Here is a 48,550-nt window from a genome sequence, read left to right on the forward strand (position 1 = left end):
GTGTCGGGCGCGGCGACCGGGTCGCGACGCTGATGGGCAAGTCCGCCGAGCTGGTCGTGGCGATCCTGGCGATCTGGCGGCTCGGCGCGGTCCAGGTGCCGCTGTTCACCGCGTTCGCGCCGGCCTCGGTCGCCGCGCGCGTCTCGGCCAACGGCACGAAGGTCGTGGTCTGCGATCCGGCGCAGCGGGCGAAGCTCGACGCGGTCCCCGTCGTCGCGGAAGGCGCCGTCCGGGTCGTGACCACGGGCGTCGCCTCCGGGGACGACCTGGAATTCAGGGACCTGCTGCGGAGCCGGCCGTGGCGGGAGCCGGCCGCGGTCGGCGGCCGGGGCGCCCTCATCGAGCTGTTCACCTCCGGGACGACCGGAGCCCCTAAAGCCGTGCCCGTTCCGCTGCGAGCGGTGGCGTCCATGCGGATCTATCAGGAGTACGGGCTGGATCACCGGGCGTCCGACGTCTTCTGGAACGCGGCCGACCCGGGGTGGGCCTACGGCCTCTACTACGCGATCATCGGTCCGCTGGCGCTCGGACACCGTGCGCTGCTGCTGCGCGGCTCCTTCTCACCGGAGCTGACCTGGTCGGTGCTGGCGGAATTCGGCGTGACGAACTTCGCCGCCGCGCCGACCGTCTACCGCGCGCTGCGGGGGGCGCCGGTGCCGGACGGCCTGCGGTTGCGCTGCCTGTCCTCGGCGGGTGAGCCCCTCACCCGTGACGTCCTGGAGTGGGCCGCAGAGGTCCTCGGCGTGCCCGTCCTGGATCACTACGGGCAGACCGAGCTCGGGATGGTGGCGGCCAACGCGTGGCACCCCGGCCTGTACGCCGACCCGCGTCCCGGTTCCATGGGCCGTCCGCTGCCGGGATGGCGGCTCGACGTGCTGCGCTCCGACGCCGACGAGCCCGCCCGCGACGGGGAGCCCGGGCGGCTCGCCGTCGATGTGGAGGGCAGCCCGCTGATGTGGTTCACCGGCTACGGGAACGCGGCGGCGGGAGCGCCGGGGAACCGGTTCGCCTCCGGCGGCCGCTGGTACCTCACCGGCGACACCGCCTCCCGGGACGCCGACGGGCGGCTGTCGTTCGGCTCCCGTGATGACGACGTGATCCTCATGGCCGGGTACCGCATCGATCCGTCCGAGGTCGAGAGCGTCCTGATGGAGCACGGCGCCGTCGACGAGGCCGCCGTCGTCGGGGTCCCCGACGAGCTGCGCGGCGAGGTCCTGATCGCCTGCGTCGTGCTGCGCCCGGGAACCCCGGAGTCGGACGAGCTGGTCGCCGACCTTCAGCGGCTCGTGAAGACGCGGTACGCCGCGCACGCCTACCCGCGCAGGGTCCACTTCATTCCGCGGCTCCCGAGGACGCCGAGCGGGAAGGTCCAGCGCTTCCTGCTCCGCCGCGAGCACGGGACGGCAGGGCCTTCCTCCACTACGGCAGAGTCTTCCTCCACCACGGCGAAGAGGAGCACGTCGTGAGATCGCATCCGCGCCGATACGCGTACCTCGCCCTGGGGGCCTTCCTCGTCCTCGCGGCCTTCGGGTCCGAGACGTCGCATCCTTCGCGTGCCGCAGCCGCCCACGCCCCGGCGACCGACGCGCGGCCGGTCACCGCACCGTCGTCCACGTTCGTCCCGCCGACGGCGGCAAAGCCGGGGCACAGGACCTGGTATGTGAGCGCGGCGGCGGCGTCCGGCGGCGACGGCACGCGGCGGGCGCCCTTCAACGCGCTGCTCCAGGCGCAAGGCTGGTCGGCGCCGGGCGACACCATCGCGATCCTGCCGGCGGGCAGGCCGCTGGACGGCGGCATCACGCTCAAACCGGGGCAGACGCTCGTCGGGGAAGGGCCGGCGGTGACCTCGCCCGCCGCGCCCGCCGACGCCCCGACGATCACCAACACGTCGGGCTTCTCCAACGGTGGCAACGCGGTCGTGCTCGCCGACGGGACGACCGTCCGGAACCTCGTGGTCGCGGACGCCTACCGTTCCGGGGTGTACGGGGCGAACGTGACCGGCGTGCGGGTGACCGGCAACGACGTCCACGGCCAGAACACCTCCTGCGGGGTCGGCATCCACATCTTCCCCTTCCGGACCTACGCGAGCGCCGGGCTGCCCAACGGCTGGGCCGGCATCATGATCGACAACACCTCCCGCAGCGCGCGCGGGCGCATCGACGGCAACCACGTGCACGACGCCGCCTGCGGTGACGGCATCGACCTCCGCCTGGCCGGAACTGCCCGCTTCGACGCCGCCCTCTCCGGCAACAAGGTCGCCGGCCTGCGGGAGGGCACCGCGCACGGGCTGCGCTCGGTGCTCGCCGTCGGCATCCAGACCGCCGACTCGTCCAGACTGTCCGCACGCATCGACGACACCACGGTCACCGGCATCGGCAGCGCCGGCGCCGACCCGGAAGGCCTGTTCGCCAACATCGGCGGCTCCTCCACCGCCGACATCCGCGTCGACCGGTTCAGCGCCGACGCCATCCGCGGCGGCTTCTCCGCCAACGGCGCGGAGTTCGTGCTCATGCAGGAGTCGGCGCGCGCGAACATCAAGGTCACCCACAGTTCGTTCACGAACGTCACCGGCGACGTGATCGAGGCGCTGACGTTCGGCCGCGGGCAGCGCCTCGTCCTCGACCTCGACGACGTGACGGCGGCGCACGCCGCGCTGCCCTCCGGCGCCGCGTTCGACCGCGGCCTGCAGTGGCCCTTCTACAACACCGCGAGCTGCCTGGTCATCTCGAACACCAGCCCGGAGTTCGAGGACGGCGGCGGCAACACCATCTCCACGTCCGTCACGAACAGCCGCCTGACCGACTGCGTCGCCGGGATCGTCGACGCCACCCGCCGCAGCCAGCGGGAGACGACCCTCACCGTGCGGGGCAGCGCCGTCACGGGCAACCGGCAGGCGAACCTCTACATCAGGAACTCGGCGCCGGTCACCGCCGTCCAGTCCGCGGCCGAACCCGCGCTCGGCTCGCCCACCGCGGGCCGGCTCGGGAGGCTGGCGGTGAAGGTGCGCGACACCGACCTCGGCGGCGCGACGAACGGCCCGGCCGCGTACGCCTACCAGGTTCCCGGAACCGTCCGCTCGACCACGATCGACCTCGGGACCCAGCACGACCCGGGACGCAACGACCTGTCCGGCGGCCACGGCTCCGCCGAACTGACCTCCGTCCCCGTGCGGGCCGACGGGAACTGGTGGGGGCGGCCGGACGGCCCGGAGCCCACCGGCCTCGTCCTCACCGGCGACGCCTCGATCACGCACGAGGACCCCTTGGCCGGGCCGCCCTCGTGAAGCCGCCGCCTCCGTCGCCCAGCGGCCACCCATCGATCGACTCCGGAAAGTTGGAACGCGCATGATCCCCATCGGACTGGCTCTGGCTCCACCGGTCCCCGACGTCCCCGACGCGCTGGCCGACCTGCTCGGCCGGGCGCGCGAGGCGGCGGCCGCGGGCATGGCCTCGCTGTGGCTCGGGCAGGTGTACGACATCGACGCGCTGACCGCCTGGGCCGCGATCGGCGCCCGGGTGCCGTCCGTCCTCCTCGGTACCGCGGTCGTGGCCGTCCATTCCCGCCACCCCATCGCCATGTCCAGCCAGGCCAAGACCACCCAGGTGGCGGTGGGCGGACGGCTGTGCCTCGGGCTCGGCGTCGGGCACCGCGCCACCGCGGAGGACCGCTACGGGATCTCCTTCGACCGGCCGGCGCTGCGGATGCGCGAGTACCTCGAAGCCCTCCAGCCGTTGCTGACGCGGGGCGAGGCCGGCTTCCACGGCCGGACGGTGACCGCCGACACCCGGGGATGGCCCGCGGACGTGCCCGGGGCCGGGCCGCCGCCGGTGCTCGTCGCGGCGATGGGCCCGGCGATGCTGCGGGCCGCGGGGGAGCTGGCCGGCGGCACCGTCACCTGGCTGGCCGGGCCGCGGACCATCGCCGGCCACATCCGTCCCGCCCTGGACAAGGCCGCCGCGGGACGTCCCGCCCCGGCGGTGGTCGCGAGCCTTCCCGTGTGCCTCACCGACGACGCGGAGGCCGCACGCGACCGGGCCGCCGCGGCGCTCGGCTTCTACGCGGCGGTGCCGGCCTACCGCAACGTCCTCGACAGGGAGGGCGCGGCCTCGCCGGCGGACGTCGCGCTGATCGGGGACGAGCGCGTTCTCGACCAGAGCCTCGCCCGGCTGGTCGACGCGGGGGTGACGCACCTGGTGGCGAACATGTCGGGTTTCGTGACCGAGGAGGAACGGCTGCGCACGCTGGAGTATCTGGCCTCCCGATCCGCGCCCGCCGACGGTCGCCTGTGAACCCGCCGGCGGTGAACGCTTCCCTCGCGGTGGCGGGCCGCCACCTCCCGCAGCGCTGATGGAGCGTTCCAGCGCGACCGTGGAACGCTCAGCCGAGCCTGCGGAAGGCACCCGCGTGGAAGACCAGCGGCGGGACGTCCGCGGCCGCGTCGAGGTCGTGGACGCGGAAGACGACGATGTCGTGGTCGCCTGAGCGGACCTGCTGCTCGACGGTGCAGTCGTACCAGGCGGACGCGCCTTCGATCAGCACGGAGCCGTCCGCGGTGGAGCGCCAGGCCACACCGGCGAACCGATCGCCGGTGCGGGCGCCCAGCCGCCGGCCCACATGTTCCTGGTGGGCGCCGAGCACGCTGATGCCGATGCGCGGCGAATCACGCAGCAGCGGCCACGTCGTGGAGGTGTGCGCGACGCACACCGACACGAGCGGCGGGTCCAGGGACACCGGGACGAACGAGCTCGCGGCGATGCCGGCCGGGCGCCCGCCGGCCAGGCCCGCCACCACCGCCACCCCGGTCGGGTAGGCGCCATAGACGCGGCGCAGCTCCAAGCAGAGCGTCGTCATCGTGATGCCCCCTCCGGCGTCGAATTCCCTACTATTCCGACTTGCATAGTTAGGATTGTGAGGGTTCGCCGGGCTTTCGGTCAACGCCACGTCCGCTCGGATCCCGGGGTGCGGGCGCCCTCCGCGCTGGTGGGCGCGGAGGGCGGGCGATCGGGGAGTGGCCTTAATCTCTACTAAACCGGTCTGTTTTAGGGTAATCTCCTCGCCGTGTCCCAGGCAGCTGACCTCTACGGTCGGCGGTACCTCGACTTGTGCCGCCTGTTCGGTTCGCGCTGTCGCTGAACCTCCCGGTCTTACGGCTCCCAGTCCCGTCTACGCCGTCGTCCCACCCAGGTGTGTGCGGCGTGCCAATGGCGCGTGCCCCGCCGACCCCCTTCTCCGGACAGCACCGAGAGGTCTCCTCACCATGACCACAGACGAATCGACCCTGCACGCAGACCGGCCGCCTTCTCCGCGGCCCGCCCCGGCCACCCCGGCCGGTGAACTCCCCACGGACGCCGTGTCCGGCCTCGGCGTCTTCGCCCAGGGCCTGGCCGCCGCCGCGCCCAGCGTCGCGATCGCCGGGGTGCCCGGCTCGCTGTTCCTCGTCGCCGGGATGGGCGCCTTCTGGGCGGCCATCGTCGGCGGTGTCCTCGCGTACCTCATCGCCGCGGTGATCGCGCTGCAGGCCCGCCGGACGGTGTCGTCCGGATCGCTCGGCACCTACGCCGGCAACGGCCTCGGGCCCGCCGCGGCCTTCGTCACCGGCTGGGCGCTCGTCATCGGCTACATCGGGTTCGCCGCCGGCGGCGTGCTCGGCGCCGTCCTGTACTTCAACTCGTTCCTGCAGGAGATCGGCCTGCACACCGACCACCTCGCGGTCAAGGTGCTGCTGCTCGTGCTCGCGTCGGCCGCGGCGTTCCTCATCCCCTACCGCGGGGTGAGCCTGTCGGTGAAGGCGGGCCTCGCCTTCGAGGTCGTCTCGCTGCTGGCGATCTCCGTCATCCTCGTCGCCTCGTACGTCCACTACGGCGCGCACGTCGACTCCGGTCAGTTCGGCCTGGACCACCTCGGCCGCAGCGTCACGCTGATCGCCGCGGTCACCGCCGTCGGCTCGTACGCCGGCTTCGAGAGCGCCGCGTCGCTCGGCCACGAGGCCAGGGACGCCCACCGGAACGTTCCACGCGCGATCCTGCGGCTGGTCATCGGCCTGTCGCTGGTCTACCTGATCGCGACCTATCCGGAGGTGCTCGGCTTCCAGGGGCCGCACAAGCTGGACGCCGACGGCACCCCGCTGCCGGTCGTCGCGCAGAACGCCGGCGTCCACTGGGTGACCTACGTCGTCGACCTGTCGCTCGGCACCGCGATGATCGTGTTCTCCTCGGCGGTCATCAACTCCGGTGCGCGCAGCCTGTTCACCCTCGCGCGCGAGCGGGCCCTGCCGGGCGCGCTCGGACGCGTGCACGCCGGCTTCCGCACCCCGCACGTCGCGATCGCGTTCGTGAGCCTCGTCGGCTTCGCGGTCGGCCTGATCGGCACCGTCAGCGACGTCGGCCGGTTCAAGTGGGACGTCTACGTCAGCATCGTCTCCAGCTACTCCTACCTCTTCGCGTACCTGCTGGTGGCGATCGCCACCCCGCTGTGGCTGCGCAGGATCAGGTCGCTGACGCCCGCCGGCCTGGCGGTGTCCGTCCTCGCTGTCCTCGGCATCGGCTACGTCATCTACAAGAACCTGGTCCCGGTTCCCGAGGGCGCCTACCGGTACCTGCCCTACGTGTTCCTGCTGCTGATCGCCGCAGGTCTCGCCCGCTACCTGTGGCTGCGCGCCCGCCGGCCGGACGTCGCCGCGCGGGTGGGATCGATCCAGACGCTGTCGGAGGCCGAGCGGGAGCGCCTCGCCGCCCTCGGCATCCTCGACGCCGCCCGCGCCGGGAGGAGCACCCGACCCGCGCCGGAGTGACCGGCGCGCCCCACCCGCCCACCGAGAACGAGGGATCAGACCGTGCCCATCCACCTGCACTGGTACCTGCCGACGAACGGCGACAACCGCGACATCGTCGGCTCCGGCGACGGCTCGCAGCGGACGCTGTCCGCCGTCCGGTCCGGCTTCCGCCCGCCGACCGTCGAGTACCTCGGCGGCATCGCCCGCGCCGCCGAGCAGCTCGGCTTCGAGGCGGTCCTCACCCCGACCGGGACGTGGTGCGAGGACGCCTGGATCACGACCGCCGCGCTGTCGGCGGTCACGAGCCGGCTGAAGTTCCTGGTCGCGTTCCGGCCCGGGCTGGTCTCGCCGACGCTCGCCGCACACCAGGCCGCGACGTTCCAGCGGATGTCGGGCGGACGCCTGCTGATCAACATCGTCACGGGCGGCGACTCGGTGGAGCAGCGGCGCTTCGGCGACCACCTCGACCACGACCGGCGCTACGAGCGGACGGAGGAGTTCCTGCGGGTCTTCCGCGGCGTCGCCGACGCCGCGGAGCCCTTCGACTTCCACGGCGAGCACTTCGACGTCGAGGGGGCGGCGATCCCGTTCGCGTCGTACGCGCCGCCGCCCGTCTTCTTCGGCGGCGCGAGCCCGGCGGCGGAGAAGGTCGCGGCGCGGACCGTCGACACCTACCTCGCGTGGGGCGAGACGCCGGCGCAGATCGCCGAACGCCTGAAGCGGATGCGCGGGCTGGCCGAGGAGGCGGGCCGCACGCTGTCGTTCGGGATCCGCTTCCACGTGCTCGGCCGCGACACCTCGGCCGAGGCGTGGGCGGAGGCCGGCCGGCTGCTCGACCGGATCGACGAGTCCCGCGTCCGCGCGACGCAGGAGGCGCTCGCGGCCAGCGAGTCCGTCGGGCAGCGCCGGATGCTCGCGCTGCACGGCGGAGACCGCCGGAACCTGGAGGTGTACCCGAACATCTGGGCCGGCTACGGCCTGGTCCGCGGGGGCGCGGGCACCGCGATCGTCGGCAGCCACCGGGAAGTCGCCGACCGGATCGAGGAGTACCACGACCTCGGCATCGACCACTTCATCCTCTCCGGGCAACCGCACCTGGAAGAGGCCTACCACTTCGCCGAGGGCGCCGCCGCCGAGCTGCGGAGCCGCGGACTCGTCGCGCCCGCCGCCGCGCCCGCGGCGCGCCCTTGACATCGCTTCGCCCACTTCACACCCGAAAAGGACCGACATGACCGCAGAACCCGCCGTCGACATCGCCTACTACGCCGGTGTCACCGACGAGGAGTTCGCCACCTGGACCTCGGTGGCCGAACGCGTCGCCGCGGAGCTCGCCGAGACCGCGCTCGCCCGGGACCGGGCCAACCAGGACCCCGTGGCGGAGCTGCGCCTGCTCCGCGAGGCCGGCCTGCTCGGCTTCGCGGCGCCCCGCGAGCTCGGCGGGGGAGGCGGCAGCCTGACGCAGGCGCTCAAGCTGTCGCGGATCATCTCCGCGGCGGACGGCTCGATCGGTCAGCTGCTGACCTACCACTACTCCAACGGCGTCTGGACGCACATCCTCGGCACTCCCGAGCAGCGGGAGCGCATCGCCCGCGGCGTCGGTACCGAGGGCTGGTTCCAGGGCAGCGTCAGCAACCCGCGCGACCCCGGCGTCACCGTGGAGCGCGACGGCGACGGCTACCGGATCACCGGCCGGCGGACGTTCGCGACCGGCGTCGCCGTCGCCGACCTGATCACCGTGCTGCTCTACGGCGACGAGCCGGTGAACGTCGTCATCCCGCCCGACCGTCCCGGCCTCGCCTTCGGCGACGACTGGGACAACCTCGGCCAGCGGCTGACCGCGAGCGGGAGCGTCACGTTCGACGGCGTCGTCGCGCACGCCGACGAGGTCCTCGCCGGCCTCGGCAACGGCGAGGCCGACCGGCGGCGCGACGGCCTGCGCGGACTGTTCAGCCAGCTGATCTTCGCGCACCTGTACGCCGGCATCGCCGACGGGGCGCTGCAGGCGGCGGCGCGGTACGTGCGCGAGAAGGGCCGGCCCTGGCCGGAGGCGACCAGCCGGGACGTCACCGAGGACCCCTACCACCTGCAGCTGCTCGGCCGGCTGTCGGCGTCGCTCGCCGCCGCGACCGCCCTCGCCGACGCGGCGAGCGAGGAGTTCGAGGCCGCGCTCGCGCTCGGCGCGGACCTGACCGAGGAGCGGTGGGGGCGGCTGGCGATCCTCATCGACCAGGCCAAGGCCGTCACGACCGAGACGGTCCTGGACGTCACGCACAACATCTACCAGGCGACCGGCGCGCGCTCCACGGCGAACGCGGTCGGGCTCGACATCTACTGGCGCAACGCCCGCACGCACACCACGCACGACCCGCTGCCCTACCGGCAGCGCGAGATCGGCCGCCACGTCCTGACCGGCGAGCTGCCGCGGCCCCGGCAGTTCGCCGACCTCGCCAAGGCGGCGGACGCCACGCAGGGCGCTGCGGCGGACACCGCGACCGCCGCGGCCGGCACGGAAGCCGCGGAGCGATGAGCGTCGAGTTCCGCACGCTGACGGCGCCCGACGAGGTCAACGCGGCGTTCCGGGTCTTCCTGCGCGCCATGGTCGGCCTGCCCTTCCGGGACGTCGACGCCACGGAGATCACGGAGGCGGGCCGCTACCTCGGCGCCCTCGACGGCGGCGAGGTGGTGGCCGGCGCCGACTCCTACACCAGCCGGCTCGTCGTCCCGGGCGGCGCCCGCGTCCCGCACGCGGCGGTGACCCATGTCGGCGTGCTGCCGACGCACCGGCGCCGGGGCATCGTCAGCCGGCTCATGGAGCGGCAGCTCCGCGACGCCGCCGGCCGGGGCGAGGCCGTCGCCACGCTGCGCGCGTCCGAGGCGGTCATCTACGAACGCTTCGGGTACGGCGTGGCGTCCTCGGCGCAGCCGGCGCGCGTGACCCTGGACCGGGCACGGCTGCGTCCGGAGGTCCCGGCGGGCGGGAAGGTCCGGCTCGCCGACCGGACGGCCACCGTCGAACTGCTGGCCGGCGTCTACGAGCGGGCCGCGTGGACCGGCGCGATCGACCGGCCGGACGGCTGGTGGAGGCTGCAGCAACGGCTCCGCGAGTCCGACACGGTGGCGCACTACGTCGCCGTCCACAGCACCGGCGGCGTGGACGACGGGTACGCGATCTACCATCCGCTGGACACGTCGGGCTGGTTCACCAGCTCCGAGCGGGTGGTGGCGGTCACCGACTTCGTCGCGCTCAACGACGGCGCGCGCGCCGGGCTGTGGCGCCATCTGTTTTCGCTGGACCTGATCGACGTCGTCGCGTTCGACTCCCTGGCCCTGGACGACCCGCTGCCGCTGGCCGTCACCGACCGCCGCTCGGTCGCACTCGGGCCGCCCCGCGACGAGACCTGGCTGCGGCTGGTCGATGTCGGAGCGGCCCTGGAGGCGCGCGCATACGGAAGCGAGGAAACGGTGGTGCTTCAGGTGAGCGACCCGCTGCTGCCCGGCAACGACGGCGCCTACGAGATCGGGCCGAAGGGCGTTACGCGCACGACCGCGGCCGCGGACCTCGGCACCGACGTCGCGACGCTGGCGGCGGCCTACCTGGGCGGGACGCGCTGGCGGCACCTGGCGGCGACCGGGCGGGTGGCCGTCCACGACCCCGGCGCCGTCGGCCGGATCGACGCGCTCTTCGCGGTCGACGCGCTGCCGTTCTCGGGCACGGTCTTCTGATGCCCGGACGCCCCGGCGTGCGCGCCGCCCTCCCCGTCCCGACGCTCGTGAAAGGCGGTGACCTGCCGTGACCCGGCCCGATCCGTTCATCCTCTCGGCGTTCACCATGTCGACCGTGTCGCACGGCAACACCGGCCTCTGGCGGCACCCGGACGACCGGACGGCCGGCTACACCGAGCTGTCCTACTGGGTCGACCTCGCCCGGCGCCTGGAGGCGGGCGGGTTCGACCTGCTGTTCATCGCCGACGCGGTGGGCCAGCTCGACGTGTACGGAGGGAACGCCCGCGAGGCGCTCGCCCGCGCCGTGCAGACCCCGGTGACCGACCCGCTGCTCGTCGTCTCCGCGATGGCGGCCGCGACCGAGCGCCTCGGGTTCGGCGTCACGGTGTCGACGACCTACGAGTACCCGTACCTGCTCGCCCGCAAGTTCAGTACGCTCGACCACCTGACCGGCGGCCGGATCGGCTGGAACATCGTCACGTCGCTGCTGGACAGCGCGGCGCGCAACATCATCGCCCGCGAACGCCAGATCGGCCACGACGAGCGGTACGCGATCGCCCAGGAGTTCCTGGAGGTCGTGTACAAGCTCTGGGAGGGGTCGTGGGAGGACGGCGCGGTCCTGCGCGACCGCGACGGCGGCGTCTTCACCGACCCCGACCGGGTCCACGGCATCGGTCATGCCGGGCGGTACTTCTCCGTCCCCGGCGCCCATCTCGTCGAACCGTCGCCGCAGCGGACGCCGCTGCTGCTGCAGGCGGGCACGTCGGCCGCGGGTCGCGCGTTCGCGGCGCGCAACGCCGAGCTCGTGTTCGCCGCCGACCCCCGACCCGAGGCGCTGCGCCGCAACATCGACGACATCCGGCGCCGCGCGGTGGAACTCGGCCGCAGGCCCGAGCACATCAAGTTCATCACCTCCGTCACCGTGGTCGTCGACGAGAACGACCGCGCCGCCGAGGCCAAGGCCCGCGACCTGCGCCGGTTCCGCGACACGCGCGGCGGCCTGGTGCTGTTGTCGGCGCTCAGCGGCGTCGACTGGTCCGGGCACGACCTCGACCGGCCGATCGGCGAGTTCGACACCGACGCCAGCCGCTCGGTGCTGGCCTCCGTCGCCGACCCCGCCGTCCGCGCGCGGCTCACGCTGCGCGACTACGTCGACGGGCTGGGCGGGTTCGGCGGGGACGCGCTGGTGGGCGGACCGTCCACCGTCGCCGGCGCGCTGGAGGACTACGCCGCGAGGACGGGCGTCGACGGGTTCAACTTCGTCTACCTGGTGACCCCGGGCAGCTTCGACGACCTCGCCGAGCACCTCGTCCCGGAGCTGGACCGGCGGGGCCGGGTGCGGGAGCGCGGCGCGCCGCGGTCCGTGCGCGACGCGCTGTTCGGCACGGGCCCGCGGCTCCCCGACGACCATCCGGGCACCGCCTTCCGCCACCGCGCCCTTCGTCCGGCCGCTACTCGATAAAAACGGTAGGAAAAATGAAGAATTTGCCCATGCCCTCTCGGCACGCCGCGCTCGCGTGGACCGCCGTGCTCGCCGGATCGGCCCTCCTCCTGTCCGCGTGCGGCGGGTCGGGGAGCGGCGCCGCGGCGGGCTCCCGGCCCCGCGACGGCGGCACCCTCATCGTCGGCCAGTACCAGGAGGTGACGCAGTTCGACCCGAACCGCCAGTACTCCTGGGAGACCTGGCGCATCGACCGCAACATCTACGAGACCCTCGTCGACGAGGACCTGTCCTCGCCCACCGGCGTGCCGAAGATCGTGCCCAGGCTGGCGACGTCGTGGAAGGTGAGCGACGACGCCAGGACCTACACGTTCACCCTGCGGCAGGGCGTGAAGTTCAGCGACGGGACGCCGTTCGACGCCGAAGCCGTCCGGTTCAACGTCCGCCGCTTCACCGACCCGACGTTCACGTACTACGACAAGGTCAGCGCCGCCACCATGTCGCTGGTCTACGGCGACCTCGACTCCTTCAAGGTCGTCGACGACCACACGGTGCGGTACACCTTCAAGCACCCGTTCCTGGACTTCCTCCGGCAGATCCCGAACAGCGGCAACGCCGCCTCCGGCATCTTCAGCCCCGCCGCGCTGAAGAAGTACGGGCAGGACGGCCTCGCCGACCACCCGGTGGGCACCGGTCCGTTCACCTTCCAGGAGCGGGTCCGCGGCGACCACACGACGCTGGTGCGCAACACCCGCTACTGGGGCGCCCGCCCGCACCTCGACAAAGTGGTCTTCAAGCCGGTCGGCGACGACCAGAGCCGGGTCGCCGCGCTGCGCAGCGGCGCCGTCGACCTCATCAGCCGCGTCCCGCCGGACTCGGTGGCGTCGCTGGAGAAGGCCGGCTTCACCGTCCCGGAGAACACGAACGTCCCGCAGATCATCTACTACAGCTACAACTTCCAGAACCCCTACCTGCGGGACAAGCGCGTCCGGCAGGCCATCGCCCAGGCCGTCGACCGCAAGCAGCTCGCCGCCAAGATCTACAAGGGCTACGCCGAGGCGGCGACCTCGATCATCAACCAGGGCAACGAGGCCCACGACCCCTCCGCCGTCGATCACCCGTACGACCCGGCGGCCGCGAAGAAGCTCATCGCCGACGCCGGCTACCGGCCCGGCCAGGTCAAGTTCACGATCCTGAGCGACACGACCGGGCAGCCCACGGCCGAGTTCATCCAGCAGGGACTCAAGGCCGTCGGCATCGACGCGAAGGTCGAGTCCTTCGAGTGGATCACCTACGGGACCCGCACCGCCAACCTCACCCCATCCGACGGCATGTACCTGGGGGAGTGGGGCTACGTCGCGGCGAACTGGGTGCAGATCGCGCACGACCACAGCGTGGTCGCGCATGACGGCGACAAGTACTCCGACACCAGCGGGGCCACGAACAAGGCGATCGAGGCGGCCGCGCACAACGCCGACCCGGCCAAGGCCGCAGGACTGTGGCAGGACGCCGCGCAGGCGTGGGCGAAGGACGCCACGATCCTCCCGCTGCTGTCGTTCAACCGCTACTACGCCGTCTCGTCCCGCGTCGGCGGGTTCGTCTGGCCGCAGCAGGACCACTACGACCTGTCCAGGGCCTGGGTGGCGAGCTGACGATGGCGCGCCGGATCCTGTGGCGGTTGGTGAACGTCGTCCCGCTGCTCTTCGTCATCAGCCTCCTGGTGTTCTTCATCTCGCAGGCGGGCCCGGCCGATCCCGTCCGCGGCGCGCTCAGCCAGAAGATGTCGCCCGCGCAGATCGAGCAGATCCGGCAGGCGTACGGGCTGGACCGGCCGGCGTGGGCGCAGTACCTGAGCTGGCTGAAGGACATGGTCGCGCACGGCGGCGGCGTCTCGCTCAGCCTGCGCAGCCCCGTCTCCGGGATCGTGTTCCCGGCCTTCCGGAACACCCTGCTGCTCGTCGCCGGCGCCACGCTGCTGACGGTCGTGCTCGGCGTCGCGATCGGCTTCGTGGCGGGGATCCGGCACGGCCGGCTCGCCGACCGGGTCACGATGCTGCTCGTGCAGGTCGGCAGCAACCTGCCCATCTACTGGCTCGGTCTGATCATCATCTACCTCACCGCCGTCGAGCGGCGGTGGCTGCCCGCCGGCGGCATGCACGACCTGCGCGGCGACGGCGGCTTCGGCGACCTGCTGCTGCACCTGGTCGCGCCGTCGTTCGCCGCGTCGCTGGTGTCGACGCTGATCATCGCGCGGTTCGTCCGGGCGGCGGTCATCGAGAGCGAGCGGTCGGACTACGTCCGCACCTACCGGTCCCAGGGGTTCGGCCGCGCCGCGATCCTCGGCAAGCACGTCGGCCGCAACGTCCTGCCGCCGATCGTGAACATCACCGGGCTCACCGTCGGCTCGGTGATCACCGGGGTGGTCTTCGTCGAGACGATCTTCTCCTGGCCGGGCATCGGCAGCGTCCTGCTCAACGCCATCGCCGCGTCGGACTACCCGGTGATCCAGTCGGGCGTGCTGCTGGTCGCGGTGACGTTCGTGCTCGTCAACCTCGCCACCGACGTCGTGCTGGACCTGCTGAACCCGCGGCTGAGGCACGGTGCCGCATGAGCGCGCCCACCGTCCCCGCCGCCGGCGCCGAGACGACGGCGCCGCCGCGGCCGCGGCGCTCCGCCCTCGCGCGGTTCGCGCGCAACCGGGAGGCCGTGCTCGGGTTCGCCGTGATCGCCGCCGTCGTCGCGGTCTCGGTGCTGGCCCCGTGGCTGGCGCCGCACGACCCGAACGCCGCCGACGCCGAGAGCGTCCTGGCGCCCACCGGATCGGCCGGGCACCTGCTCGGCACGGACGAGCAGGGCCGGGACGTGCTGAGCCGCCTGCTCTACGGCGGACGGACCGCGCTCGTCGTGTCCGTCGTGTCCGTCACCGCCGCCCTGGTCGCCGGGACGGCGGTGGGGCTGTTCGCCGCGTTCGCGGGCCGCCGCGCGTCCGGTGCGCTGATGCGGCTGGTCGACCTGATGTTCGCGTTCCCGGTGATCCTGGTGGCCCTGTCGCTCGCCGCGGTCGTCCGGCCGGGCGCGTGGGTCCTGGCCGGCACCGTCGTGTTCGGCGCCGTCCCGTACGTCGCCCGGATCGTCTTCGCCGAGGCCCGCGTCGAGCGTGAGAAGGACTACGTCGAGGCGGCGCGCTCGCTCGGCGCCTCCGAGGCGGCCATCGTGTGCACCGAGGTGCTGCCCAACCTCGCCTCGTCCGTCGTCATCTACGGGACGAGCCTGGTCGGGGTGAACATCGTCTTCACCGCCAGCCTCAGCGCGCTCGGCCTCGGCGTCCAGCCGCCCGACGCGGACTGGGGCCGGATGATCTCCGAGGGCGCCAAGGTGCTGGTCACCGGCAGCCCCGGCGTCGCCACGTTCCCCGCCCTCGCCGTCCTGCTGGTCGCGCTGGCCTTCAACTGGCTCGGCGACGGCCTGCGCGACGTCCTGAACCCGTGATCGGGACCATGACCGCGCCACGAGACCCCGGAGGTCGGAAATGAACGCCGTGCTCACCGTGCAGGGCCTCAGCGTCGAGTTCGCGCTGCCCGGCGCCCGGATCGAGGCGGTGCGGGGCGTCGACCTGGAGATCGGCGAGGGAGAGGTGCTCGCGCTCGTCGGCGAGTCCGGCTCGGGCAAGAGCGTGACGGCCGCCGCGATCCTCGGGCTGCTGCCCCGCGACGCCCGCGTCACCGCGGGCGGCGTCCGCTTCCGCGGCACCGAGCTGGTCGGGCTGCCGGAGCGGCGGCTCAACGCCCACCGCGGCTCCGGCATCGGAATGATCTTCCAGAACCCGGTCACCTCGCTCGATCCCTCGTTCGCCGTCGGTAGCCAGCTCGGCGACACCGCCCGCCTGCACCTGGGCGTGTCCCGGAGCGAGGCGGCACGGGTCGCGGGCACGTGGCTGGAGCGGGTCGGCATCCCCGACCCGGACCGCGTCCTGCGCTCCTACCCGCACGAGCTGAGCGGCGGCATGCGCCAGCGCGTCATGATCGCGCTCGCCGCGCTCTCCGGCCCGGACCTGCTCATCGCCGACGAGCCGACGACGGCGCTGGACGCCACCGTGCAGAAGCAGATCCTCGACCTGCTGCTCGGCCTGTCCGCCGAGACCGGAACGGCGGTGCTGCTGATCACGCACGACTTCGGCGTGGTCGCGCACACCGGCTCCCGCGTCGCGGTGATGCGCGAGGGCGAGATCGTCGAGGTGGGGGAGACCCGGCGGGTGCTGGACGCACCGTCGCACCCCTACACGCGCTCGCTCATCGCGTCGGTGCCCGAGATCGGGCGAGGCCGCCCGTCTGCCGCCCGGCACGCCCGCCCGGCGCGGTCCGCCGGCCCGTCATCCGATGAGGCGATCCTGGAACTGCGGGGCGTGTCGAAGGAGTTCGCCCTCGGCGGCTTCGGCACCGGACGCCACCGGACCACGGTCCGCGCCGTCGGCGACGTCTCGCTGAGCGTACGGCGCGGCGAGACGTTCGGGCTCATCGGCGAGTCCGGATCGGGCAAGTCGACGCTCGCCCGGCTCTCCGGCGCCCTGCTCCCGCCCACCGCCGGGTCGGTCTTGTTCGACGGCGCGGACGCCGCCGCGGCGGACGCCCGGGGCCGCCGCGACCTGCGGCGCCGCTTCCAGTACGTCTTCCAGGACGCGGCCACCGCCCTGAACCCGCGGCTCACGGCGGGCGACCAGATCGCCCGGCCGCTCGTCCGGCTGGGGAAGGCCGCGAACCGCCGCGAGGCCGCCGCCCTCACGGCACGGGCGCTGGAACTGGTCGGCCTGCACGCCGCGCACGCCGACCGCTACCCGCGCGAGTTCTCCGGCGGGCAGCGCCAGCGGGTGAGCATCGCCCGGGCCATCGCGCTGGAGCCCGACCTGCTGGTGCTCGACGAGCCCACGTCCGCCCTCGACGTGTCCACGCAGGCGAGCATCCTGGACCTGCTCTTCGATCTGAAGGACGAGCTCGGCCTCACCTACGTGTTCATCGGCCACGACCTCGCGGTGATCGAGTCGGTCTGCGACCGCATCGGCGTGATGCGGCACGGATCGCTCGTCGAGACCTTCCCGGTGGACGACCTGTTCGCCGGGGACCGCCATCCGGCCACCCGCGCACTGCTCGACGCCGTCCTCCCGATCGGCGCCGCGCACGAAGCCAAGGAGATCTCATGACCACGCGTCCGCTCATCCTCAACGCCGTCGAGATGAGCACGGCGGGCCACCTCGCCTTCGGCCTGTGGCGCCGCCACGCGCCGGCGGCGCGCGACTACACCGACGTCGACTACTGGGTCGAGCTCGGCCGGGTGCTGGAGGACGGCGGCTTCGACGCGCTGTTCCTCGCCGACGCGCTCGGCCAGCTCGACACCTACGAGCGGTCGGCCGACCGGGCGCTCACCGACGCCGTCCAGACACCCCTGGACGATCCGCTGCTGGTGGTGTCCGCGATCGCCGCCGCCACCAGCACCCTGGGCATCGGCGTCACGGTGTCGACGACCTACGAGCAGCCGTACCTGCTGGCCCGCAAGTTCACCACGCTCGACCACCTCACCCGCGGGCGGATCGGCTGGAACATCGTCACGTCCCAGCTCGACAGCGCCGCGCGCAACCTCGGCCTCGAACGCCAGCTGCCCCACGACCGGCGCTACGAGCTGGCGCAGGAGTTCCTCGACGTCACCTACAAGCTCTGGGAGGGGTCCTGGGACGACGGCGCGGTGGTCAAGGACCGCGAGCGCGGCGTCTACGCCGACCCGTCGAAGGTGCACGCGATCGGGCACTCCGGCGAGTACTTCTCGGTGCCGAGCGCGCACCTGTCCGAGCCGTCGGCGCAGCGCACCCCGGTGCTGTTCCAGGCGGGCTCGTCGCCGCGCGGGCGCGCGTTCGCCGCCCGCAACGCCGAGGTGGTGTTCGTGGCCGGGATCGAGCCGGTGGCGCTGCGCCGCAACATCGAGGAGATCAGGCGCCTCGCGGCGCTGGAGGGCCGGGGGCCCGGCGCGATCCGGTTCATCGGCCTGGTCACCGTCATCGCCGACGCGACCGACGAGGCCGCCCGCGCCAAGCTGCGCGACTACCAGCGCTACCGCAGCGTCGAAGGCTCGATCGCCCACTTCTCCGCCATCACCGGCATCGACTGGGGGCAGTACGACCTCGACGCGCCCCTGGAGTACATCGAGACCGAGAGCAACCGGTCGATCCTCGCGAGCCTGACCAAGGACGTCCCCGGCGCCGCGTGGACGCTCCGCGACGTGTTCGCGTCCCCGGACGGTGTCGGCGGCTACGGGCGGCCCATCGTCGGAAGCGGCGCGACGGTCGCCGGCCGGCTCGAAGAGCTCGCCGACGAGTCGGGGCTCGACGGCTTCAACATCGCCGGAGCGGTCGCGATCGAGGACTACCGGGCGTTCGGCGAGCACGTGACGCCCGTCCTGGCCGAGCGGGGCCGCGTCAGCGAGAAGGCGCCCGGCCGCACGCTCCGCGAGGCGCTGTCGGGTGCGTCCTCGCCGCTGCTGCCCGCCGACCATCCCGCGGCGCGCTACCGCGGCGCGTTCGCCGGCCGCCCGTCCGCGGCGCCCCCGCTCGCGGCCGTCGCCGGCACCGAAGGCTGACGATCGGCACCGGCCCGCCGCCAGGGCGGTCAGGCGGGGAGAGCGAGCTCCGGGAGCCCGGGCGTGGGCGACGCCGCGGCGAAGTGCTCCCGCAGCGTACGGGTGTCGTACTCGTGCCGGTAGAGGCCCCGCTTGCGCAGCAGCGGCACGACCTCGTCGACGATGACCTCCAGCCCGTCGACGAGGCGGTCGGGCTGGAGGTTGAAGCCGTCGACCGCGCCGGACCGGAACCAGTCTTCGATGTGGTCGGCGAGCTGCTCGGGCGTCCCGACGAACCCCGCGTGCCCCGACCCGGTGTAGCGGGTCTGCCGCAGGTACTCGCGGACGGTCGGGTTCGTCCGGCGGATCTGCTTGACGATCGACTCGCGGAACCCCAGGCTGCCGGTGAAGGTCCGCGGGTCGGCGGGGGCCGCGAGGACCTCCTCGGGGAACGGCTCGTCCAGCGGCAGGGTGGACGCGTCGAACCCGATCGCCTGCGACAGCCACTGCGCCGAGTACGACGCGGGCCCGAGGTCGTGCAGCTCGTCGCTGCGCCGCCGGGCCTCCTCCTCGGTGCTGCCGAGGCTGAGCAGCAGCCCCGGCAGGATCCTGACGTCGTCGGAGTGCCGGCCCGACGCGACGGCGTTGCGCTTGACCTGCCGGTAGTGCTCGACCGCGCCCTCCTTGGTCAGCTCGGCGGCGAAGACGCCCTCGGCGAACCGCCCGGCGAGCCGGCGGCCCTTCGGGGAGCCGCCCGCCTGCAGCAGCACGGGACGGCCCTGCGGCGACGGCGGCACCCGCAGGCGTCCGGCCAGGTCGAAGAAGCGTCCGTGGTGGTCGACCGCCTCCCCGGTGCGGGCGGACTCCCACAGTGCGAGCACCACCTCGACGAACTCCTCGGCGCGGTCGTAGCGGTCGTCGCGTCCGGGCACGTCGGGCAGGCCGAAGTTGCGGGCGGCCGCGGCGCCGCGGGTCGTGACGATGTTCCAGCCGGCGCGCCCGCCGGAGAGCAGGTCGAGGGTCAGCAGCCGCTCGGCCAGCTCGAACGGGTCGTTGAAGGTGGTGGACGCGGTGACGACCAGGCCGACGTCGCGCGTGGCCGCCGCGACGTGCGCCCAGGTGACCGTGGGTTCCAGGCGGCCCGCGTTGGCGTCGTAGGACGGGTCGCCGAGGGCGGGCCCGTCGGCGAGGAACACGGCGTCGAGCGTGCCGCGCTCGGCGAGACGCCCGATGGTGCGCCAGTAGTCGGGAGCGACGAAGGCGTCCGGCCCGAGCCGGGGCGACTGCCACGCGGCGGGCAGGTAGCCGAGGACCAGGACGTTGACGCCGAGCAGGACATGGCCGGTGCGGGGTTCGGACACGAGCGTTCCTCCTCGGTACCGTTAATACTAAACTTACCCTACCAATAATATCGAAAATAGGAGCCTCGATGCCCCGTCACCACGGTTCACGGCCTCGTCTCGCGCTGGCGCTGACCGGCGGCCAGGCGCTGGCCGTGCTGGATGAGGACGCGCTCACCGCGCTGCTCGACCGCGCGCCGCTGGCGTTCACCGTCGTCGGCGCCGACCGCCTCGCTCCCGTCGGAGCCGGTGCCGGCCGCACGGCGGACCCGAGCGCGGCCGCGACCGTCCTCGCCGCCCGCACCACCGCCGCCGCGTTCCTCTTCGCCTCGTCGCCGGTGCGGGACCACCCGTACAACCTCGCGCGGCGAGTCGCCTCCCTCGGCCACCTGTCGCACGGCCGCACCGGGCTCGTCGTGGGCGTCGCCGATCCGTACGTCGCCGCCCTCGCCGCCCGGACGCACGGTGAGGGCCCCGAGCTCACCCGGCGCGCCGGGACCGCGGAGGCCCACGACCTGGCGCTGGCGACGCGCGAACTCGAGCAGACCTGGCCGTACGACGCCATCGTCGCCGACCGCGAGCAGCGGATCTTCGCCCGCGGCGACCGGATCCGCCGCGCCGACCACCAGGGCGTCTACTCGGTCGCGGGCCCGCTGACGCTCCCCGCGCCGCGCACCGGCGCGTCCGTCGTGGCCTGGTGGGCGAACCGCGCGGACGAACTCGAGGCGGCCGCCGACGTGGCGGACCTCGTGATCGTCCCGCACGGGCTCGCGTCCGGCGCGCGGTCCGTGCTCGATGCGGCGTCCGGCCGGCACTTCGCCGATCCGGGCCACCGCCCCCTGCTGTTCGCGGTGGTCGACGTCCCGCCGGGCACGGCGGCCGCCGACGCGCGCGCGTCGACCGCCGCCGCGGCCGGTGCCGACGGTATCGTGCTGCGTCCCACCGGCCCCGACCCGCGGGAGGCCATCGAACTGGCGGGTCGGCTGCACGCCGGCGGGGATCTCGCCGCGGGCCCGCTGCGCGCCCGGCTGGGACTGCCGGAGGCCGCCGACCTGCTGCCCGACGGCCCCGGCGTGTTCCCGGCCCCCGTCCCCCAGCGCTAGAGCAGCGGGTAGCGCGGCGGGTTCGTCCCGTTCAGGGTGTGGTTGCCGATGTGGACGTACTTCCAGCGGGCGGGGTCGTGCAGGGAGTGCGTGCGGACGTTGCGCCAGTGGCGGTCCAGGCCGTGGCGGGCGTCGGCGGCGCTGGTCCCGGCGAGCTCCAGGACGTCGGAGGCGATCTGGACGGCGACCTCCTGCGCGTACGCCTTGGCCTCGGCGACCGCGAGCGACGCGGCGGCGGTGTTCTCGTCGGTCAGCGCCGGCGCGGCGAGGGCGGCGTCGACGGCCCGGGCGCCGCGCTCGAACAGCCCCTCCAGGGCGTGCAGGAGCGTGGTGAGCCGGCCGAAGCGCAGCACGGCGTGCGGTTCGTCCGACACCCGGTCCACGCCGGACTCGAACCAGGGGCGCGAGCGGTCCCGGACGAAGGCGGCGCCCTCCTCCAGTGCCGCGCGGGCGATGCCGACGTCGATGGCCAGGTGCAGGAGCTGGTCGTAGGCGCCGAGGATCAGCGGCGGCGGGTCGGCGGGCACCGGCCCGAGGTGCAGGACCCGCTCGGCCGGGACGTGGACGCCGGTGAACACGATCGATCCGCTGGCCGTCGCGCGCTGCCCGAACGCGGTCCAGTCGTCGGCGAACTCCACCCCGTCGGCGTCGCCCGGCACGAACGCGGTGACCGGAAGGTTCTGGTCGCCCTCCACGGAGGCCGCCACGCCGATCCACTGCGCGCCGAGCGCACCGGTGGTGTAGTACTTGCGGCCGTCGAGCCGGTACCCGCCCGCCGGGTCGGGAGTGACCGTGGTCAGCCGGTCGAAGACGTGCTTGGTGCCGCGCTCGGCAGTCGCGTTGCCGATCCGCGCGCCCGCGGTGACCTGCCCGTAGAAGAACTCCTTCTGCGGCTCGGTCCCGGCCTGCCCGAGCAGGGCGATCAGCACGAAGTGCGCGAGCACCAGCTGCGCCACCGACGGGTCGGCGGCGGCGATGACGCGGAACACCTCGGCGACGGTGCTCGCGGCGACTCCGCCGCCGCCGTGCTCGCGCGGAACCGAGACGGCCAGCAGCCCGGTGGCGGCCAGCTCGTCCAGCTCGGCGGCCGGGTGGCGGGCCTGCCGGTCGCGTTCGATCGCTCCGGGCGCGATTCGCGCGGCGAACGCGCGGGCCGCCTCGACGGCCGCGGCGTCATCGAGCACCGGTGGTGCCGTCGTGGTCCTGGTCGGGCTCATCGGTCTTCCTTCGTCGAGACGGGGGTCGCCTTTTCCTATTATCTAGGTCGGTTATACATGAAATAGGCCGTCCCCGAAAGGATCCCGATGACCGCCACCGTGCGTGCGGCCTTCGGCGGGGGTGCCCGGCCGCGCCGATGCCGGCCACCCACCGTCAGGTGGACGTGCCGCCGGTAACGATGATCTTGCCTGGGGCCTGCCGGCCGCTCTCCAGGTACCGGTGGGCCTCGACGATCTCCTCCAGCGCGAACACCCTGTCGACGGCCGGATCCAGGGCGCCGGTGCGCAGACCGGCGAAGAGGAACGCTGCGATGCGCCGCACGGCCGCGGGATCGAGGGTGTGCTCGAAGCTCATGTAGCGGTGGGTGGTGATGGCGTTCGAGGGGTAGGGCGCGGGCCGCGGGTCGAGCCACCCGACGGTGACGAGGGTGCCGGTGAAGCGCTTGGCCGCCGCGGCCAGGTCGGCGAGTCCGGGGCCCATGACGGAGTCGAGGACGATGTCGGCTCCGGCGCCGCCCGTATGCAGGGAGGCGGCCTTCGCGAGGTCGTCCTGGTCCGTGGCGATGACGGCGGCGGCGCCCGCGGCGAGGAGGCCGTCCTTCTTCGCGGTGCGCCGGGTCACCGCGATGGGGACGGCGCCGATCTGGTTGGCGATCTGGATGGCGGCGAGGCCGACGGTGCCGGACGCGGCGGTGATCAGGACGGTGTCGCCCGGCCGCATCTTCGCCTTCTCCACGAGCGCGCCGTAGGCGGTGGAGTAGGCGACCCACAGCGCGGCGGCCTTCGCGGGGGCGAGCCCCGCCGGGCGCTTGACGACCCGGGCGGCCGGAAGCACGGTGTAGTCGGCGTAGGTGCCGTTGGACGTCATGTCGGGCACCGCGGTGATCAGGACGGCGTCGCCGACGCCGAACCCGTCCACGCCCTCGCCCAGGGCATCGATGATGCCCGTCCCCTCGCAGCCCAGCCGGGCGTGGGGGAGCCGGACGGGCATGGGGGAGGCCCCGGAGCGCGTCAGCTCGTCCAGCCGGTTGACGGCGGACGCCTCGAGCCTGATGCGCACCTCTCCGGGCCCCGGATCGCCGGCCGGTTCCTCGACGACGCGCAGGACCTCCGGTCCGCCGGTCTCATCGAAGACAACGACTCGCGCCATGTGACGACTCTCCTTAAACGGGGCGGGCGCCACCTCGTGCGGTGCCGCCGCTTGCTGATCCCCCTCATTCTTTGTACGTTCGTTCTATTAAGTCAAACCGGACCCAGGAGGCGGTGATGGCAGGGCGGCCTGTAGATCATCAACGACGTGCCGAGCTGCTCGACCGCGTGGTGGACTACACGGTCGAGCACGGGTTCAACGACCTCTCATGGCGGCCCATCGCAGCCGCCCTGGACGTGTCGCCCACCACGCTCGTCCACCGCTTCGGGTCAAAGGACCAGATGCTCCAGGACGTCCTGGCGCGCCTGCGGGAGCGCATCTTCGCGGCCGTCGGCGAGGTGGCCGACCACCGGCCCGGACTGGCCGGGGCGGCGCGAGCGGTCTGGGAGCGGACGTCCGACCCGCGGCGGGAGGCGGAGTTCCGGCTGTTCTTCGCCGTCTACGGTCGCGCGCTCCAATCGCCCCGGCAGTTCTCCGACTTCCTGGACCATGTCGTCGCCGACTGGATGGCCTCCCTGCGTGACGCCCAAGGGCCGCACGCCGACCCGTCGACGGCCACCCGCGAGGCCACCCTCATCATCGCGACGATCCGCGGTCTGCTCCTCGATCTCCTGGCCACCGGGGACCGGGCCAGGGTCCAGGACGCGGCGGATCACTTCCTCTCCGGACTCCAGGGCGACCTCTAGCAGCCCGGCCGGCGGCGTCGCGCGCCGCGCCGTGACTAATTTCCTACTTTAAAGGTAGATATTGACGGGAAAGTGGAGCGGTGCCTATGGTCGCGGCAGAGGCCGGGGAGCCGCCGCAGCAGGGCGGCTCCCGACCGCGAACCGGAGGGTGCCGCATGAGTGAACCCCGCCTGCCGGCGGCCATCGAACTGGACGGGGACGGTGCTCACCCGGCCGCGTGGCGGTACTCCGGGCGTCCGCCCGGCGCGGTCCTCACCGCGGCCGCGCTGCGCGAGGACGTCGCCGCCGCAGAGGCGGCCGGCTTCACGCTGGCGACGTTCGACGACGCGCCCGTCCCGCCGCACGCGGGCGTCAACGCGGCCGGGCGGCTGGAGGCCGGCACCCGGGCGGCGTTCGCCGCGACGATCACCGAGCGGATCGGCCTCGCCCCAGCCCTGCACGTGACGACGACCGAGCCGTTCCATCTCGCCACCCAGCTCGCGAGCCTGGACCACGCCGGCCGCGGCCGGGCGGCATGGCTGGTCGGCGCCGCGAACGACCCGGAGTCGCTCGCGACGATCGGGGCCGTCCCGCTCGCACCGGGGGAGCTGCGCCGGGAGGTGCGCGACGTCGTCGACGCCGCCCGGCTCCTCTGGGACTCCTGGGAGGACGGCGCCGTCATCAAGGACGCCGCCACCGGCCGGTTCCTGGACGCCGGCCGGGTCCACCACGTCGACTTCGAAGGGGCCCGCTTCACGGTCAAGGGCCCGCTGATCACGCCCAGGCCGCCGCAGGGCCAGGTCGTGGTCCTCGCGCCGGCCGCCCTGGGCCTCGGAGCCCGCGCCGACATCGCCCTCGTCGGCGGGCACGACACCGCCGCCCTCCGCGACCGCGCGGAGGAGGCGCGGGAGGCCGGCGCCGCGCTGGCGTTCGCCGAGATCGAGGTCGTCCTCGGCGCGACGGGCGCGTCCGCCGCCGGGCGCGCCGCCCGGCTGGAGGAGTCCGCCGCGTGGCCGGACACCGGCCGGTTCCGGTACGTGGGGTCCGCCGGCGGGTTCGCCCGCCTGCTGCGGTCGCTCGCCGGGGCCGTCGACGGGGTGCGGCTGCATCCGGCCGTCCTCGCCGCCGACCTGCCCCTGCTCGCCGAGCACGTGCTGCCCGCCCTGGAGGAGGCCGGCCTGCACCGCCCGCCCGCGCCGGGCGCGACGCTGCGGGACGCCCTCGGGCTGCCTCGTCCCGCGAACCGGTTCACCGCCGCCTCCTGAGGAGAACCCGCCATGACCGAAGCCCCCACCGGCGCCCCGTACGATCCGCACGCCCGGGTCCACCTCGGCGTCTTCTACACCGGCGTCGGGCCGCAGCTCCTGTGGAACGATCCGTCCGCCGCCGACCATGTCGCGATCGAGACCTTCATCGGGGTCGCCCGGCTGCTGGAGCGCGGGCTGTTCGACGCGTTCTTCCTCGGCGAGGGACTGCGCGTGCGGGAGAACCGGGGCCGCGTCCACGACCAGGACGTGGCCGGCCGCCCCGACGCGATCACGCAGCTGTCCGCCCTCGCCGCGGTCACCGAGCGGATCGGGCTCGTCGCCACCCAGAACGCCACCTACAACTTCCCGGCGGACCTGGCCCGCCGGCTCGCGAGCCTGGACCTGCTGTCGGACGGCCGCGCCGGCTGGAACATCGTCACCACCGACAACGCCTGGACCGGCGCGAACTTCCGCCACGGCGGCTGGCTGGAGCACGAACGCCGCTACGACAGGGCCGGCCAGTTCGTCGACGCCGTCACCGCGCTGTGGGGCGCCTGGGAGCCGGACGCCGTCGCCACCACCGGGGAGGCGAAGAGCTGGGCACGACCGGGCTCCATCGGCGAGGTCGCCCGCAGCACCGACCTGGTCGATTTCCGCGCCGTCGCCACGGTGCCCGCGAGCCGGCAGGGGCGGCCGGTCCTCTTCCAGGCCGGCGACTCCGACGGCGGCCGGGAGCTCGCCGCGTCCCGCGCCGACGTGGTGTTCTCGGCGAACACCGCGTACGACAAGGCCGTGGCCTACGCGGCCGACCTGCGCGCGCGGCTGGCCCGGTACGGACGCTCGGCCGACTCCCTGCGGATCCTGCCCGGCGCCTCCGTCGTCCTCGGCGACACACCGGACGAGGCCCGCGAGCGCGCCCGCCGGGTGCGCGAGGAGCAGATGTCGGCACCGCGCGCGATCACGTTCTTCGAGCAGTACTGGGGGACGGACCTGTCCGGGTACGACCCGCACGGGCCGCTTCCCGGCATCGACCCCGTCGAGGGCGAGCTCGACCCGTCGCGCGGCACCATCCCCATCGAGCGGCGCACCGGCAAGCTCGCGCTGATCGCCCGGTGGCGCGAGGAGAGCGAGCAGCGCGGCCTGTCGATGCTGGAGCTGGCACGGGAGGTCGCGCCCGGGCACCCCGCCTTCGTCGGCACGCCGTCCCAGGTCGCCGACGAGTGGGTCCGCTACGTCCGCACCCGCGCCGTCGACGGGTTCAACATCACGCCGTACCTGATCCCCTCCGCGCTGGAGGACATCGTGGACAAGCTCGTCCCCGAACTGCAGGAGCGCGGCGCCTACCGCACCGCCTACGAGGGAGAGACGCTGCGCGAGCACCTGGACCTGCCGCCGCTGAACCCGTAGGGAGGCCCCGGATGCGGTGGTCAGGGGACCCAGCGGCGGGCCGTGAACCGCGTCCCGTCGCGGCCGATCTCGACGGCGCCGGGCCCGCAGAAGTGGGCCGGCACGACGAGCGCGGCGGTGTCCGCGGCCCGTTCGAGGACGCGGCGGCGGGTCCGGGCGGCGGCGGACGGGTCGTGGCAGAAACAGCTGGAGGCGTCCGGTGCCAGAAGCTGGACGGGCGTGTGGAGCAGGTCGCCGACGAACAGCGCGCGCTCGCCCTCGGACTCCACGGCGAGCACCCCGTGCCCGGGCGTGTGCCCGGGGGCGAGGTCGAGCCGCAGGTTCTCGTCGATGACGAAGCGGTCCTCCCAGACGACCGCCTGCCCCGAACGCAGCACCGGCTCAACCGACCGGGCATGGACGGCGGCGCTGCGCCCGGGCTCCTCCACCAGCGTGTCCGGGGCGAAGAAGGCGAGGTCGGCGGCGGAGAAGAGGTACCGGGCCCGGGGGAAGAACGGTACGTGCCCGCCGTCGTCCTCGCGGGTGTTCCAGCCGACGTGGTCGGCGTGCAGGTGGGTGCACACCACGAGGTCGACGTCGGCGGGCGCCACACCCGCGGCGGCGAGCGCCGCCGGCAGGTCACCGCCGGCCGGCACGCCCTCCTGGCGGGGATCGGGAACCAGACCGGTGTCGATGAGGATCGTGCGCCCGGCGCTGCGCAGCAGCCAGCTGTGGACGGAGACGCGGACGCGGTCGGAGCCGGGATCCCAGTGGTCGGGAGCGAGCCAGGAGCGGTTCGCCTCCCAGAGGCCCGGGCCGGTGCCGGGGAGCAGCGCGGCGGGGGTGAGGGGCAGATTCTCGAAATGCGGGATCCGGGTCACCGAGACCGCGCCGATGTCGAACGTGCGCATACGCTGATCTTCGTGACGCCCCGGCGGGACCGGAAGAAGGAACTTTCATGTCCACTGACGTGCCGTCCGCTCGCCTGGTGACGTCCGGGGCGGTGGAGCGCGGGGTCGTCGTCACCGCCGCCGAGTACGGTGCGTGCCCCGTGACGGGCGTCCTGCGGCGCGTGGGCGACAAGTGGAGCCCGGCGGTCATCCGGCTGCTCGCCGACCGGCCGCACGGTTTCAACGAGCTGGACCGCGCCATCGAGGGGATCAGCCGCCGCGTGCTCACCCGCACCCTGCGGACGCTGGAGGAGGAGGGGCTCGTGAGCCGCACGCCGGCCCCCGGTAGGGCGGGCCGCGTGGAGTACGCCCTGACCGAGGTCGGCGCGTCGCTGCGCGAGCAACTCGCCGCGTTGGGCCGATGGGCCGCCGAGCACGCCGCCGATCTGCCCGGCATGGCATATATTCCTACCGATTAACTGTGAAAAGTCTCGATCCTTCTGGGGGATGTCCGATGCGGATGGCGGATGACCTGCGCTACGAGGTGCGCGCCACCGGGTGGGACGATCCCGACGCCGTGGGACTGCGGGACGCGATGCAGGCGGAGATGGAGAGCCGGTACGCCGACCGGGTCGCGGAGATCCTCGCCGCGGCGGCGGACCCGGAGCGGGAGCTGGACGGCACGCTCGGCGTCGAGGCCGAGCAGGTGGTGTACGTCGGCGTCGCCTACGCCGGCGGGACCGCGGTCGGCCACGTCGCCTTGCGGCGCTACGGCGACGGCGTCGAACTGAAGCGGATGTACGTCGCGCCCGCGCATCGCGGTTCGGGGGCCGCCACCGCGCTGCTGGCCGCGGCGGAGAGGGCCGCCCGGTCCCTCGGGGCGTCCCGCGTCGTCCTGCAGACGGGGGACCGGCAGCCGGACGCCGTCCGGCTGTACGAGCGCGAGGGCTACACCCGCATTCCGGTCTTTCCGCCGTACGAGTGGCTGACTTTCTCGATCTGCATGGAGAAAACCCTCTGACGGTGCCGCCGCGCGACCGGCGAAGGACGGCCGCATCACGGTACCCGGGTGAATTCACCGTTCCCATTTCATCCGGACGATAAGGGGGGCCTACAGGGGACGCGGACGCGCGGTCCATCGCTTTGATGGGGCGAGGAGCGTGCTTCGTGGCGCCGCCTGGAGGCGATGATGGGTGACTCCCAGGACCTGATCCTGGAACTGGTCCGCGAATACCACCGTGAGAGGGAACGGAGCCGGCGTTTCGTCCCGGGCGAGACGCTCGTGATGCCCTCGGGCGCCGACCTGAACGAGGACGACCGCGTCGCGCTGGTCGAGGCCGCGCTCGCCATGCGCATCGCCGCGGGCCCGAGCGCGCTCGCGCTGGAGCGGGAGCTGGGACGGACCCTGCGGCGCCGCAAGGTCCACCTGACCAACTCGGGGTCCTCGGCGAACCTGCTGGCGCTGACCGCGCTGACGCAGCCGGAGATCGGCGCCGGCCGGCTAAAGCCGGGCGACGAGATCGTCACGGTCGCGGCGGGGTTCCCGACGACGGTCAATCCGATCCTGCAGAACCAGATGGTGCCGGTCTTCGTCGACGTCGAGCTCGGCACGTACAACACCACGGCCGAGCGGGTCGCCGAGGCGATCGGCCCCCGGACCCGCGGCATCATGATCGCGCACGCGCTCGGCAACCCGTTCCCGGCGGCCGAGGTGGCCGAGCTGGCCGCCGAGCACGGCCTCTTCTTCGTCGAGGACAACTGCGACGGCGTCGACGCGAAGTACCAGGGGCGGCCGACCGGGACGTTCGGCGACTTCAGCACCGTGAGCTTCTATCCCGCCCACCACCTGACCATGGGGGAGGGCGGCTGTGTCACCACCGACCGGCCGAGGCTCGCGCGGATCGTGGAGTCGCTGCGCGACTGGGGCCGGGACTGCTGGTGCGAGCCTGGCGCCTGCGACACCTGCGGCAAGCGCTACACCCAGCAGTTCGGGGACCTGCCGTACGGCTACGACCACAAGTACACGTTCTCGCATGTGGGCTACAACCTGAAGACGACGGACCTGCAGGCGGCGCTGGGGCTCTCGCAGCTCAAGCGGTTGCCGGAGTTCGGCGCCGCGCGGCGCCGCAACTGGCGGCGGCTGCGCGAGGGCCTGGACGGCCTGCCGGGCCTGCTGCTGCCCGAGCCCACGCCCGGCGGCGATCCGAGCTGGTTCGGCTTCGTCATCACCGTCACCGCCGACGCCCCGTTCGACCGGGACGAGATCGTCGCCCACCTGGAGGACCGGCGGATCGGCACCCGGATGCTGTTCGCCGGCAACCTCACCCGGCAGCCCGCCTACCGGGGCCGGGAGTTCCGGGTGCCGGGGAGCCTCGCCAACAGCGACGTCATCACCGCGCGGACCTTCTGGATCGGGGTGTTCCCCGGCCTCACCGACGAGATGATCGACTACGTGATCGGCACGATCAGGGACTTCGTCACGAGCCGGCGGTAGCCCGCGTCACGGCCGCGCGACGCCGCGCGTCACGGCCGCGGCTCGGTCGGGACCCGGGCCGCGGGCGCGGCGGGCTCCTCCTGCCGGGCGGCCTCGTTGCCGTCGTAGGCCGCGCGCGCGGCGGCGATCTTCGCGTGGTTGTTCTCGGCCCAGGCCGACAGGGCGCGGGTGGAGGCGAAGAGCTCCTCGGCGAGGGCCGTGGCGGTGTACTCGACCTGCGGGGGCACGGTGGGGTGGACGGTGCGGGTGATCAGCCCGTCGCGCTCCAGCGTGCGCAGCGTGAGGGTCAGCATGCGGCGGCTGATGCCGGGGATCGACCGGTGCAGTTCGGCGAACCGGATGGGCCCCTCGCCCGCCGCCGCGATGATCGCGATTCCCCACTTGCTGCCGACCCGGTCGAGGGCGTCGCGGAAGGCGGCGCACGTGCCGGGCTCGACGTCGTCGGGCAGCCGAGATCCTGCTGTCATCGGGTTCCCTTCCCCGGTGCGGACGCCTCAGCGTCGCACGCGCCCGTCCGCGTGGGCAACCGATGTCCGCCCGGCAGGGGCGGGTCAGGGGGGCGGATCGGGGAGTGCGGTGCGCAGGACCGGCGCCACCTCGGTCGCGAACAGTTCGAGGGAGGTCCGGTGGTCGTGCTCCGACAGGCCGTCGGGGTCGACGCTGACCACGACGAGCGAATGGCCGAACACCTCGTGCTGGCGGCCCACCTTGTCGATGACCTGCTCGGGGCTGCCGACGAGCGCCGGCGAGCGCGCGACGAACTCCTCCACCGTGGGGAATGCCGGACGGGCGCCGATGCCGCGCTGCATCGCGGTCAGGCGCTCGTAGGCGGGACGGTACGCGGCGATCGCCGCCTGCGAGGTCTTCGCCACGAGGAACCCCGGCGTGCCCGCGCCGGTGAAGAGCCGGTCGGCGGGACGGCCCCGCCGCGCCCATTCGGCGCGGTAGTGCTCGACCAGGGGCCGGGCGCTCTCGCTGGACGGGCCCGCGTTGGAGAACACCACGGGGTCGCCGTACTCGGCGGCGAGCGCCACCGACTCCGCCGACGACGAACTCCCGTGCCAGATCCGGGGACGCCCGCGCAGCGGCCGGGGGAGGGTGCGCACCCCGTCCAGGCGCGGCCGCCGTCCCGCCGGCCACGAGACCTCGTCGCTGGTCCACAGCTCGTGCAGGAGCCGGAAGTTGTCCGCGAGGGCGGGGCGCTGCTCGTCGGGCGCCAGGCCGAACATCGCGCCGCCCGGTCCGGCGCCCTTGCCGACGATCAGCTCCAGCCGCCCGCCGGAGAGCTGGTCGAGGGTCGCGTAGTCCTCGGCGACGCGCACAGGGTCGAGCATCGACAGCAGGGTCACCCCGGTGAACAGCCGGATCCTGCTGGTCAGCGCCGCCACGTGGGCGAGGACGACCGGCGGCGCGCTGGAGAGGAACGGCCAGTGGTGGCGTTCGCCCACCCCGAAGCCGTCGAAGCCGAGCTCCTCCATGTACTGCGCGGTCGCGACCGTGCGGCCGAAGCTCGCGCGCGTCGCGGCCGGCTCGGCCGCGCCCGCGGAATCCAGGAAACGGATGGGAGCCACCCCGAAGAACTTCACGATCGGTACCGCCGTATTCCCATTCGTGCGCGCCCGCGATTCCGGTGAAGGCGGATCGCCTTTCTCCAGTCGCCAAACGTAGGCGGTGGGCGGCGGCGCCGGAAGAAGGAACATTGCTGTTACCACCCCGTCCCGTGCTTTCCTGTGCCCACACGCGATCAGGAATGGTCCGAAAGGGGGTGGGGTGTGTCCGCGCCGACCGATCTGCGGCTGGAGCACCGGCCCGCGGCGCTGGGGCTGACCGAGCGGTTGCCCCGGCTGAGCTGGCGGCTGCCGTCCGGGACCCGGACGCAGCGGGCCTACCGGATCCGCGGCCGGGCGGGCGACCGGCCGTGGGACACCGGATGGGTCGCCTCGGACCGCAGCCTGTTCGTCCCCTACGGCGGCCCGCCGCTCGCGTCGCGGGAGGCCGTGCGATGCGCGGTGCGGGTCCGCACCGACGCCGGCGCCAGCGCCTGGTCGGAGCCCGCCGCGTGGGAGATGGGCCTGCTCGATCCGGACGACTGGGCCGCCGCGTGGGTCGGGCCCGTGGAGGACGAGGTGCCGCCGGCGGGCTTCCGGCCCGGCTACCTGCTGCGCGGCGAGTTCACGGTCGACCGCCCGGTGGTCCGGGCGCGCGTGTACGCGACGGCTTGCGGCCTGTACGAGTTGTTCCTGAACGGCGAACGGGTCGGGGACGCCGAACTCGCCCCCGGCTTCACCGCCTACCGCGACCACCTGCACGTCCAGGCGTACGACGTGACCGCCGCGGTCCGCGTCGGCGCCAACGTGCTCGGCGCGGTCCTCAGCGACGGCTGGTTCCGCGGCAGAACCTCCTACCACCGCCTCCCCGACGGGTTCGGCGACCGCACGGCGCTGCTGCTCCAGTTGCACGCCGACCACGAGGACGGCACCTCGACGGTGGCGGGGACGGGCCCGCGCTGGCGGTCGGCGGTCGGGGCCGTCAAGGCGGCCGACTTCTTCGACGGCGTCGCCGCCGACCTCCGCGACGAGCCGGCCGGGTGGAGCGCCCCCGGTCCGGTCGCGGGCCGCTGGGCGCCGGTCGCCGTGCGCGAGCGCCCGGCGGCCCGGCTGGTCTCCTCGCCCGCTCCGCCGGTGCGGCGGCTCCAGGAACTGCGCCCGGTCGCGATCACCCGGCCGGAGCCGGGCCGGCACATCGTCGACTTCGGCCAGAACCTCGGCGGATGGGTGCGCCTCACCGACCTCGGACCGCGCGGCACGGTGCTGTCGCTGACCCATGCCGAGGCGCTCACCCCGGACGGCACCGACGTCAACACCGCCAGCGGGCAGGCCACCCTCCACTGGTACACGCCCGCGCGCGGCATCCAGACCGACCGGGTCGTCTCGGCCGGCCCGGACGGCCCGGCCTTCGAGCCGCGGCACACCCGGCACGGCTTCCGCTACCTGCGCGTCGACGGGCATCCCGGCCCGATCGCCGCCGGCGCCGTGACGGCGGTCGCGGTGAGCTCCGACCTCCCGCGCACGGGCTGGTTCCGGTGCAGCGACGCGCGCCTCGACCGGCTCCACGAGATCGCCTACTGGACCTACCGCAACCAGGCGTGCGACGTCCCGACGGCCGAGATCACCCGCGAGCTCGCCGGATGGACCGACTTCGGGTGGAACATCCGGGGCGCCCGGCTGCTGAACGACGTGTCCGGGCTGAGCGCCAAGTGGCTGGCGGACCTCGCCGCCGACCAGTGGCCGGACGGGACGGTGCGCAACTACGCGCCCGACCCCCTCGGCCCGCGCAGCCTCACCGCGCGGTTCGCCATCCCGCACGGCCAGGCGGGCTTCGGCGACGCGGCCGTGGTGGTCCCGTGGGAGACGTGGCGGGCCTACGGCGACGACGGCCTGCTGGAGCGGCAGTACCCGTCGATGACCGCGTGGGTCGACCGGGTGGCCCGGATCGCGCGGGAGCACCGGCACCCCGGCCGGCGCGCGGCGCGGCCCGTCCCGGCGCCGCACGAGGAGTTCCTCTGGGACACCGGCTACCACTTCGGGGAGCACCTCGAACCCGCGCCGCCGCAGCGCCCGGTGTCGCCACGGCGGCCGGCGTCGCTCGGCGGGAGGCGCACCACCTGGGCCACCGACCTGGACTCCTTCACCGCCGCCGTCGTCGAGGAGATGGAGGCCCGCGACCACGCGGCGTTCGCCACCGCCTACTTCCACCGGTCGGCCCGGCTGCTGTCCAGGATCGCGGGCGTCCTCGGCCGGACCGGGGACGCCGAACGGTACGGGCGCCTCGCCGACGACGTCCGCGCCGCGTGGCAGGCCGAGTTCATCACCGCCGACGGGCGGCTGGCCTGCGACACCCAGGCCACGCACCTGCGGGCGCTCGCCTACGGCCTGGTGCCCGAGGCGCTGCGGGCGCGGACCGCGGACCGGCTGGCGGAGCTGATCCGCGCCGCCGGCACGCGGCCCGGCACGGGGCTGCCGACGACGCATCTGCTGCTGCCCGTCCTCGCCGACAACGGCCACCTCGACCTCGCCTACGAACTCCTGCTGCGCTCCGGGCCCCGGTCCTGGATGTCGGTGATCGACAACGGCGGCACCACGTTCTGGGAGACCTGGGACGGCATCGCCCCGAACGGCGCCACGATGCTGGCGCTGAACATGCCGACGCGGGCGAGCGTCGTCGAGTTCCTGCACGGCCACGTCGCCGGCGTGCGGCTCGACCCCGAGCTGCCCGCCTACCGGCGGTTCCGGGTCGAGCCGCGGCCGGGCGGCGGCCTGACCTGGGCCGAGGTGGCGTACGACTGCCCCTACGGGCGGATCGAGGCCGGGTGGCGCGCCGAGCGCGGCCGGTTCTCGCTGGAGGTCACCGTCCCGCCCGGCACGACGGCCGAGGTGGTGCTCCCCGACGGCTCGCGGGCGGAGGCCGGCCCCGGCGCCCACGCGTTCGCCGCGCGGGCGGCTCCCGCCGATTCAGGGGTGGCGTAGGGGGCCGCGGAAGGGGTTCCGCATCTGCCGTTCACGGCAGCCTGGGCATGGATCGGAATCGCCGGACCGCCGGCGGGGAAAGGGCTTCGAATCGATGGCGCGGTTTCTGGGCGGACGAGTGCTCCAGGGTCTGTTCGTGCTCTGGGCGGCGTACACGCTCTCGTTCGCCGTTCTGTACGCGCTGCCGAGCGACCCGGCCGCGATCGCCGCCGGCGCGAACAACAGCGTCACGCCGGAGCAGCTCGCTCAGCTCCGGCATGAGATGGGCCTCGACCGCCCGCTGATGGAGCAGTACCTGACCAAACTGGGCGGGGCGCTGCACGGGGACCTCGGACGCTCGCTGCAGTCCGGCGAGCCGGTGACGTCCCTGATCGGGCGGGCGCTCCCGCCGACGCTCGCGGTGGCGGGGGCGGGGCTCGTCCTCGGGGTGCTCCTCGGGACGGGGCTGGCGGTGCTGGCGACCGTGACCGGCTCCCGCCGCCTCCGGCGGACGCTGCTGAGCCTGCCGCCCCTCGGCGTCGCGATCCCGGCCTTCGTCATCGGGCTGCTCCTGCTGCAGTGGCTCTCCTTCACCTGGAACGTCTTCCCCGCCATCGGGGAGGGCGGCCTGCGCGGGCTGGTGCTGCCCGCCGTCACCATCGCCGTCCAGCCCGCTGCGCTCATCGGGCAGGTGCTGGCGAAGAGCATGGGCGACGAGCTCGGCAAGGACTACGTGGCCGTCGCCCGCGCCAAGGGCGCGGGGCCGCTGCGGGTGAACGTCCGGCACGTGCTGCGCAACGCCGCGCTGCCCGCCCTGACGCTCGCGGGGCTGCTCGTCGGCGGGCTGCTCACCGGCGCGATCGTGGTCGAGGCGGTGTTCTCCCGCAACGGCCTCGGCCAGGTCACCCAGGGCGCGGTGGCCGCCGAGGACCTGCCCGTCGTGCAGGGCGTGGTGCTGCTGGGCGCGCTGGTGTTCGTCACCGTCAACCTCGCTGTCGACCTGCTCTACCAGGTCCTCGATCCGCGGCTCGCGGTCGCGCGGCGCCCCGCCGGGCGCTTCGCCCTGCCCGGACTCGCGGGGCGGGGGTGAGCGGGATGTCGGTCACCGACGTCGCGCTGCCGGCCGGCGAGCGGTTCCCGGAGCCGGGTCCCGCGCCGCGGACCGTGGGCGCCCTGCTGCGCTCGCTGGCGCACCTGCTGCGCGACCCCGGCCTCGCCCTGGCTCTCCTCTGGGTCGGCCTCGTCGTGGTCGCGGCCGTCGCGCCGGCGCTGCTCGCCCCCGGCGACCCGCTGGCCGTCGACACCGCCGCGCACCTGCACGCACCCTCGCCGGGCCATCCGTTCGGCACCGACCGGCTCGGCCGCGACCTGTTCGCCGAGACCGTCCACGGGACCGGCCGGACGCTGCCGGCGGCGGCGCTCGCCACGGCGATCGGCCTCGGCGCGGGCACGGTCCTCGGCCTGCTGGCCGGGTTCCTGCGCGGCGCGGCCGACCTGGTGATCATGCGCCTGGTCGACGTGCTGCTCGCGATCCCCGGGCTGCTGCTGGCGCTGATGCTGGTCTCGGTGCTCGGCAGGGGCGACACGGTCGACGTCGGGATCGCCATCGGCGTGGCCGCCGTCGCCGGCACCGCGCGGGTGATGCGCGCCGAGGTGCTGCGCGTCTCCGAGAGCGGGTTCGTGGAGGCCGCCCGGACCGGCGGGGCGCGGTGGACGCGCGTCATCCTCCGCCACGTGCTGCCGAACTCGATGGGCCCGGTGTGGGTGCTCACCCTGCTGCTGTTCGGCGAGGCGATCCTCGGCGTGACCACGCTCAGCTTCCTGGGGTTCGGCGCCCAGCCGCCGACGCCGGAATGGGGCTCGCTCGTCTCCTCCGGGCGCGACTTCCTCGGCAGCGCCTGGTGGCTGTCCATCCTGCCGGGGACGGTCGTCGCGCTGACCGTCCTGGCCGCCAACCGGGTGTCGCGCGCCTTCGACGGTGAAAGGACGGAACGACGATGAGCCCGCGTCTCCTGGAGGTCGAGGACCTGGCGGTCCACTACCGCGCGCGCCGCGGACCCGTCCGCGCGGTCGAGGCGGCGAGCTTCGCGGTGGGGGAGGGCGAGACGGTCGCGATCGTCGGCGAGTCCGGGTCGGGCAAGTCCACCACGGCCTACGCGCTGCTCGGCCTGCTCCCGAAGTCGGCCCGCGTCATCCGCGGGCGCATCGGCTTCGACGGCCGTGACCTCGCTGGACTGCCCGAACGCCGCTGGCGCGAGGTGCGCGGCCGGGAGATCGCGCTCATCCCGCAGGACCCCGGCACCTCGCTGAACCCGGTGCAGCGGATCGGCGCGCAGGTCGCCGAGGCGCTGCGGCTGTCGGGAGGCGCGGACCGGCGCACCGCCCGCGCCCGCACGCTGGAGCTGCTCGCCGACGCCGGGCTCCCCGACCCCGCGGTCCAGGCGCGGCAGTACCCGTCGCAGCTGTCCGGCGGCATGCGGCAGCGCGCCCTCATCGCGATCGCCATCGCGGCGCGCCCCCGGCTCATCGTGGCCGACGAGCCGACGAGCGCGCTCGACGTCACGGTGCAGCGCCGCATCCTCGACCACATCGGCGCGCTGGTCCGCGAGTCGGGCACCGGCCTGCTGCTGATCACCCACGACCTCGGCGTCGCGGCCGAGCGCGCCGACCGCGTCCTGGTGATGCGCTCCGGCGCGATCGTGGAGCAGGGCACGGCCGGCGAGGTGCTGTCGGACCCCCGCGACCCCTACACCCGGTCCCTGATCGACGCCGCGCCCGGCCTCGCCAAGACACCGCGCCCGCACCGGGTACGGCTGACCGCGGTCCCCGGTGGCGCTCCCGGCGACCCGTTCGCCGAGCCGCGCCCCGCCCGCCCACCGGAGACGGGCGGCGGGCCGGACGTGCCCGTTCTGCGTGTCGAGGAGCTGGTCAAGGAGTTCCGGCTGCCCCGCGCCGCCGGCCGCGCCACCGCGATCCGGGCCGTCGACGGCGTGAGCTTCACGATCCCCCGGGGGCGGACCTACGGGCTGGTCGGCGAGTCGGGATCGGGAAAGTCCACCACGGCGCGGCTGATCCTCCGGCTGGCCGACCCGACCGGCGGGCGCGTGCTCCTCGGCGAGGAGGACATCACCGGGACGCGGGGCGCCGCGCAGCGCCTGCTGCGGCGCCGGATGCAGATCGTCCAGCAGAACCCGTTCGCGTCGCTGGACCCGCGGCGGTCGGTCGAGCAGATCGTCACCGACCCGCTGACGTCGTTCGGGCTGGGCTCGCGGGCGCAGCGCCGCGCCCGCGCCAGGGAGCTGGTGGATCTCGTCGCGCTGCCGGCCTCGGTGCTGGGACGCCGGCCGGCCGAGCTGTCCGGCGGGCAGCGCCAGCGCGTCGCGATCGCGCGGGCGCTCGTGCTCAACCCCGAGCTCGTCGTGTGCGACGAACCGGTGTCCGCGCTGGACGTCTCCGTGCAGGCCCAGATCCTCGACCTGCTCGCGGCGCTCCAGGCCGGGCTCGGGGTGAGCTACCTGTTCATCTCCCACGATCTGGCGGTGGTCCGGCACATCGCGGACGAGGTGGGCGTGCTGCACCGGGGCCGGCTCGTCGAGTCCGGCCCCACCGAGGAGATCTTCGCCGCGGCACGGCACGGCCACACGCGGGAGTTGCTCGACGCCATCCCCGGCCGCCGCTGACGCGGCCGGCCATCACGACAAGGAGAACCCGGACCGTGTTCCAGATAAAAACGGTCGGAATATTCAAGATAACGCCGGCCGCCGCGGCCGCGGCGCTGCTGCTGGCCGCGTGCGGCGGCGGCTCGTCGGACGGGGGCTCCAAGGCGGACGGTCCTCCGAAGGCGGGCGGCACCCTCACCGTCGCGCTCGCCGGCGACCCGGTCAGCATCGACCCGCGCGCCGTCACGCCGCTCGTCCGGGAGGTCTCGCGCCCCATCGTCGACTCGCTGCTCGCGCTCGACCCGGCCACCAAGAAGCCCGTCCCCTGGCTCGCCGAGTCCTTCAAGGCCAACGCCGACGCCACCGAGTTCACCTTCAAGCTGCGCAGCGGTGTCACCTTCTCCGACGGCACGCCGCTGACCGCGAAGATCGTCAAGGACAACTTCGACGACGTCATCGCCAACAAGGCCAAGGCCGCGGGCTCCACGTCCGTCTCGCTGCTGGAGCAGGGCGGCTACAAGGGCACCGACGCGCCCGACGACCACACGGTCGTCCAGCACTTCGCCAAGCCGTACCCGACGTGGCCGCTCTGGGCGGCGGGCACCGCCTTCGGCATCCTCGCCCCGAAGACGCTCGCGCTGCCGGTCGCCGACCGCTTCGACAAGATCATCGGGACGGGGCCGTTCGTGCTCCAGTCGTACACGCGGAACAGCCAGGTGGTGCTCACGAAGCGCAAGGGCTACGCCTGGGGCCCGCAGACCGCCAAGCACGACGGGGACGCCTACCTAGACAAGGTCGTCTACAAGGTGATCACCGAACCGAGCGTCCGCACCGGCGCGCTGAAGACCGGCCAGGTGCAGCTCGCCGGCGCGCTCAACCCCTCCGACATCGCGCCGGTCCGCAAGGCCGGGTTCTCCATCGTCGCGCAGCGCAACCCACGGCTCGCCGAGGGCCTGGTAGTGACCGGAGCCGACCGCGCGCCGCTGGACGACGCGGCCGTCCGGCAGGCGCTGGTAAAGGCCGTCGACACCGGGCAGATCCGCGACACGCTGCTCACCCCCGAATGGGGCGTGCCCAACAGCGTCGTCACCGGCGCGGTCGTCGGCCACGCCGACGAGAGCGCGCTCCTCAAGCCGGACCAGAAGGCCGCGGCGGCGCTCCTGGACAAGGCCGGCTGGGTGCCCGGCGGTGACGGCATCCGGGCCAAGGGAGGCAAGCGCCTCACCCTGTCCCTCGGCTGGCTCGACCGCGGCAACCCGTGGGACCAGCCGCTCGTCGAGCTCGTCACCGCCCAGTACAAGAAGATCGGCGTGGAGCTGAAACCGCAGCTCGCGACCGCGGCCCAGTCGGTGGAGGCGCTGAAGGCGCACAAGTGGGACCTCTTCCTGTCCGGCGTCGCCGGCGGCCTGGACGCCGGGGTCAGCCTGCTCGGCACGTTCAGCACCGCGCCGCCGAACTTCTACAACGTCCAGGACGCCCCGCTGCAGCCGCTCCTGGCGAAGCAGGCGACCACCACCGACGAGGCCGCCCGCGCCAAGATCCTGGCCGACGCCCAGCAGCGCATCATCTCCCAGGGGCTGTACACGCCGCTGGTGGAGGACACCGCCGTGGTCGCGGTCGGCAAGAAGGTGCACGGCTTCGCCCTCGACGCCGACTCCCGGCTGCCCACCCTGCAGGACGTCTGGCTGTCGTGACCTACCGCATCGCCGTGGACGTCGGGGGCACGTTCACCGACCTGGCGCTGCTCGGCCCGGACGGCGTGGAGCTGGACCACAAGACCGGCTCCACGCCGGACGAGCCGGCGGACGGGGTCGTCGCGGGCCTCGAAGGGCTGGCGGAGAAGGCGGAGCTGCCGCTCGCCGGGCTGCTCGCCCGCACCGGCGTCATCGTCCACGGCACCACCATCACCACCAACGCGCTGGTCACCGGCACCGGCGCGCGGACCGGGCTGCTGGCGACCGAGGGCCTGCGCGACGTCCTGCTCGCGCGGCAGGGAGCGCGTGCCGAGCAGTTCGACTCGCGGTCGGCGCCGCCCGCGCCGCTCGTGCCCCGCCACCTCATCGAGACCGTCCGGGAGCGGGTGGACCGCACCGGCGAGGTGACGGTGCCGCTGGACGAGGAGGGCGTGCGGCGGGCGGCGCGGCGGTTCCGGGAGGCCGGCGTCGAGGCGGTCGCCGTCGCCTTCGCCTTCTCCTACCTCAACGACGCGCACGAGCGGCGGGCGGCCGGGATCCTCGCTGCGGAGCTGCCCGGGACGTTCCTGTCGGTGTCGTCGCGGGTGGCGCCCGAGGTCCGGCTGTACGAACGCACCTCGACGGCGGTGCTGAACGCCTACGTCGGCCCGGTGCTGCGCGACCACCTGGACCGGCTGGCACGGCGCCTGGCGGACCTCGGCCACACCGGGCGGGTGCTGATCGTCCAGTCCAACGGCGGGGTCGTGGATCTGGACCGCGCTGCCGAGCGCGCCGTGGACACGCTCCTGTCGGGACCGGCGGGCGCGCCCGCCGCCGTGGCGCGCGTCGTCGCCGAGTTCGGCGTGCCCGAGGCCCTGACGATCGACATGGGCGGCACGAGCTTCGAGGTCAGCCTGTCGTCGGACGGCGCCACCGGGATCACCACGCGGGCCGAACCGGCGGGCCACCCCGTCTCGGTACCGATGCTCGACATCGCCACGATCGGCGCGGGCGGGGGCTCGGTGGGCTGGACGACCCCCGGCGGCCTGCTGCGCGTCGGCCCGGCGAGCGCCGGTGCCGACCCCGGCCCGGCCTGCTACGGGCGCGGCGGCCGGGACGCGACGGTCACCGACGCCGACCTGCTCCTCGGGCATCTCGCGGGCGGGTTCGGGGACGGCCTCGAACCGTCGGCGGACCTGGCGCGCCGCGCGATCGGGGACCTGGGGCGGCGCCTCGGGCTCGGGACGGTCGAGACGGCGGCGGGCGTCCGCCGCGCGGTCGACGCGGAGATGGCCGACGGCCTGCGGCTGGTGATCGCCCGGCACGGGCTGGACCCGCGCCGGCTCGCGCTCGTCGCGGCCGGCGGCGCCGGGCCCGTACACGCCGTGCAGTTGGCCCGCGACCTGGGGATCCCGCTGGTCGTGGTGCCGGCGGGAGCGTCGGTGCTGTGCGCCCGCGGCATGCTCCGCGCCGACCTGGTCCGCTACTACGTGCACACGCTGCTCGGGCGCGGGCGCGACCCGCGCGCCACCGGAGCCGGCCCGGACGAGGTCGCCGCCGCGTTCGCCGGGCTGGAGGACCGCGCGAAGGCGGATTCGGCGGCCGGCGGGCCGGCGCCGGCGGACCTCCGGTTCACCCGGCTGGCCGACGTCCGGTACGTCGGCCAGGTCCACGAGGTCACGGTGGCGTTCCCGCCTGGAACCCGCGACGGCGCCGCGGCGCTGGACGGGCTCATGGCCGCCTTCCACGAGAGCCACGAACGGCTGTACGGCTTCGCGCAACCGGAAGCGCCTGCGGAACTGGTGAACCTCCGGCTGGAAGCGCGCGCGCCCACCCCCTCGCCCCCGTCCACGGGCGTTCCGGTTGCCGCCCGCGCACGGCCGGGCGGGGACGGGACGCAGCGGGCCTGGTTCGACGGCGCCTTCCAGGAGGTGCCCGTCCGGAGCCTGGAGGCGGTCCCGGTGGACGAACGCCAGGACGGGCCCGCGCTGCTGGCGGGCTCGGGCACGACCATCGTGGTCCCGCCCGGGTTCGCGTACGAGGTCACCGCAGGCGGAACGACCCTGATGTTCGCGGCCGGCCGCGAACGGGCCGAGGTGCTGGCCGCGCTGCGCGGCGTGAAGGAGGCGGTCCGGTGACGGCGGCGATCCTGGCCTCGGTGGTCGACAACCGGCTGCACGCCATCGCCGCGCGGATGGCCGACGCGATGCTGCGGTCCTGCCGGTCCGCGGCGTTCCAGAGCCGCGACTTCGTGACCGGGATCTTCGACGCCGGCGGCGCGTGGATCGCCACCAAGGACTTCATCCCGGTCCTCGCCGGGTCGCTGCCCAGCGCCTACGAGGGCGTCCTCGCCAAGTTCGCCGGCGACGTCGGCGAAGGCGACGTCTTCGTGCTCAACGACCCGTACCACGGCAACAACCATCCGCCTGACGTGACCGTCCTCAAACCGGTCTTCCACCGCGGCGTGCTCCGCTTCTGGACCGCGACCAAGGGCCACCACGCCGACGTCGGCGGCAGCGGCGGGGAACTCGGCTACAACCCCGGCGCCCGCGACTGCTACGAGGACGCGCTCCGGATCCCGCCCGTCCGGCTGTACCGGCGCGGCGTCCGGCAGGACGACGTCTGGGACCTGATCCTGCTGAACCTCCGGCTCCGCGACGCGGTCGAGGGCGACCTGCACTGCCAGATCGGGGCGGCCGCGCTCGGCGAGCGCGAGCTGGTCGCGATGCTCGACGCGTTCGGCGTCGAACCGGTGCTGGAGGCCGTGCGGTTCCAGCTCGCGGCCGCGGCCCGGCACATGCGGTCGGAGATCGTCCGCTGGCCGGACGGGGTGTACGAGGCCGTCCGGCACCTCGACGACGGCGGCGAGCACCACCGCGAGCCGATCGCGGTGCGGCTGCGGCTCACCGTGGCGGGCGAGCGCGCCGTCTTCGACTTCACCGGGTCCGACCCGCAGGTGACCGGGTACGCGAACTCGACCCGCGCCAACACCGTCGCCTCGGCGCTCGTCGCGCTGTTCGCGGTGACCGACCCCGCGCAGCGCCGCACCAGCGGCGCCCTCTCGGCGATCGACGTGCTGACCCGCCCCGGTACGATCGCGCACGCGGTCGAGCCCGCCGCGACCACGCTGTGCACGATCACCGCCTGCGAGGCGATCGTGGAAGCGGTGTGGCTGGCCCTCGCCCAGGCCGACCCGGCGCTCACCCACGCGGGCTGGTGCCGGGGGTACGCGTTCGCCGCCGTCGGGATCGACGAGCGGACCGGCCGGCCGTTCGGCGCCACCGGCGCGCTCAAGGGCGGCTCCGGGGCCGTGCTCGGGTTCGACGGATGGGACGCGATCGGGCCGCCGGTCGCCATGGGCGGCGGCCGCGAGGTGGACGTCGAGCTGCACGAGCTCGCCGCGCCCGCGACCATCCTGCACCAGGGCTTCGCGACCGACTCGGCGGGCGCGGGACGGTGGCGCGGCGGGCTCGGCGGGTTCTCGCGGTGGCGCATCGACCAGGACGGCGTCCGCGTCGTCTGCATCGGCTCGGGCGCGCTGGAGCAGACGGTGCCGTACGGCCTCGCGGGCGGCCTGCCCGCTCCGGCGAACCGCGGCGTCGTGCGGCACCGCGACGGGCGGGTCACGGTGCCGCGCACCAACAGCACGCTCGTGCTGGAGCGCGGCGACGTCATCGAGATCCACACCTCCGGTGGCGGCGGCTACGGCGATCCCCGGGAGCGGTCGCGCGAAGCCGTCCTCGCGGACGTCCGCGACGGCCTGGTGTCGGAGGCCGCCGCGCGGGACGTGTACGGACTCTCCCCCTGACGTGCCTCTCCTCCCTGACGTGCCGCGCGGCGGCGGATCGGAGCATCGCCATGACCCTGCACCTCCTCGTCCTCGACATCCCGTCCAACGGGCACGTGCTGCCGAAGCTCGACCTCGTCGACCGGCTGGTCCGGCGCGGGCACCGGATCACCTACGTGGTGGCCGGGGGCCCCGCCGACCGGGTGCGGCGCTTCGGAGCCGAGGTCGTCACCTATCCCTCCCTGAACCCGCTGGCGAGCCTGGCCGAGGACGACCCGGCCGCGGCCACCCGCGCGTTCTTCCGCGAGAACCTGGAGATCCTGCGCGCCGCGCGCGAGCACTTCGGCGGCGAGCGCCCCGACGCCGTCGCCTACGACGAGGCGGCCTTCCAGGCGGGACGCCTCCTGTCCGCCCTGTGGGGGCTGCCGCCCGTCCTGCTGACGCCGAGCGTCGTGTCGAACGAGCACTACTCCTACTTCGACCACATGGAGCGCCTCGCGCCCGGTCACCGGCTGGCGGACCCGGTCGAGGAGATCGCCGAGGCGCTCGCCGGGTTCGGGCTCGGCGACCGGCTGGAGGACTTCCTGTGGAGCACGCGGCGGGTCCGGGAGCTGACGATCTCGTTCGTCCCGCCCCGCATGCAGCCCGAGCACGAGACCTTCGATCCCGAGCAGGTCGTTTTCGTCGGGCCGAGCGTCGAGAAGCGCGACTTCCTCGGCGCCTGGACCCCGCCGGCGGGCGCCACCCGCGTGGCGCTGGTGTCCCTGGGCAGCGTCCGCAACGGCGACGCCGGATTCTTCGAGACGGTGGCCCGCGCGTTCGCCGGAACGACGTGGCATGTCGTCGTGAGCGTGGGAGACGGCCTCGATGACGCCGACGTCGAGCGGCTCGCCGGTCTCGCGCCGAACGTGGAGGTCCACCGCTGGGTGTCCAACGTCAGCGTCCTCGAGCACGCGGACGTGTTCGTGACCCACGGCGGCAGCGGCTCGCTGGTCGAGGCCTGGTACACCGCGACACCGGTCGTCATCGTCCCCCCGGCCCCCGACTTCCTCCCCTACGCCGACCGGACCGTGGAGCTGGGCGCGGGCCGCGTCATCGACCCGTCCGAGCTGGACGCGGACCGGCTCGTCGCCGAGGCGACCGCGGTCGCGTCGGACGCCGCGGTGGTCCGGCGGATGCTGGAGCTCCAGGCGCACGCCCGGGCCGCCGGGGGCGCGCGGCGCGCGGCGGACGTCATCGAGGCCCGTCTCGGCGTCCCGGCGCGGGAGGCGGCGTCGTGACCGCGCGGCCGCCCGCCGGAGCGGTGATCGTCACCGGCGCCGGGTCGGGGGTCGGGGCGAGCACGGCCGTCGCGCTCGCCGAGCGCGGCCACCGGGTCGTGGCGGCCGTCCACTCCCTCGACCGCGCCGCGGGCCTCACCGCGCTGACCGCCCGGTCCGGCGCCGAGATCCACGTCGCGGAACTCGACGTCACCGACGAGGCCGCGATCGCGCCGTTCGTGGACGGCGTCGCGGCCCGCCACGGCGGCCTCCACGCCGTCGTCAGCAACGCGGGCGTCACCGGCGTCGACACGTTCGAGAACGAGGACCTCGCGAGCTACCGCCGGATGTTCGAGGTGAACGTGTTCGGCCCGGTCAAGCTGCTCAAGAGCGGGCTCCCGCACCTGCGCGCGGCCGGCGGCCGGTTCATCGCGGTCGGCAGCGTCGCGGGCGTGCTCGGGCTGCCGTTCCAGGAGGCCTACGCCGGGTCGAAGTTCGCGCTCGAAGGGATCCTCGAAGGCTTCGCGCCCGTGGCGCGGCGCGTCGGGGTCGCGGTGTCGGTCGTGGAGCCGGGGCCGATCGACACGGACGCCGTCCGGAAGACGGACTGGGCCCGCGTCTTCGCCGGGGCCGGTCCGTACGAACGGATCCTGCGGCAGTACGTCGACAACGCGGCAGCGGGGCAGGGCGCGCTGCCGGGGCTGCCCGCCGTACAGACGGCGGCCGAGGTCGCGTCCGCGATCGCCGATCTGCTGGCGTCCGCTGATCCGCCGTTCCGCTGCCAGACCTCCGCCGGCGCCCGCCTCCTCGTCGCGCGGAAACTCGCGGACGTGGACGGCGCGGCCGGCGCGGCGGTCATCGGCCGGTGGCTGGACGCCGCCCCTCCCGGACCGGACGAATAGGGGGGTGATCAGGGGAGCCCGGGGACCGTTCCCGAATATACCTTTGCCGCATGGCTGAGAAACTCGATGAGAAGACCCGGGCATTCGTCGACAACAAGAATTTCCCCGTGGTCGCCACCGTGAACGAGGACGGGAGCCCGCATTCCTCCATCGTGCTCATCAAGCGCGACGAGGACGACTCCCTGCTGTTCGTGACGCACGCCGGCCGCCGCACCGAGCGCAACATCTCCCGCGACCCGCGGGTCAACCTCTCGGTGTTCGACATCGAGAACCCGGTCACCTCGATCGAGATCCGCGGCACCGCGAAGGTCCTGGAGGGCGGCGGCAAGGAGCTGGCCGACGAGCTCACGCTGAAGTACCTCGACGAGGTCCACGACGTGGACGACGTCTCGCGGGTGGTCGTCCGCATCGTCCCGCACAAGGTCATCGCGTTCCCGCCGGAGCCCGCGACGTGACGTCCGGGCCGCGCGGGGGTCACTGCCGGACGGTGGCCAGCGCCTTCGACCAGGACTCCAGCTGGTTCAGCACGCGCTCCAGCTCGGCCTCGCGGAACTCCTGCGGGGCGAACTCGGGGTAGTTCGGGAAGTCGCCCGGGATGAGCAGGGTGACCTGCGCGGCCACCGACGCCACGCTCAGCTCCGTCGCGACGAGCCGCAGCTGCTCCACGGCCCGGGCGGCGCCGACGGCGCCGTAACCGACGAAGCCGACCGCCTTGTTCGCCCACTCGGCGTGCACGAAGTCGAACGCGTTCTTCAGCGCGGCGGGCGGCGCGTGGTTGTACTCCGGCGTGATGACGAGGAACCCGTCGTACCCGGCGACGATCCCGGCCCAGCGCTTGGTGTGCTCGCCGGCGTACTGGCCGACGGCCGCGGGGATCTGCTCGTCGTAGAGCGGCAGGCCCTGCTCGGCGAGGTCGACGATCTCGTACTCGGCCTCGGTGCGCTTGGCCGCGACCTTGTGCACCCACTCGGCCACCGGGCGCCCGATCCTGCCCGGCCGCGTGCTGCCCACGATAATGGCGATCTTCGTCATTTCTTCCACTCCCTGTGCCTCGGGTCGAGTCCATCCTTCACCACTCTCCGAGAAGGGCGGAAGAAGGCACTTTTCCTTCCCGTGGTTACATCGATGTTCCTTCTTTTCGAATGGGGCGCCGGGTGGCACGATCACGGCAAAAGAATGGAGGCGGGATGGACGTCGCGGAGACCGCGGTACGGGCCGGGCGCTCCCCGTGGCCCGCCCTGGCTGTGCTCGCCACCGGGCAGCTGATGCTGATCGTCGACGGGACGGGGGTGGCGGTGGCGCTGCCGCGGATCCGCGCCGACCTCGGCCTCGCCGGCGCGCAGCTGTCCTGGGTCGTCAACGGGTACCTGGTCGCCTTCGGCGGGCTCCTGCTGCTGTGCGGCCGGCTCGGCGACCTGCTCGGGCGGCGGCGGGTCTTCCTCGGCGGCATCGCGGTGTTCACGGCGGCCTCGGCGGCGTGCGGCGCGGCCGGCGGCGCGACGGCGCTGGTGGTCGCGCGGTTCGTGCAGGGCGTGGGATGCGCGATGGCGGGCTCGGTGATCACCGGCATGGCGGTGGTGCTGTTCCCCGAGGGCCGGGAGCGGGTCCGGGCCATCACGGTGATCGCGTTCGTCGCGGCGGGCGGCGGGTCGGTCGGCGCGCTCGGCGGCGGGCTGCTCACCGAGCTGCTCGGGTGGCCGTGGATGTTCCTGGTCAACGTGCCCATCGGCGCGCTGCTGCTGCTCTTCGGCCGCCGCACGCTGCGCCCGGACCGCGGCATCGGCTGGGCGGCGGGCGCCGACCTGCTCGGCGCGGCGCTGGTCACCGCCGGGCTGATGCTCCTGGTCTTCGCGATCGGCTCCCTCGGGCCCGGCGGCTCCGGAGCGGAGGTCACCGCGCTGCCGGCCGCGGCGGGGCTCGCCCTGCTCGCGGGCTTCGTGCTCCGCCAGCGGCGGGCCGCGGCCCCGCTGCTGGACCTGGCGGTCTTCCGCTCCCGGGCCTGGACGGGAGGGAACGCGCTGCAGGCGCTGTTCGTCGGCGCGATGTTCGGCTTCCAGTACCTGGTCACGCTGTACCTGCAGGAGGTGCTCGGCCTCGACCCGCTGGAGACCGGGCTCGCCTACCTGCTGGCGTCGGCCGTGATCGGGGCGACCTCGCTGGCGCTCGCGGAGCCGCTGATCGTCCGCTTCGGGGTCGGCCGCGTCCTGCCGGCGGGGCTCGCCGCCGGGATCCTGGCGTTCGGCTGGCTGGCCCGGGCACCGGCGTCGGGCACCTACGCGGTGGACGTGCTGCCCGCGATGCTGGCGCTCGGCGTCTCGGCGGGCCTGGTCCTGCCGGCGGCCACCGCGCTCGCCATGGCGGGCGCGTCCGCCACCGACTCCGGGGTCCGCTCCGGGGTGATCGGCACCGCGCAGCAGGTCGGCGGGGCGCTGGGGCTCGCTGGCATGGCGGCGCTGGCCGCGGCCGGGACCCGGCACGCCGGAGCGGCGGGCGGGCCGGCCGCGCTGACGCACGGGTACCGGATCGGCTTCGCCGCGGGCGCGGTGCTGCTCGCGCTCGCGCTGGTGATCGCCCTGCTGCTGTCGCGGGGCGGCCCGGCGGCGGCTCAGCGGTAGGTGGCGACCGGTGACCCGTCCACGCGCCGGGGCAGCGGACGGTGGAACGCGGCGGCCCAGGACGGCGCGGGGCGGGCACGCCCGCGGCGCAGGTCGTGGGCGGCGCGCCGGCACCGGGCGGC

The 48,550-nt window shown here is 74.1% G+C and carries 39 protein-coding genes (1 of these 39 only partly in view); 31 read left to right on the forward strand and 8 right to left on the reverse strand.

Annotated features, from left to right (window positions below):
- The 3 genes from F9B16_RS04640 to F9B16_RS04650 form a co-directional block, all read left to right on the forward strand.
- Positions 1–1,466: the 3' portion of an AMP-binding protein gene (locus tag F9B16_RS04640; RefSeq protein ID WP_151538563.1), read on the forward strand. The gene continues 205 nt to the left of window position 1, outside the view; the window shows 1,466 of its 1,671 coding nt (coding positions 206–1,671); its start codon lies off the left edge, out of view; the stop codon is at positions 1,464–1,466.
- Positions 1,463–3,283, forward strand: coding sequence for a right-handed parallel beta-helix repeat-containing protein (locus F9B16_RS04645; protein ID WP_151538564.1), 1,821 nt, complete (start codon positions 1,463–1,465; stop codon positions 3,281–3,283). Before F9B16_RS04640 ends, F9B16_RS04645 begins: the two co-directional genes overlap by 4 nt.
- A 61-nt stretch (positions 3,284–3,344) precedes the next feature.
- On the forward strand, positions 3,345–4,289 hold the full coding sequence (locus F9B16_RS04650; protein WP_151538565.1) for a TIGR03564 family F420-dependent LLM class oxidoreductase: 945 nt from the start codon (positions 3,345–3,347) through the stop codon (positions 4,287–4,289).
- An 88-nt stretch (positions 4,290–4,377) separates the two neighbouring features.
- On the opposite strand, the gene F9B16_RS04655 is transcribed toward F9B16_RS04650, so the two are convergent.
- Positions 4,378–4,851 (reverse strand): flavin reductase family protein, encoded by a 474-nt coding sequence (locus F9B16_RS04655; protein WP_151538566.1) that lies wholly within the window; start codon positions 4,849–4,851, stop codon positions 4,378–4,380.
- Between the two features lie 406 nt (positions 4,852–5,257).
- Here F9B16_RS04655 and F9B16_RS04660 point away from each other — a divergent pair, with 406 nt between their 5' ends.
- The 10 genes from F9B16_RS04660 (at position 5,258) to F9B16_RS04705 (ending at position 18,557) form a co-directional block, all read left to right on the forward strand.
- Complete coding sequence (locus F9B16_RS04660; RefSeq protein ID WP_151538567.1) at positions 5,258–6,790, forward strand: APC family permease; 1,533 nt, start codon at positions 5,258–5,260, stop codon at positions 6,788–6,790.
- Positions 6,791–6,832: 42 nt separating this feature from the next.
- Positions 6,833–7,963, forward strand: a complete 1,131-nt coding sequence (locus F9B16_RS04665) for an LLM class flavin-dependent oxidoreductase (RefSeq protein WP_151538568.1) — start codon at positions 6,833–6,835, stop codon at positions 7,961–7,963.
- 37 nt (positions 7,964–8,000) lie between these two features.
- Positions 8,001–9,299 (forward strand): acyl-CoA dehydrogenase family protein, encoded by a 1,299-nt coding sequence (locus tag F9B16_RS04670; protein ID WP_151538569.1) that lies wholly within the window; start codon positions 8,001–8,003, stop codon positions 9,297–9,299.
- Entirely contained in the window at positions 9,296–10,495 is a 1,200-nt protein-coding gene (locus tag F9B16_RS04675) for a GNAT family N-acetyltransferase (RefSeq protein ID WP_151538570.1), read from the forward strand. Before F9B16_RS04670 ends, F9B16_RS04675 begins: the two co-directional genes overlap by 4 nt.
- Before the next feature lie 67 nt (positions 10,496–10,562).
- On the forward strand, positions 10,563–11,957 hold the full coding sequence (locus F9B16_RS04680) for an NtaA/DmoA family FMN-dependent monooxygenase (protein ID WP_225991350.1): 1,395 nt from the start codon (positions 10,563–10,565) through the stop codon (positions 11,955–11,957).
- Positions 11,958–11,986: 29 nt separating this feature from the next.
- On the forward strand, positions 11,987–13,588 hold the full coding sequence (locus tag F9B16_RS04685) for an ABC transporter substrate-binding protein (RefSeq protein WP_151538571.1): 1,602 nt from the start codon (positions 11,987–11,989) through the stop codon (positions 13,586–13,588).
- A gap of 2 nt (positions 13,589–13,590) precedes the next feature.
- Positions 13,591–14,547 (forward strand): ABC transporter permease, encoded by a 957-nt coding sequence (locus F9B16_RS04690; protein WP_151538572.1) that lies wholly within the window; start codon positions 13,591–13,593, stop codon positions 14,545–14,547.
- Complete coding sequence (locus F9B16_RS04695; RefSeq protein WP_151538573.1) at positions 14,544–15,425, forward strand: ABC transporter permease; 882 nt, start codon at positions 14,544–14,546, stop codon at positions 15,423–15,425. The genes F9B16_RS04690 and F9B16_RS04695 overlap by 4 nt, the downstream gene beginning before the upstream one ends.
- 40 nt (positions 15,426–15,465) lie before the next feature.
- The gene (locus F9B16_RS04700; RefSeq protein ID WP_151538574.1) at positions 15,466–17,130 is read left to right on the forward strand and encodes a dipeptide ABC transporter ATP-binding protein; all 1,665 of its coding nucleotides are present in this window, start codon (positions 15,466–15,468) and stop codon (positions 17,128–17,130) included.
- A complete protein-coding gene (locus F9B16_RS04705) occupies positions 17,127–18,557 on the forward strand; it encodes an NtaA/DmoA family FMN-dependent monooxygenase (protein WP_151538575.1) in 1,431 nt (476 codons plus the stop codon). The genes F9B16_RS04700 and F9B16_RS04705 overlap by 4 nt, the downstream gene beginning before the upstream one ends.
- A gap of 29 nt (positions 18,558–18,586) precedes the next feature.
- Here F9B16_RS04705 and F9B16_RS04710 read toward each other — a convergent pair whose 3' ends face one another.
- Positions 18,587–19,897: an LLM class flavin-dependent oxidoreductase gene (locus F9B16_RS04710; RefSeq protein ID WP_151538576.1), complete on the reverse strand. Its 1,311-nt coding sequence runs from the start codon at positions 19,895–19,897 to the stop codon at positions 18,587–18,589.
- Positions 19,898–19,965: 68 nt separating this feature from the next.
- On the opposite strand from F9B16_RS04710, the gene F9B16_RS04715 reads away from it, so the two are divergent.
- Entirely contained in the window at positions 19,966–20,979 is a 1,014-nt protein-coding gene (locus F9B16_RS04715) for an LLM class oxidoreductase (RefSeq protein WP_151538577.1), read from the forward strand.
- Here F9B16_RS04715 and F9B16_RS04720 read toward each other — a convergent pair.
- Positions 20,976–22,196, reverse strand: a complete 1,221-nt coding sequence (locus F9B16_RS04720) for an SfnB family sulfur acquisition oxidoreductase (RefSeq protein WP_151538578.1) — start codon at positions 22,194–22,196, stop codon at positions 20,976–20,978. The two genes, F9B16_RS04715 and F9B16_RS04720, sit on opposite strands and share 4 nt — an antisense overlap.
- Before the next feature lie 154 nt (positions 22,197–22,350).
- On the reverse strand, positions 22,351–23,346 hold the full coding sequence (locus F9B16_RS04725; RefSeq protein WP_151538579.1) for a zinc-dependent alcohol dehydrogenase family protein: 996 nt from the start codon (positions 23,344–23,346) through the stop codon (positions 22,351–22,353).
- 116 nt (positions 23,347–23,462) lie between these two features.
- Here F9B16_RS04725 and F9B16_RS04730 point away from each other — a divergent pair, with 116 nt between their 5' ends.
- The 3 genes from F9B16_RS04730 (at position 23,463) to F9B16_RS04740 (ending at position 26,665) form a co-directional block, all read left to right on the forward strand.
- A complete protein-coding gene (locus tag F9B16_RS04730; RefSeq protein WP_151538580.1) occupies positions 23,463–24,032 on the forward strand; it encodes a TetR/AcrR family transcriptional regulator in 570 nt (189 codons plus the stop codon).
- A 155-nt stretch (positions 24,033–24,187) separates the two neighbouring features.
- Positions 24,188–25,276, forward strand: a complete 1,089-nt coding sequence (locus F9B16_RS04735; protein WP_151538581.1) for an LLM class flavin-dependent oxidoreductase — start codon at positions 24,188–24,190, stop codon at positions 25,274–25,276.
- A 12-nt stretch (positions 25,277–25,288) separates the two neighbouring features.
- Positions 25,289–26,665 carry an NtaA/DmoA family FMN-dependent monooxygenase gene (locus tag F9B16_RS04740; RefSeq protein ID WP_151538582.1) on the forward strand — a complete coding sequence of 459 codons (1,377 nt, stop codon included), beginning with the start codon at positions 25,289–25,291 and terminating at the stop codon, positions 26,663–26,665.
- Positions 26,666–26,685: 20 nt separating this feature from the next.
- On the opposite strand, the gene F9B16_RS04745 is transcribed toward F9B16_RS04740, so the two are convergent.
- Positions 26,686–27,555, reverse strand: a complete 870-nt coding sequence (locus tag F9B16_RS04745; RefSeq protein WP_151538583.1) for an MBL fold metallo-hydrolase — start codon at positions 27,553–27,555, stop codon at positions 26,686–26,688.
- 47 nt (positions 27,556–27,602) lie between these two features.
- Between F9B16_RS04745 and F9B16_RS04750 the strand changes: the two genes are divergently transcribed.
- From F9B16_RS04750 to rfbH, 3 genes are all read left to right on the forward strand, one after another.
- Positions 27,603–28,013, forward strand: a complete 411-nt coding sequence (locus F9B16_RS04750; RefSeq protein ID WP_151538584.1) for a winged helix-turn-helix transcriptional regulator — start codon at positions 27,603–27,605, stop codon at positions 28,011–28,013.
- Between the two features lie 35 nt (positions 28,014–28,048).
- A complete protein-coding gene (locus tag F9B16_RS04755) occupies positions 28,049–28,555 on the forward strand; it encodes a GNAT family N-acetyltransferase (RefSeq protein ID WP_151538585.1) in 507 nt (168 codons plus the stop codon).
- A 168-nt stretch (positions 28,556–28,723) separates the two neighbouring features.
- Positions 28,724–30,028 (forward strand): lipopolysaccharide biosynthesis protein RfbH, encoded by a 1,305-nt coding sequence (gene rfbH, locus F9B16_RS04760; protein ID WP_225991351.1) that lies wholly within the window; start codon positions 28,724–28,726, stop codon positions 30,026–30,028.
- A 29-nt stretch (positions 30,029–30,057) separates the two neighbouring features.
- On the opposite strand, the gene F9B16_RS04765 is transcribed toward rfbH, so the two are convergent.
- Both F9B16_RS04765 and F9B16_RS04770 read right to left on the reverse strand, forming a co-directional pair.
- Positions 30,058–30,495 (reverse strand): winged helix-turn-helix transcriptional regulator, encoded by a 438-nt coding sequence (locus tag F9B16_RS04765; RefSeq protein WP_151538587.1) that lies wholly within the window; start codon positions 30,493–30,495, stop codon positions 30,058–30,060.
- Positions 30,496–30,579: 84 nt separating this feature from the next.
- Positions 30,580–31,599 (reverse strand): LLM class flavin-dependent oxidoreductase, encoded by a 1,020-nt coding sequence (locus F9B16_RS04770; RefSeq protein ID WP_264159683.1) that lies wholly within the window; start codon positions 31,597–31,599, stop codon positions 30,580–30,582.
- Between the two features lie 201 nt (positions 31,600–31,800).
- Here F9B16_RS04770 and F9B16_RS04775 point away from each other — a divergent pair, with 201 nt between their 5' ends.
- From F9B16_RS04775 to F9B16_RS04820, 10 genes are all read left to right on the forward strand, one after another.
- The gene (locus F9B16_RS04775) at positions 31,801–34,554 is read left to right on the forward strand and encodes a family 78 glycoside hydrolase catalytic domain (protein ID WP_151538589.1); all 2,754 of its coding nucleotides are present in this window, start codon (positions 31,801–31,803) and stop codon (positions 34,552–34,554) included.
- A gap of 94 nt (positions 34,555–34,648) precedes the next feature.
- Positions 34,649–35,623 carry an ABC transporter permease gene (locus F9B16_RS04780; RefSeq protein ID WP_151538590.1) on the forward strand — a complete coding sequence of 325 codons (975 nt, stop codon included), beginning with the start codon at positions 34,649–34,651 and terminating at the stop codon, positions 35,621–35,623.
- 5 nt (positions 35,624–35,628) lie between these two features.
- Entirely contained in the window at positions 35,629–36,534 is a 906-nt protein-coding gene (locus F9B16_RS04785) for an ABC transporter permease (protein WP_151538591.1), read from the forward strand.
- Positions 36,531–38,213 (forward strand): dipeptide ABC transporter ATP-binding protein, encoded by a 1,683-nt coding sequence (locus tag F9B16_RS04790; RefSeq protein WP_151538592.1) that lies wholly within the window; start codon positions 36,531–36,533, stop codon positions 38,211–38,213. The genes F9B16_RS04785 and F9B16_RS04790 overlap by 4 nt, the downstream gene beginning before the upstream one ends.
- 35 nt (positions 38,214–38,248) lie before the next feature.
- Entirely contained in the window at positions 38,249–39,886 is a 1,638-nt protein-coding gene (locus tag F9B16_RS04795) for an ABC transporter substrate-binding protein (protein ID WP_225991352.1), read from the forward strand.
- Complete coding sequence (locus tag F9B16_RS04800; RefSeq protein WP_225991353.1) at positions 39,883–42,003, forward strand: hydantoinase/oxoprolinase family protein; 2,121 nt, start codon at positions 39,883–39,885, stop codon at positions 42,001–42,003. The genes F9B16_RS04795 and F9B16_RS04800 overlap by 4 nt, the downstream gene beginning before the upstream one ends.
- Positions 42,000–43,673 carry a hydantoinase B/oxoprolinase family protein gene (locus F9B16_RS04805; RefSeq protein WP_151538593.1) on the forward strand — a complete coding sequence of 558 codons (1,674 nt, stop codon included), beginning with the start codon at positions 42,000–42,002 and terminating at the stop codon, positions 43,671–43,673. The genes F9B16_RS04800 and F9B16_RS04805 overlap by 4 nt, the downstream gene beginning before the upstream one ends.
- Positions 43,674–43,723: 50 nt before the next feature.
- Positions 43,724–44,932 (forward strand): macrolide family glycosyltransferase, encoded by a 1,209-nt coding sequence (locus F9B16_RS04810; RefSeq protein ID WP_151538594.1) that lies wholly within the window; start codon positions 43,724–43,726, stop codon positions 44,930–44,932.
- Complete coding sequence (locus F9B16_RS04815; RefSeq protein ID WP_151538595.1) at positions 44,929–45,813, forward strand: SDR family NAD(P)-dependent oxidoreductase; 885 nt, start codon at positions 44,929–44,931, stop codon at positions 45,811–45,813. The genes F9B16_RS04810 and F9B16_RS04815 overlap by 4 nt, the downstream gene beginning before the upstream one ends.
- A 50-nt stretch (positions 45,814–45,863) precedes the next feature.
- Positions 45,864–46,268, forward strand: a complete 405-nt coding sequence (locus F9B16_RS04820; protein WP_151538596.1) for a TIGR03618 family F420-dependent PPOX class oxidoreductase — start codon at positions 45,864–45,866, stop codon at positions 46,266–46,268.
- Between the two features lie 19 nt (positions 46,269–46,287).
- Here F9B16_RS04820 and F9B16_RS04825 read toward each other — a convergent pair whose 3' ends face one another.
- Positions 46,288–46,845 (reverse strand): NADPH-dependent FMN reductase, encoded by a 558-nt coding sequence (locus F9B16_RS04825; protein WP_151538597.1) that lies wholly within the window; start codon positions 46,843–46,845, stop codon positions 46,288–46,290.
- 155 nt (positions 46,846–47,000) lie between these two features.
- Between F9B16_RS04825 and F9B16_RS04830 the strand changes: the two genes are divergently transcribed.
- Complete coding sequence (locus F9B16_RS04830; protein ID WP_151538598.1) at positions 47,001–48,428, forward strand: MFS transporter; 1,428 nt, start codon at positions 47,001–47,003, stop codon at positions 48,426–48,428.
- Positions 48,429–48,550: the final 122 nt, after the last annotated feature.

Source organism: Actinomadura montaniterrae (assembly GCF_008923365.1).
GTDB classification, from domain to species: Bacteria; Actinomycetota; Actinomycetes; order Streptosporangiales; family Streptosporangiaceae; genus Spirillospora; species Spirillospora montaniterrae.

Coding starts and splice junctions, on each gene's coding strand:
- F9B16_RS04650 (WP_151538565.1), top strand. CDS start 3,345: ATGATCCCCATCGGACTGGCTCTGGCTCCACCGGTCCCCGACGTCCCC.
- F9B16_RS04655 (WP_151538566.1), bottom strand. CDS start 4,851: ATGACGACGCTCTGCTTGGAGCTGCGCCGCGTCTATGGCGCCTACCCG.
- F9B16_RS04660 (WP_151538567.1), top strand. CDS start 5,258: ATGACCACAGACGAATCGACCCTGCACGCAGACCGGCCGCCTTCTCCG.
- F9B16_RS04670 (WP_151538569.1), top strand. CDS start 8,001: ATGACCGCAGAACCCGCCGTCGACATCGCCTACTACGCCGGTGTCACC.
- F9B16_RS04675 (WP_151538570.1), top strand. CDS start 9,296: ATGAGCGTCGAGTTCCGCACGCTGACGGCGCCCGACGAGGTCAACGCG.
- F9B16_RS04685 (WP_151538571.1), top strand. CDS start 11,987: ATGCCCTCTCGGCACGCCGCGCTCGCGTGGACCGCCGTGCTCGCCGGA.
- F9B16_RS04690 (WP_151538572.1), top strand. CDS start 13,591: ATGGCGCGCCGGATCCTGTGGCGGTTGGTGAACGTCGTCCCGCTGCTC.
- F9B16_RS04695 (WP_151538573.1), top strand. CDS start 14,544: ATGAGCGCGCCCACCGTCCCCGCCGCCGGCGCCGAGACGACGGCGCCG.
- F9B16_RS04700 (WP_151538574.1), top strand. CDS start 15,466: ATGAACGCCGTGCTCACCGTGCAGGGCCTCAGCGTCGAGTTCGCGCTG.
- F9B16_RS04705 (WP_151538575.1), top strand. CDS start 17,127: ATGACCACGCGTCCGCTCATCCTCAACGCCGTCGAGATGAGCACGGCG.
- F9B16_RS04715 (WP_151538577.1), top strand. CDS start 19,966: ATGCCCCGTCACCACGGTTCACGGCCTCGTCTCGCGCTGGCGCTGACC.
- F9B16_RS04720 (WP_151538578.1), bottom strand. CDS start 22,196: ATGAGCCCGACCAGGACCACGACGGCACCACCGGTGCTCGATGACGCC.
- F9B16_RS04725 (WP_151538579.1), bottom strand. CDS start 23,346: ATGGCGCGAGTCGTTGTCTTCGATGAGACCGGCGGACCGGAGGTCCTG.
- F9B16_RS04730 (WP_151538580.1), top strand. CDS start 23,463: ATGGCAGGGCGGCCTGTAGATCATCAACGACGTGCCGAGCTGCTCGAC.
- F9B16_RS04735 (WP_151538581.1), top strand. CDS start 24,188: ATGAGTGAACCCCGCCTGCCGGCGGCCATCGAACTGGACGGGGACGGT.
- F9B16_RS04740 (WP_151538582.1), top strand. CDS start 25,289: ATGACCGAAGCCCCCACCGGCGCCCCGTACGATCCGCACGCCCGGGTC.
- F9B16_RS04745 (WP_151538583.1), bottom strand. CDS start 27,555: ATGCGCACGTTCGACATCGGCGCGGTCTCGGTGACCCGGATCCCGCAT.
- F9B16_RS04750 (WP_151538584.1), top strand. CDS start 27,603: ATGTCCACTGACGTGCCGTCCGCTCGCCTGGTGACGTCCGGGGCGGTG.
- F9B16_RS04755 (WP_151538585.1), top strand. CDS start 28,049: ATGCGGATGGCGGATGACCTGCGCTACGAGGTGCGCGCCACCGGGTGG.
- rfbH (WP_225991351.1), top strand. CDS start 28,724: ATGGGTGACTCCCAGGACCTGATCCTGGAACTGGTCCGCGAATACCAC.
- F9B16_RS04765 (WP_151538587.1), bottom strand. CDS start 30,495: ATGACAGCAGGATCTCGGCTGCCCGACGACGTCGAGCCCGGCACGTGC.
- F9B16_RS04780 (WP_151538590.1), top strand. CDS start 34,649: ATGGCGCGGTTTCTGGGCGGACGAGTGCTCCAGGGTCTGTTCGTGCTC.
- F9B16_RS04785 (WP_151538591.1), top strand. CDS start 35,629: ATGTCGGTCACCGACGTCGCGCTGCCGGCCGGCGAGCGGTTCCCGGAG.
- F9B16_RS04790 (WP_151538592.1), top strand. CDS start 36,531: ATGAGCCCGCGTCTCCTGGAGGTCGAGGACCTGGCGGTCCACTACCGC.
- F9B16_RS04810 (WP_151538594.1), top strand. CDS start 43,724: ATGACCCTGCACCTCCTCGTCCTCGACATCCCGTCCAACGGGCACGTG.
- F9B16_RS04820 (WP_151538596.1), top strand. CDS start 45,864: ATGGCTGAGAAACTCGATGAGAAGACCCGGGCATTCGTCGACAACAAG.
- F9B16_RS04825 (WP_151538597.1), bottom strand. CDS start 46,845: ATGACGAAGATCGCCATTATCGTGGGCAGCACGCGGCCGGGCAGGATC.
- F9B16_RS04830 (WP_151538598.1), top strand. CDS start 47,001: ATGGACGTCGCGGAGACCGCGGTACGGGCCGGGCGCTCCCCGTGGCCC.